The 43,362-nt window shown below is 34.6% G+C and carries 36 protein-coding genes (1 of these 36 only partly in view); 34 read left to right on the forward strand and 2 right to left on the reverse strand.

Features of this window, described 5'->3' with window-relative positions:
- Positions 1-101 carry the end of a glutathione-independent formaldehyde dehydrogenase gene (locus BUA03_RS07695; protein WP_066079699.1) on the forward strand. 1,051 nt of this gene lie to the left of the window's left edge, so only the last 101 of its 1,152 coding nucleotides appear in the window; its start codon lies beyond the left edge, outside the window; it ends in the stop codon at positions 99-101.
- Positions 102-315: 214 nt separating this feature from the next.
- Positions 316-1,014: a lipoyl(octanoyl) transferase LipB gene (gene lipB, locus BUA03_RS07700; RefSeq protein ID WP_066080741.1), complete on the forward strand. Its 699-nt coding sequence runs from the start codon at positions 316-318 to the stop codon at positions 1,012-1,014.
- Positions 1,015-1,536: 522 nt separating this feature from the next.
- Here lipB and BUA03_RS07705 read toward each other — a convergent pair.
- Complete coding sequence (locus BUA03_RS07705) at positions 1,537-2,193, reverse strand: ribonuclease HII (RefSeq protein ID WP_066079696.1); 657 nt, start codon at positions 2,191-2,193, stop codon at positions 1,537-1,539.
- A gap of 273 nt (positions 2,194-2,466) precedes the next feature.
- On the opposite strand from BUA03_RS07705, the gene BUA03_RS07710 reads away from it, so the two are divergent.
- From BUA03_RS07710 to BUA03_RS07860, 30 genes are all read left to right on the forward strand, one after another.
- Positions 2,467-5,601 (forward strand): SusC/RagA family TonB-linked outer membrane protein, encoded by a 3,135-nt coding sequence (locus BUA03_RS07710; RefSeq protein WP_066079693.1) that lies wholly within the window; start codon positions 2,467-2,469, stop codon positions 5,599-5,601.
- Positions 5,602-5,617: 16 nt separating this feature from the next.
- The gene (locus BUA03_RS07715; protein ID WP_066079690.1) at positions 5,618-7,057 is read left to right on the forward strand and encodes a RagB/SusD family nutrient uptake outer membrane protein; all 1,440 of its coding nucleotides are present in this window, start codon (positions 5,618-5,620) and stop codon (positions 7,055-7,057) included.
- Positions 7,058-7,703: 646 nt separating this feature from the next.
- Positions 7,704-8,573 (forward strand): ABC transporter permease, encoded by an 870-nt coding sequence (locus BUA03_RS07720; RefSeq protein WP_066079684.1) that lies wholly within the window; start codon positions 7,704-7,706, stop codon positions 8,571-8,573.
- A gap of 219 nt (positions 8,574-8,792) precedes the next feature.
- On the forward strand, positions 8,793-10,046 hold the full coding sequence (locus BUA03_RS07725; RefSeq protein ID WP_066079682.1) for an ABC transporter ATP-binding protein: 1,254 nt from the start codon (positions 8,793-8,795) through the stop codon (positions 10,044-10,046).
- 2 nt (positions 10,047-10,048) lie between these two features.
- Positions 10,049-10,642, forward strand: a complete 594-nt coding sequence (locus BUA03_RS07730; RefSeq protein ID WP_066079677.1) for an acyltransferase — start codon at positions 10,049-10,051, stop codon at positions 10,640-10,642.
- Positions 10,643-10,730: 88 nt separating this feature from the next.
- Complete coding sequence (locus BUA03_RS07735) at positions 10,731-11,879, forward strand: glycosyltransferase family 4 protein (protein ID WP_175542100.1); 1,149 nt, start codon at positions 10,731-10,733, stop codon at positions 11,877-11,879.
- Positions 11,880-12,004: 125 nt separating this feature from the next.
- Complete coding sequence (locus tag BUA03_RS07740) at positions 12,005-12,898, forward strand: NAD-dependent epimerase/dehydratase family protein (RefSeq protein WP_066079671.1); 894 nt, start codon at positions 12,005-12,007, stop codon at positions 12,896-12,898.
- Positions 12,877-14,022, forward strand: coding sequence for a glycosyltransferase family 4 protein (locus tag BUA03_RS07745; protein WP_066079668.1), 1,146 nt, complete (start codon positions 12,877-12,879; stop codon positions 14,020-14,022). Before BUA03_RS07740 ends, BUA03_RS07745 begins: the two co-directional genes overlap by 22 nt.
- A gap of 14 nt (positions 14,023-14,036) precedes the next feature.
- Complete coding sequence (locus BUA03_RS07750; protein ID WP_066079666.1) at positions 14,037-14,819, forward strand: glycosyltransferase family 2 protein; 783 nt, start codon at positions 14,037-14,039, stop codon at positions 14,817-14,819.
- On the forward strand, positions 14,820-15,659 hold the full coding sequence (locus BUA03_RS07755; protein WP_066079663.1) for a glycosyltransferase family 2 protein: 840 nt from the start codon (positions 14,820-14,822) through the stop codon (positions 15,657-15,659).
- A gap of 2 nt (positions 15,660-15,661) precedes the next feature.
- Positions 15,662-16,555, forward strand: coding sequence for a glycosyltransferase family 2 protein (locus BUA03_RS07760; RefSeq protein ID WP_066079661.1), 894 nt, complete (start codon positions 15,662-15,664; stop codon positions 16,553-16,555).
- A 121-nt stretch (positions 16,556-16,676) separates the two neighbouring features.
- Positions 16,677-17,084, forward strand: coding sequence for a class I SAM-dependent methyltransferase (locus BUA03_RS07765; protein ID WP_066079659.1), 408 nt, complete (start codon positions 16,677-16,679; stop codon positions 17,082-17,084).
- A complete protein-coding gene (locus tag BUA03_RS07770) occupies positions 17,071-17,376 on the forward strand; it encodes a hypothetical protein (protein WP_066079656.1) in 306 nt (101 codons plus the stop codon). Before BUA03_RS07765 ends, BUA03_RS07770 begins: the two co-directional genes overlap by 14 nt.
- A gap of 3 nt (positions 17,377-17,379) precedes the next feature.
- Positions 17,380-18,528, forward strand: coding sequence for a glycosyltransferase (locus BUA03_RS07775; RefSeq protein ID WP_066079653.1), 1,149 nt, complete (start codon positions 17,380-17,382; stop codon positions 18,526-18,528).
- A 64-nt stretch (positions 18,529-18,592) separates the two neighbouring features.
- Positions 18,593-19,531: a glycosyltransferase family 2 protein gene (locus BUA03_RS07780; protein ID WP_066079650.1), complete on the forward strand. Its 939-nt coding sequence runs from the start codon at positions 18,593-18,595 to the stop codon at positions 19,529-19,531.
- Entirely contained in the window at positions 19,532-20,542 is a 1,011-nt protein-coding gene (locus BUA03_RS07785) for a glycosyltransferase (RefSeq protein ID WP_066079647.1), read from the forward strand.
- Between the two features lie 168 nt (positions 20,543-20,710).
- Entirely contained in the window at positions 20,711-21,817 is a 1,107-nt protein-coding gene (gene wecB / locus BUA03_RS07790; RefSeq protein WP_066080739.1) for a non-hydrolyzing UDP-N-acetylglucosamine 2-epimerase, read from the forward strand.
- A gap of 299 nt (positions 21,818-22,116) precedes the next feature.
- On the forward strand, positions 22,117-23,430 hold the full coding sequence (locus BUA03_RS07795) for a glycosyltransferase family protein (RefSeq protein WP_066079642.1): 1,314 nt from the start codon (positions 22,117-22,119) through the stop codon (positions 23,428-23,430).
- A gap of 83 nt (positions 23,431-23,513) precedes the next feature.
- Complete coding sequence (locus BUA03_RS07800) at positions 23,514-24,530, forward strand: N-acetylneuraminate synthase family protein (protein WP_066079638.1); 1,017 nt, start codon at positions 23,514-23,516, stop codon at positions 24,528-24,530.
- Complete coding sequence (neuC, locus tag BUA03_RS07805) at positions 24,527-25,687, forward strand: UDP-N-acetylglucosamine 2-epimerase (RefSeq protein WP_066079632.1); 1,161 nt, start codon at positions 24,527-24,529, stop codon at positions 25,685-25,687. Before BUA03_RS07800 ends, neuC begins: the two co-directional genes overlap by 4 nt.
- 1 nt (position 25,688) lies before the next feature.
- Positions 25,689-26,387 (forward strand): acylneuraminate cytidylyltransferase family protein, encoded by a 699-nt coding sequence (locus tag BUA03_RS07810; protein ID WP_066079628.1) that lies wholly within the window; start codon positions 25,689-25,691, stop codon positions 26,385-26,387.
- Entirely contained in the window at positions 26,387-28,117 is a 1,731-nt protein-coding gene (gene asnB, locus BUA03_RS07815) for an asparagine synthase (glutamine-hydrolyzing) (RefSeq protein WP_066080736.1), read from the forward strand. Before BUA03_RS07810 ends, asnB begins: the two co-directional genes overlap by 1 nt.
- 73 nt (positions 28,118-28,190) lie before the next feature.
- A complete protein-coding gene (locus BUA03_RS07820; RefSeq protein ID WP_066079625.1) occupies positions 28,191-29,588 on the forward strand; it encodes a glycosyltransferase family protein in 1,398 nt (465 codons plus the stop codon).
- Positions 29,589-29,677: 89 nt separating this feature from the next.
- Complete coding sequence (locus BUA03_RS07825; RefSeq protein WP_211266383.1) at positions 29,678-30,154, forward strand: serine O-acetyltransferase; 477 nt, start codon at positions 29,678-29,680, stop codon at positions 30,152-30,154.
- A 1-nt stretch (position 30,155) separates the two neighbouring features.
- Positions 30,156-31,589 carry an MBOAT family O-acyltransferase gene (locus BUA03_RS07830; protein WP_066079621.1) on the forward strand — a complete coding sequence of 478 codons (1,434 nt, stop codon included), beginning with the start codon at positions 30,156-30,158 and terminating at the stop codon, positions 31,587-31,589.
- Positions 31,590-33,057: 1,468 nt separating this feature from the next.
- Positions 33,058-33,927, forward strand: a complete 870-nt coding sequence (locus BUA03_RS07835) for a hypothetical protein (protein ID WP_066081921.1) — start codon at positions 33,058-33,060, stop codon at positions 33,925-33,927.
- 273 nt (positions 33,928-34,200) lie between these two features.
- Entirely contained in the window at positions 34,201-35,427 is a 1,227-nt protein-coding gene (locus BUA03_RS07845; RefSeq protein WP_317041093.1) for a glycosyltransferase family 4 protein, read from the forward strand.
- Between the two features lie 3 nt (positions 35,428-35,430).
- Complete coding sequence (locus BUA03_RS07850; protein WP_066081919.1) at positions 35,431-36,972, forward strand: glycosyltransferase family 2 protein; 1,542 nt, start codon at positions 35,431-35,433, stop codon at positions 36,970-36,972.
- The gene (locus BUA03_RS07855; protein ID WP_066081917.1) at positions 36,969-37,961 is read left to right on the forward strand and encodes a glycosyltransferase family 2 protein; all 993 of its coding nucleotides are present in this window, start codon (positions 36,969-36,971) and stop codon (positions 37,959-37,961) included. Before BUA03_RS07850 ends, BUA03_RS07855 begins: the two co-directional genes overlap by 4 nt.
- 88 nt (positions 37,962-38,049) lie before the next feature.
- On the forward strand, positions 38,050-38,946 hold the full coding sequence (locus tag BUA03_RS07860) for a glycosyltransferase family 1 protein (RefSeq protein WP_139255626.1): 897 nt from the start codon (positions 38,050-38,052) through the stop codon (positions 38,944-38,946).
- Positions 38,947-39,465: 519 nt separating this feature from the next.
- Here the strand turns inward: BUA03_RS07860 and BUA03_RS07865 are convergent.
- On the reverse strand, positions 39,466-40,215 hold the full coding sequence (locus tag BUA03_RS07865; RefSeq protein WP_066081912.1) for a hypothetical protein: 750 nt from the start codon (positions 40,213-40,215) through the stop codon (positions 39,466-39,468).
- Positions 40,216-41,137: 922 nt separating this feature from the next.
- Between BUA03_RS07865 and BUA03_RS07875 the strand changes: the two genes are divergently transcribed.
- A complete protein-coding gene (locus BUA03_RS07875; protein WP_066081908.1) occupies positions 41,138-41,350 on the forward strand; it encodes a hypothetical protein in 213 nt (70 codons plus the stop codon).
- 167 nt (positions 41,351-41,517) lie between these two features.
- Positions 41,518-42,639: a glycosyltransferase family 4 protein gene (locus BUA03_RS07880; protein ID WP_066081907.1), complete on the forward strand. Its 1,122-nt coding sequence runs from the start codon at positions 41,518-41,520 to the stop codon at positions 42,637-42,639.
- Positions 42,640-43,362: the final 723 nt, after the last annotated feature.

The following is a 43,362-nucleotide window of genomic DNA, read 5'->3' on the forward strand; positions in this document are numbered from 1 at the left end:
TTTCACTGGACGAGGCTCCTAATGCATACAAACATTTTGATGCTCGTGATGAAGGATGGACAAAAGTAATACTGAAACCAGAGATGGTTAAAAGTAAATAAAAAACGTATAATTATAGGAGGTATTTAACACAAAGGGAAACGAAAGGTGCAGTACCCTGCTTTGTGAACCGAATTCAGTAATTAAATGGGGTGATGTAATGCTATGTAAATAGATTATATCATCCCTTTTTTTGCGTAGTCTAATTTCCAATATTCTACATTCATGTTTCAAACTTCGTATCTTTGCCGCGCTGAAACTTTGCAATTCATAAAAATGAACAAAATAATCCAACTTCAAGATTTAGGAAATAAAGATTACAAAGCGACTTGGGAATACCAGGAAGAACTGTTTAAGGGAATCGTCGATTTAAAAATTCGAAATCGCAGAGAAGAACTCGACTTAGCAACGCCCAATTATTTTTTGTTCGTAGAGCATCCACATGTCTACACCTTAGGAAAAAGCGGTGATTTATCTAATTTACTGTTGTCTGAAAAACAACTGGAGGCCAAAGGAGCGACATTCTACAAAATCAATCGTGGCGGTGATATTACCTATCACGGACCCGGGCAAATTGTAGGGTATCCTATTTTAGACTTGGAAAATTTTTTTACGGATATCCATAAATACCTGCGTTTTTTGGAGGAAGCCATTATTCTGACGTTGGCTGAATACGGAATACAATCGGGGAGGAGTGTTGGTGAAACAGGAGTTTGGCTGGGCGCTGGAACACCTTTTGCCAGAAAAATTTGTGCGCTCGGTGTTCGTGCTTCCCGTTGGGTGACCATGCATGGATTCGCCTTAAACGTAAATGCCGATTTGGGATATTTTGACAATATCATTCCTTGTGGCATTCGTGGAAAAGCCGTTACCGCATTAAACGTGGAACTTCGTGTTGAAAAAGTTAACGAAGAAGAAGTCAAAGCAAAAATACTGACGCATTTCACGGCGTTATTTGTTTGTGAATTTCAATAGCAAAAATCACTTGCGATAGCGCTTAAAAGTATTAATCCTGAGTTGCTTAACTAAAATAGAGGGCTATCTATAACTAGTATCTATATTATTTATATTATTTATTGCCACAGAGCGCATAGATTCAGACAGAGTAAAGAAAAGTGCATTAGATTTACGGGATAAATCCGTGAAAATCCTTTAAATCTAAAATCATTTCCCGTTTCCATATCTAGACCTAAATCTGCAATCAAAAATCGTTAATCAAAAATCAAAAATCAATTCCCTACCACTAATTTTTCATTTTAGTAGTCTTAAAGTAATTGGAAACACCAGCACTTTAAATCATTTTGTGATAGCTGCTTTTTTTGTTCGTACAGAATAGTATTTCTTCTGTTCGAACGTGGCTCTTAAATCCCAGATTGATAATTTATGAAATTTGCGAATTTGCGGTAAAAGTTGATTTTCAGATCCTGCAAACCGGTAGGTAGCTAATCCAATTCTTTGACCTTAAAGTCTTTAACGGTTTAGCTCCCCTTTTGCAAGTTATGGGATCAATCGAAACGTCAATCGGTGGTATTTTGTGACGCCGTATTTTCGAATCGCTTCCCGATGTTCTTTGGTGGGATAGCCTTTATTCTGTTTCCAATTGTACATGGGGAATTCATCATGAATCCGATTCATATATTCATCGCGGTGGGTTTTTGCTAAAACAGAAGCTGCGGCGATACTCGTAAATTTCGAGTCTCCCTTAACAATGCAGCTAAAGGGAATGTCGTTAAACGTATTACAATCATTTTCAGAAAATCGTTTGACCGTATTTTTGACCAGGACTTCGCCTGTGAAAAGTGATGGAGTTTGGGCTATCGAACTGTTTCCATCCACAATAATATAATTAGGTTGCGGATGCAGTTTCAAAATGGAGTGTTGCATCGCTTTTATAGACGCATTCAAGATATTGATTTGGTCTATTTCTAGCGGTTCGAGGTGCGTCACCGCATACGAAATACTTTCCTGCTCAATAATGGGACGCAATCTTTCTCTAACTTTTTCAGATAGTTTTTTACTGTCATTTAACAGGTCATTGACAAAATTAGCAGGCAAAATAACTGCTGCTGCGGTAACAGGTCCAGCGAGACAACCCCGACCGGCTTCATCGGTTCCGGTTTCTAAATTGGGTGCAGAAAAGAAGGGGCGTAGCATAGTTGTATTTTAATACAAAGAAAGTACTTTAAAATGTATGGGTTCAAAGTCCTCATCACAATTCCAGTTTGTGCAAAAAAAATCAAAATTAATCTTTATGCTAAAATCAAAATTTTAAAGCTTTAAATGAATATTACCTTCATTTTTAACAATTAATGCTATTATCATACGACAATAATTAATAATATTCATTAAAAAAATTAATGAATCACAGTAAAATATATTAACATTTTATTATCATTTTTGCAACATCACTAATTCAAATAATTTAATATGAGATTAAAATTCAAATGGGTTTTTTCGCTAGTATTAGCGTTATCTATGCAGTTTTCTTTTGCGCAAGAGCGAACTGTTTCGGGAGTTGTTTCAGATGCCTCTGGACCAGTCCCAGGAGCCAATGTAGTTGTTAAAGGGAGTAGAAACGGAGTTCAAACTGATTTTGATGGGAAGTACTCCATTAAAGCAAAAGTGGGCGATGTATTAGTTGCTTCTTTTGTGGGCATGCAAGACGTTGCCGTTAAAGTTGGGATTTCTAATACAGTTAACATTAAGTTACAAGATGGTAGCGTATTAGAAGAAGTAGTTGTCGTTGGATACGGTACTCAAAAAAGAAGAGATGTCAATGGTGCTATCGCTAAAATTGCGGGGGATAGAATCAAGGATATTCCAGTTCAAAGTTTTGATCAAGCACTTTCTGGAGCGGCATCAGGAGTTAATGTATCGCAGCCTAATGGTGTTTTGGGAAATCAGGCAGTAATTAGAATTAGAGGTGTTAACTCGATTACTTTGAGTTCGTATCCATTAATTGTAATTGATGGTGTTCCTTCATGGAATGGAGATAACTTAAATCAAAATCAAGCGGCGAATAATCCTTTAGCCAACATCAATCAAGCGGATATTGAAAGTATTGAGGTATTGAAAGATGCGTCTTCTGCGGCAATTTACGGTTCTCGTGCTGCTGCTGGTGTAATTTTAATAACGACTAAAAAAGGGAAAGCGGGTAAGTTTACGGTGAATTTTGATTCCTCAGTAAGTTTTACAAAACCATTTAACTTAATTGACGTATTAGATGCGCAGCAATTTACCGATATTAAGAATGAAGGATTAAGAAACGCAGGTATTCCAGCCAATGGAACTACTAGAGGTTTTTACACGATGAATGATGCTAACGGTAAACTAGTAGATACAAATTGGTATGATCTAATTTATAGAACAGGTGTTGCGACGAACCACAGTGTTAGTATTTCTGGTGGAAATGAGAATACAAAATATTTTCTTTCTGCAGGACAATTAGAGCAAGAAGGGATGTTTGTAAATAACGACTTTAGAAGACAAACCGGTCGTTTTACTTTAGATCAAAAAGTAACGAGCTGGTTGACTTTAGGGGGAACATTTAATTATACCAATTCAAGAAATAATGGAATCAGTACAGGTTCCGTTGCTGGGTCTACTTTCGATTCCTCTGGTGCAGCAAGGTTGGCTTTCGCTCAGGCGCCAAATGTGGGTCCATTTAATAATGATGGTACTTACAATTTAGCACCTACTCAAATCGGTCAAGGAAATAACTTGACGCCTCTTCAGTGGCCAAACGTTAAGTACATCTTAGATAACAATAAAATTTCGAATCAAAATGATCATTTTATTTCTAATTTTTACGTGGGACTTAAGTTAGCCAAAGGACTTAACTTTAAATCTTTATACGGAATCGATAACCTGCTAGTGGAGAATAAAGATTTCCTCGGGCCTTTGAATGGTAATGGACAGCAATTTATTGGTGTAGCCACTAACACGATGAACAGGTATTCTAGAAAGTCAATTCAGAATATTTTAGATTACAACGTTAGTTTGTCTGACAATCACAATCTAAGTGCTTTAGTTGGGTCTGAGCGACAATATTCAAAAATAGACGCATGGGGAGCATCAAGAAGAGGGGTTTCAGATCCATTTTTTAATGAATATCAGGGTGGATTTAACACTATTGTGGTTTCAGGAAACTTACTGACAGAAAATTATCTTGAGTCCTATTTTGGTCGTGTCAATTATGATTATAATAAAAAATATTTTGTTTCTTTAAATGCGAGACGCGATGGATATTCTGCTTTTGCTCCTGATAATAAATGGGGTAATTTCTGGGGAGGATCCTTAGGTTGGAATTTAACAGAAGAAAGCTTCTTTAAAAATATCGTAAGTTCTGATATTGTAAATCAATTGAAATTAAGAGCAAGTTATGGAGTTGTGGGTAACAATCAAGGATTAAATGATTTTGCTTCAAGTAGTTTTTATGACGCAGGTGTAAATGGTTCCAATACTACTCTATTTTACAATCGTGCTGGAAATGAGAAATTAAAATGGGAGACTAGTAATAAAACAGATTTAGGATTAAATTTTAGTTTATTTAATGATCGTATTTCTGGAGAATTGGGGTATTATAAAAATGATATTGATGGACTAATTTTGAGCGTGCCACAGGCAGCTTCTGCTGGAATTCCTGGGAATTCAATTTTGGCCAATGTGGGAAGTATGAGAAATACCGGTTATGAAGCGACCTTAAGTGGTAAAATATTGGATAAAGGGAATTTTAAATGGAACGCAAGTTTTAATATAACCAGTCAAAAAAATCTTGTCACCGCATTAGATGCAAATAATTCCGATATTATTGTAGCAACGCAATTAGAGAATACGAATATAATTAGAGTAGGACAATCGATTGGTAATTTTTATATTGTTCAAACAGGTGGCGTAAATCCGGCTAACGGGAGACGAATTTTCTTTCATGGAGATGGAACGGCAGTACAATACGATCATTCGGCTCCAGTTGCAACTCGATGGACTAAAGTGAGTGACGGCAGTGTAACACGCGCAGCGAATCAAGCTTTAGATGCTAAAGTGATGGGACCTGCTTTACCAACATTCTTTGGTGGTTTTAATAACACATTCGCCTACAAAGGATTTGATTTGAATATTTCGGTCTATTTTTCAGGAGGGAATTATGTATACAACGGAACACAAGCTGGACTTCGCGATCAAAGAGTTTGGAACAATAGTGTAGACGTTCTAAATCGTTGGCAAAATCCTGGCGATGTGACGGACATACCAAGAATAGTTTTTGGAGATAATGTATCTAATGGTTCATCGATGCCAATTTCTGCCAATTTAGAAAAAGGGGATTTCATGAAAGTAAGAAACATTGCACTTGGGTATAACCTGCCTAAAAGTTTCTTAGATAGGATGAAATTGACCAGTTTTAGATTTTATGTAAGTGCTCAAAACGCATTCACATTCACTAATTATTCAGGATTTGATCCCGAAATATCTAGTAATGGTAATGCAAATGGTTCACCAAGTGTAGACAGAAACTCTGCGCCTATGGCTAGAACATTTTCATTTGGTTTTAATTTAGGTTTATAATTTTAAAAATACACGTATGAAAAATTTATATTTATTACTGATTGCAGCAGTGCTAATTGTTTCCTGTAGCGATACGGAGGCATTAAATCCAGTCAATCAAACTAGAATTAGCGATGCGAATGCATTTGCTACACCTCAAAGAATAGAACAACTAGTCTTAGGAATTTACGGCGGCGTAAAGGTTGGTAATTTCTATGGCGGTCGTTTTTTTAATTACCAAGATGTTCGTGGGCCAGAATTTATAAATGAACGCAACAACGGCGTTACTAATTTATTTACCTGGAGTTTTGGGGTGCAATCCGCTACAAATGAGGTTCAGAATTTATGGGGAGCTGCTTATATCGCAATTAATAGGTCAAATATTGTTATTAGTGGTTTAGAAACAGCTACTATATCAGCAGCTTTAAAAACGAGATATACTGCTGAGGCTCGTTTTTTAAGAGCTTTGTCGTATTATTCATTAGTAACACTATATGCAAAACCGTATACGCAAGATAATGGTGCTTCCTTGGGTCTTCCTTTACGATTAATACCGGAAACAAGCAGCGGGAATAGCAATTTAGTTCGATCTTCGGTTGCGGATGTTTACAATCAAGTGATTGACGACTTAAATTTTGCTGAGCTAAATTTGCCATTAACTAATGGATTAGCAATAAACAATACTTCAAGAGCACATAGAAACACGGCAATTGCCCTCAAAACAAGAGTTTATCTAAGCATGGGCAAATATCCTGAAGTCGTTACAGAAGGGAATAAAATTGTGTCTACCACAGCACCTTTTACAGCAACGAGTGGAGTTCCTAACGCTTTAGCGCCCGCTATTGGAACTGTTTTTGCGAGAGCCACTACAGCTGAAAATGTATTTTCATTTGCATACAGCTCAAATGATACGCCGGGTACGCAAAACAGTTTAGTGTTTTATTATAATTCTACTTCAAACGGTGGTAGTGAATATTCATTAGCCCCTACAGGTATAGTTTCAAATACAGGTTGGAAAACTACAGATGCAAGAAGGAGTTTTAATGTGGTGACTGGAGGTAAAACTTGGGTTCACAAATGGACTAGTCCACAAGCGGATCCGGATTTTGTTCCCGTTATTCGCTACTCAGAAACACTTTTAAATTTGTCAGAGGCACTCGCTAGAAGTACAAATTCTCTTGATGCACGAGCCATCCAACTGTTAAACGCAGTTCGAGGGAGATCGGATGCTACAACAGTTTTCACAAGCTCCTCTTTTACAGATGTTCAAGCATTGTTAAATCAAATTGCAATAGAAAGAAGAATTGAGTTATTAGGTGAAGGGTTTAGTTCTCCTGATATTATGAGGTTAAAGCAAAACTTTCCTGCTAAAGGACTTGCTCCAGCTGTGACTACCGCAGATACGCAGTATTTATGGCCAATACCCTTAAATGAATTATTGTATAATAAATTAGCGGTTCAAAATCCAGGACATTAAGTAATACTCATAACCCTATCGAAAACCTTCTGTGATGCGTCACAGAAGGTTTTTTTTTGTAAAAATACTACACAAGCGCATGGTAGTTTATCTTAAATCAGGTGCATCACTATCGTTTCATAAAAGACTGCTGGGTGTTTTGCCAATGCAGCAACAGCTTTGACTGCCCATGGGTTAGGGACATCCTATTCTGGAGCTTTAGGTCTACATGCAATACTGTTTGATAACTTTAAGTTTTTAGGGACAATACACAATAACAAGTAGATTCAAATCCAACATTAAAAACACAATATATCCCAGGGTATTAAAGGAAGTCTAAACTTCATAGTAGTGCTGAAAATACGGTTTATGTTAGCACGCTTTGAAAAAGGCAGCGCAACGCTTTAGTCCTAAACCGCTGTAAGATGGTATTCTTGTAGCTATTTTTTTATGCGCTAAGCAGGTTGGCCAGACACAATTTTAATTTTATCCAAGCCCTAAAGGGGAATTCCAAAAAAGAAATACGCTAACCCTTTGTTTTTAATGGGATACTGAGTCCAAATTATATATATTTGCTTCGTAAAGACTGTCTTTAGCCCATAAAACGGAAAAGATCGCGAATGAGCGGATACGCAGGCAATGAACAGCAGGATTTTAGCATCAATCAATGAACCATTCAGAACATACAAATACCACTTGGTTGTTTGAAATAACACCCAAAAATAAATTTTTCACCCTCAATCTCAAGGAAGTCTGGCAGTATAGAGATTTGTTGCTTCTTTTTGTGAAAAGAGATGTGGTGACGCTGTACAAACAAACGGTTTTAGGACCGCTGTGGTACCTGATCCAACCTTTATTTACTTCGATTACTTTTACTATTATTTTTAATAATTTAGCGGGTATTAGCACAGGAACGGTTCCTCCCTTTTTGTTCAACTTAGCGGGAATCACGGTTTGGAATTATTTTACAGCGTGCTTAACAGGAACCTCCAATACCTTTGGTGCGAATGCCGGAATTTTTGGAAAGGTGTATTTCCCTAGACTGATTGTACCTATTTCCATAGTGATCTCCAATTTGATTAAATTTGGAATCCAATTTTTTATTTTTATCGTTTTTTACCTGTATTACTATGCACAAGGTGCAGCAGTGAGCCTAAATGCTGCAGTAGTGTTTTTTCCTTTGCTAATTGTCCTAATGGGTATTTTAGGATTGGGATTGGGGATGTTCATTTCGTCTTTGGTCACTAAATACAGGGATTTTAGTTATTTAATAGCGTTTGGAGTACAGTTGCTGATGTATGTCTCGGCAGTGATGTATCCTTTGGCCTTAATCAAAGAGAAAATACCGCAGTACGCCTGGATGGTACAATACAATCCTCTGGCGTATATTATAGAAACAACCCGTTATATGTTATTGAATGTAGGGCAGATTTCTATGTTAGGATTGGCCTACACTACAGGAGTTACAATAGCTCTGCTGTTGGTGGGTATATTGATTTTTAATAAGACGGAGAAGAGTTTTATAGATACGGTATAGCTTAATAAGTTGTAGTCTTTAGTGGGCTATATTCTGTAAAATTAATACGTATGGATCCGTGTGCAGGAAAATAAAATTACATCTGTTTTCAATAATTGTTGGGACTCAGAGTGCGAAGCAGTATAAGAAATTTTGTCTTTGTAGTAAACAAGAGAGAATTTCGAACATAGTAGTAGACTTTTTGTAGTACTGATCCGTAAAAGTAGATTATCAAAAAAAATGAAAGACATAATTCTCAAAGCCGAAAACATCTCCAAGCAATACCGACTCGGTCAGGTAGGCACCGGTACGCTGAGTCATGACTTGAACCGCTGGTGGCATCAAGTGCGAGGAAAGGACAATCCTTATTTAAAAATTGGCGATGTTAATGATCGAAGTACCAAAGGTTCCAGTGATTATGTATGGGCCTTGCAGGATATTAATTTTGAAGTAGAGCGTGGTGAAGTGCTGGGGATTATAGGTAAAAATGGAGCTGGAAAATCGACGTTGCTAAAAATATTATCTAAGGTTACCGCACCAACCACGGGAAGCATAAAATCTCGAGGACGTATTGCTTCGTTACTCGAGGTAGGAACAGGTTTTAATGGCGAAATGACTGGTAGAGAAAACATCTTTCTAAACGGCGCTATTTTAGGAATGACCAAAAAAGAAATCGCCTCAAAACTTGACGAAATTATAGATTTCTCGGGTTGTGAGCGTTACATTGATACTCCGGTAAAGCGTTACAGTTCAGGGATGACGGTACGTTTAGCCTTTGCCGTGGCAGCATTTCTAGAACCGGAAATTTTAGTTGTTGATGAGGTGTTAGCAGTAGGAGATGCCGAGTTCCAGAAAAAAGCCATTGGCAAAATGCATGATATTTCAAGAGGAGAAGGTCGAACTATTTTATTTGTAAGCCATCAATTGGGTACCATAGCAAATTTATGTACTAGAGGAATGTTGTTAGACAAAGGAGAAATAGTTAATTATGGCAATCTTTCTAGTGTGCTGGAAAATTACACTACTTTAACTAATAGAAAAGAACTTTCATATTTATCAGTAGACAATACAAAAGATATTTTTATTAATAATTGTTCTTTAAGTAAAAATATAAGTATTTCAACAAATGAATTTTTGTCTAGTGATACAATAAACATAGACATAGAAATTTGCAAGAATAAACTAATTAATAATGCTTCTTTTTCTTTTACAATTCAATCAAATACTGGAGATTATTTAACCACATTTGTTAAAACTATTGATGAGTTATTAGGAGGGAAAAATATAAATAATTTTCAAGTGTCTTTTGATTGTGCGATTTTAGCAGCAAATAATTATTTTTTAAGATTGGCAATTTTTGATGTAAGTACATTCCAAGTTTACGATTTACAAGAAATGATTTGCCCTTTCAAAATTAATGATGAAGGTACTGATATGTCAAGGTTTGAAAATGTGAATTATGGGTATTACAATTTAAAATATAGAATTATTTAAAAATGAAAAATTTAATCATAAAAATATTAAAACTTATTTATCATTACTTTATTGTAAATGAAATAACGAAAGAGAAAACAATAGATGGATTAAGTATTGGAACGAATACTGATAATAATGCAATAATTACTGTAAAATATCCTGAAAAGTCTAAAATAGAAATCGGACATGACTGTTTAATTTATGGTAATATTTCAACTGAAACTGAAACAGCAAATATTATTATTGGAAACAATGTCTACATCGGGCGTTCAACAATTTTTGCTACTATTGAAATAATTATTGAAGATGATGTACTGATTTCATCAGACTGTTTGATACAGGATACCGATAATCATAATTTTAGCAGAGTTATTAGAAAAAAAGATACAAGTGATGCAAAGACAAAAAAAAATCAACAATGGGATTTAGTAAATAAGAAACCAATAAAAATTTGTGCGGGTTCATGGATTGGGGCAAAAGTAATTATCTTAAAAGGAGTTACTATTGGAGAAGGAGCAATCGTTGGTGCTGGGAGTGTTGTTACTAAGAGCGTTGCGCCTTATACAATTGTGGCCGGTAATCCTGCTAAATTTATAAAAAATGCTTTACGATAATACATAATCGTAAATTGGATAAGACTTAAAAAAAAGATATTTTCGATCGTATTTGAAAAAAAAATTTTGTTATTATTAAAAAATGCAAATGCAATCTAAACCGGAACTACTCGTATTTAGTATATATTTAATGGGCGGAGGAGCAAGTTTTCATAGAAATATGATTGGTAATCGTCCAGATGATTTTTTTGATATAACATGTATTTATCTTAATCCGTTACATTGGAATGCGAAGAGGAGTAATGATGTCATTTTGGATGATAATAATATTATTTTTAACTTTTTAGAGGAACCCATAAATGACGTTTCATCTCGACTTGAAAAATTAATATCAGAAAGAGAAGGTGTTGTTATTACTAATTTTGATACAGAATTAGCTACACTAGGGACTTATGGAAGGCAAAAAAAGACAATTTTTTTTATTTGTCAAGATGATGCTTATATCTATTTGGTTAAAAAGTACAATCACATAATAGATGTTATCATTACTCATAACATAGCTGTATTCGAAGAGATTTGTAAATTATTGCCTAACAGACAGAAAGATATACATTTTATTCCTCATGGAGTAACAGTTCAGGACTTTGACAGGAATCATAATTTTGAGAATAAATTGCGATTAGTTTTTTTGGCCCGACATGTAAAACTTAAAGGGATTTATGATTTACCTAAAATTGATGATGAACTTAGAAAGCGTAATATAGATGTCGAGTGGTTTATTTTTGGAGATGGAGAGGAAAGAGAAAATTTTATAAATGAAGTTCAATCAAAAGATAATTTTAATTTCTTTATTCCACAAACAACGGAGGATCTTATAGAAGCTTTAAAAATTGCTGATGTTTATGTTCTACCATCTTCGCTTGATGGATTACCGGTTTCATTACTTGAATCAATGAGTGTGGGATGTGTGCCTGTAGTTTATAATTTTAGTGAAGGGATAAAAAAAGTAATAACTTCAGATATTGGTTTTGTATTACCGAGAGGAGATGTGATCGCTATGGCAGATAAAATTGAGTTTTTGTCTAAAAATAGAAATGAATTAAAAAAAAGAAGTATTTCTTGCTCGGTAAAAATTAGTCAAGAATTTGATATAAAAAAGCAGTCTGGGCTCTATTTTCGTTTGTATAAAAATTATAAAAAACTAAAAAAAAGGAGATTTGCTAATTTGAAGCGTATAGTAAAAAAATATTTTAATAATAAGTATGTTAAGATAGTGTATCATTTTGTCAAAGACTAGACTTAATGAATAACAGTGTTGATTTGAAAGGTTTTATGCTTTTAAGTACACTATTAGAATGTTTTATTTCTCGTTTGTGGGGAAGTCTGACAAATAATTCTTAATCTAATTAAATATTTTTCAAAATGAAAATGCTAATCATTGGTTCCAAGGGTTTTATAGGTAGTCATTGTGTCGATTATTTTAAATCTCAAGGGCATCAAATTTGGGAAGTGGATATAAATGAATCTCAAGAGGAAAATTGTTATGTCATAGATGGTCATAATTCTGATTTTTCTTTGCCGTTTCAAGAACATCAATTTGATGTTTGCATCAATGCATCGGGATCTGCTCATGTTGGATTTTCATTTGAAAATCCTTCTAAAGATTTTGAGCTAAATGTGATTAATGTGCAAAAAATTTTAGTTGCAATTCGGGACTATAATAACAACTGCAAATTCATTAATTTTTCGAGTGCTGCAGTTTACGGTAATCCACAAACATTGCCTATTGCAGAAGATAGTGTTTGTAAACCCTTATCTCCCTATGGTTTTCATAAATTACAAAGTGAATTATTGCTTACAGAATACCACAAATTTTTTGGTTTATACACTTGTAATTTACGAGTTTTTTCGGCTTATGGGCCACGATTAAAAAAACAATTGTTCTGGGACTTGTCTCAAAAATCACTTCAAAGTAATGTGATTTCACTTTTTGGGACAGGAAATGAGACCCGGGATTTCATTTATATTAACGACTTGGTGCAAATTATTAATTTGGTCATTCAGCATTCTACTTTTCAAGGTACCATTTATAATGTTGGCAGCAATGTAGAAACGACAATTTTTGAGGCTGCACAAGTTTTTTTTAATGCTTTTTCACCTAATAAGGAAGTAGTTTTTAATGGAGAAGTTAAAGTAGGTGACCCCAACAACTGGTTAGCCGATATGGAAATCCTTAAAAAATATGGTTTTGAACCTCAGTTTAATTTACATTTGGGACTTAAAAAATATGCTGAATGGCTGAAGGAAAACGAATAGGGATTATTTACAACTACAATGAAAACTGGATAGGTGGAGCTTATTACATTCAGAATTTGATTCGTTCGATGAATTTTCTTCCTGAAAATGAACAAAATCAGTTGTATATTCTTACGGGTAATAAAGGCTCTTTTCAAGAATTAAAAAAGAGTACAAGTTATGCTCATTTAAAGTTTTTAGAGTATCCATCACGATGTAATATACTTCAAAGGATAGTAAATAAAGTTTCTTTAAAAATTGTTAAAAAAAAAATTATTGAAAGGAAGATTCGATTAGACAGTGTTTTTCCTCTTTATCATATTGCGGAAAATTTAAAACATATCAAAAATTCAGTCTTTTGGATACCGGATTTACAGGAAAAATTCTTGCCGGAATTTTTTTCTTCGGAAGAAGTGAAACAACGTTCTGAATGTTGTGAAAAAATGGTAGTTTTAAATTATCCTATTGTCTTTAGCAGTCAAGCAGCTCTAAACGATTTTAATATTTTTTACCCCAATTCAAAAAACGATAAAAAAGTATTGCAATTTGCTGTTGTTCATCCTATATTGCAGCGGAACAACATACACGAGGTTAAGGTGAAATATGGTATTCAGGGAGATTATTTTTTTTCTCCCAATCAATTTTGGCAGCATAAAAATCAAATAGCCATAATTGAATCAGCAAAAATTTTAAAGGATAAAGGAATTATCTTTAAAATTGTTTTTACTGGCAAAGAACACGATTATAGAAGCCCAAATTACACCAATAAATTGAAGCAAAAAGTTGTTGATTATCAATTAGAAAAAGAAATTATTTTTCTCGGGTTTATAGATCGAATAGACCAGCTTGTATTGATGAAAAATGCACAAGCAGTAATTCAACCCTCCTTGTTTGAAGGTTGGAGTACCGTAGTAGAAGATGCAAAAGCATTGAATCAAACGTTAATTGTTTCTAATATAGCTGTTCATCGGGAACAATTAAAAGAAAAAGCATACTATTTCTCACCAAATAATTATAATGAATTAGCAAATAACATAGTGGAAGTAATTGAGAATCCAGTGAACAAATTGAGATATGATTTAGATTACTCTGAGAATATTAAAATGTTTGCCTTAAATTTAAAACAACTTTTATATAATAATTAAGGATTCTCAACATAATGAGCACAAAAATTTCCATTATAACCATCAATCGTAACAACCTCGAGGGTCTAAAAACAACTATTGAGAGTGTAGTGAAACAAACGTGGTCAGCGTTTGAATATATTGTTATTGATGGTGGTTCTACGGATGGGAGTAAGGCTTATATTGAGGCTCAAAGTGAAAATATAGATTACTGGATAAGTGAGCCAGATAAGGGTATTTATAATGCCATGAATAAAGGTATTCTTAAAGCTTCGGGTGATTATTTGCTATTTTTGAATAGCGGAGATCATTTTGACAGCTATACTGTACTCCAAGAAAACCATAACCAAGTAACAAATTATGATTTAATTTATTTCAATCTTAAAGTTATTGGTGATAACAATGTATTTCTAAAAAAATATCCTGACCAATTATCATTTTCCTATTTTACAAATGATACTTTACCTCATCCCGCTACTTTTATTAAAGCCTCTTTATTTACCAAGATAGGAATGTATGATGAAAGTTTTAAAATTGTTTCTGATTGGAAATTTTTTATGGAAGGCGTTTGTAAATTTAATTGTTCATATGTAAGGGTTGATGAAACTTTAACTACATTTTATATGGATGGTATCAGTTCAGACCCTCATAATAAAGTTTTAATTTTTGAGGAAAGTCAGAAAATCCTAAAATCTAACTTCCCAGCTTTTATTTGTGATAATGAGAAATTATTTGAACTGAAAACGATAGTCGACAATCTTAGAAAATCAAGAAAAGTAAAAGTATTAGTAAAATTGGGAATATTAAATAAGTTTTAAATGAATGCTATAGTCTCCATAATTGTCCCATGCTACAATCAAGCCCAGTACCTAGATGAAGCATTGCAGTCTGTACTTGATCAAACCTATCAAAATTGGGAATGTATTGTTGTAAACGATGGAAGTCCAGATAATACAGAAAATATAGTTGAAAAATGGCTAAAAAGAGATACGAGGTTTCAATATTTATTTAAAGAAAATGGAGGAGTTAGCAGCGCTAGAAATTTCGGAATAAGTCATGCGGTTGGGGAGTTTATTTTACCTTTAGATGCAGATGATAAGATTGGGAGTGATTATATCACTTTAGGCATAAAGGTGTTTAAGTATGATATAGCATTAAAAGTAGTGTACTGTAGAGCCGAATATTTTGGTGAAAAAAGTGGTCCTTGGAACTTGCAGCCTTATTCACTTAAAGAATTAGCAAGGTTAAATATGATTTTTTGCTCAGCATTATACAGGAAAAAAGATTGGGAACTGGTGAGAGGTTATGATACAAATATGATTTATGGTATTGAAGACTGGGAATTTTGGATTTCAATTTTAAAAGATGGAGGAAAGGTTTTCTGTTTAGATACGGTACAATTTTATTACAGAACAAAACAGGTATCGAGACAAAGACAATTAGATGGTGAAACGGTTAAAATCATGAATGAGTACATGAGTATTAAACATGTCGATTTCTTTATAAAACAGTTGGGATCTTATATGGAACTTAATGAAGTGATAGATACTAATAAAAAGTGTTCTGAAAATTTAAAAAGCGAGAAATTTGTAATTGATGCTTTTTGTACGACCTTTTTTGGTTTTTCGGTATTTGGATTGTATAAAATAAAGAAATAATAATGCTAGCTATAGTTATCCCGTTCTATAAACTCTTTTTTTTTGAAGAAACATTACAGTCGTTAGCTAATCAAACAGATAAGCGTTTTAAAGTGTATATTGGTAACGATGCCAGTCCAGAGAACCCTAATCATTTATTGGAAAAGTATCAAGGACAATTTGAATTTATATATCATCGCTTTGAAAGTAATTTAGGAGGAACATCTTTAGTAAAGCAATGGGAGCGTTGTATTGCCAAGATCGAAAATGAAAAATGGATAATGATATTGGGGGATGATGATTATTTAGAAACAAATGTTGTAGCTAAATGGTATCAACATTATGATGCGTTTTACGATAAATCTAATGTTATTAGGTTTGCTTCAAAATCTGTGAATATGAAATTAAACGGAATTATTAGCGATTCCTTTACACATCCTTTGTGGGAAAAAGCAGCTGCTTCTTATTTTAGAAGATTTAAGGGTTTAACAAGGAGTACTTTATCTGAATATGTATTTTCTAAAGAATCTTTTTTGAATTATGGTTTTCATGATTTTCCATTGGCTTGGCATAGTGATGATGCTGCTTGGTTGGATTTTTCGGACAGCAGGCCTATTTATACTATTAATGATAGTAATGTATTTGTAAGATTTTCTATAATAAGTATTTCTGGGAATAATGAGACTCAAAATTTAAAAGACCTTGCATCTGTTTATTTTATCAAAAAAAGTATTTTAAATAAATTCGATTTGTTTAAAAAAAATCAACAAATCGAATTAGCATTATATTATGAAGTAGTAATAAAAAAGAACAGAAAATTAAAATATAATGAATGGTTAGAATTATTTTTTATTTATGCCATCAATTTAGATTTCCTTCAATTTACTAAGTGTTTTAGGAGATTTATGTTGCGTTAATTTATGTTGAGTTATACTTTGAATTAATGTAGTACCAATTCTTTATTTTTTTTTATAGCTGTTTATGAGATATTCTATCATATATTGAAACCTAAATTATGAACTTTAAAATATAATTTTAATGGTAAATCAGTTTACAGACTTGAGATTATCTACACATATTCTTGAAAGTTATGTTATTAGAAACGAAATTTTTGAAGCAATTTCTGTTGTAAAACATTCATTCAGAGGTAAAGTATTAGATTCTGGTTGTGGCATTATGCCCTATAAAAAAGTAATTCTGGAAAATAAAGAAATAACGAGTTATGTAGCATTAGATATTGAATCTGGACTCAGTTATGACGACGTTGGGCCAGATTTTTGTTGGAATGGATTAACAATGCCTTTTGAAAATGACACTTTTGAAGTTGTATTATCTACAGAGGTCCTCGAACACGTTCTCAATCCAGATATTTACTTACTTGACGTAAAAAGAGTCTTGAAGCCAGGGGGAGGCTTTTTTAAGGCCATTTTTAATGTCATTACATGAGGATCCTTATGATTATTACAGATATACTCCTTATGCTTTAGAAGAAATTTTTAAAAGAATTGGATTTATCAATATTGTAATAAAACCTATGGGAAGATACAATGCTGCAATGGCTAAAATGATGGGCTTATGGGTAAGTAAGTATTTGTGGCGTAATAAGAAAAAAATTATGAGAGTTATTGTAAAGCCAATTATTAATTATTTATATAAAAAAGATAAAGCTCCTGGAGATTTTAAAAGATCAACTATGGTAGTAGGTTTGTGTGGAACAGTTAGAAAACCAATTCTTTAATAAATGAAAATTCTCTTTGTCTCCATGCATTCCATCCATGCAATTCGTTGGATCGAGAATCTTAATGGTAGCGCCCACGAATTATATTGGTTTGATGTGACGAGTAACGGAAAATTAAATACGATCAATAAAGTACATCAAGTAACGAATTGGAAGAAGAGAAAAATTCCATATTTAAAAGGAGAATATTTCTTAAGCAAAAATTATAAATCTTTATATAATTTATTAAATCCTTTTTTTGAAGTTACAGCAAGCGAATATTTGGAGAAAATAATTCAAGATATTCAGCCTGATCTTATACATAGTTTTGAAATGCATAGCTGTAGTTATCCAATTTTAAAAACTATGATTAAATATAGTCATATAAAATGGTTGTATTCTTGCTGGGGGAATGATTTGTACTATAATCGACAAATTCCAAAGGATTTAAAAACGATTAAAAGAATATTGTCAAGAATTGATTTTTTACATACTGATTGTCAAAGGGATTTTGGCATTGCAAAATCACTGGGCTTTAAGGGGGATTTTTTGGGTGTAATTCCTACAGGCGGGGGGTATGATTTAACATATTATAAAAATTATCTATTCCCTTTTGAAGAAAGGAAAATAATTTTGATAAAAGGCTATGAACATTTATTTGGTAGAGGGCTGAACGTTGTAAAAGCATTACAAATTGTGAATGATCTTTTATTTACTTATGAAGTGGTTGTTTTTGGTGCACACCAAGAAGTTATAGATTTTATTAATTTTAATAAATTACCATTTAAGACTTTTGGAAGACATGATTTGTCTCAAAAGGAATTGATTAAATTAATGGGTAAATCCATTTTATATGTTGGGAATAGTTTATCAGATGGAATGCCAAATACACTATTGGAAGCAATAATTATGCAAGCATTTCCAATACAATCTAATCCAGGAAATGCCACTGCAGAAATTATTGAGAACAAAAAAAATGGATTGCTTATTAATGATTCTAATGATGTAAATGAAATTAAAGATAAAATTATTTTTGCTTTAACTAATTTAAAATCATTGAAGCAGGCGATGATTCTAAATAATAAAATAGCTGAACAAAGACTGAACTATAATCATAATCAATTAAGAATTGAAGAGATTTATTCAAGAATAGATGAAATTTTAAATTTTTAGGAGATTAAATTTAAATATTAACAACTTTAAACTGTATTTATTTGTACATAAGTAACTTAAATTTATGAATCCATTAATTTCCATAATAATTCCATCATACAATCGTGAAAAGCTAATAAGCGAAACTCTGGATAGTGTTTTAGAACAAACGTATACCAACTGGGAGTGTATCATTATTGATGATAGATCAACTGATAGTACTATTATGATTCTTGACGATTATTCAAATCGAGATAATAGATTTATCACAATTACTAAGCCTTTAGAATTGAAGCAAGGAGCCAGTGTTTCAAAAAATTTAGGACTTCAAATAGCAAGAGGAGAATATATTCAATTTTTAGATTCAGATGATGTTTTAGCAGAGAATAAGTTGGAAAAACAAATTGAGACCTTAAAAAATGAGAATGAAAAAACAATCTCTGTTTGTATAACTAGTACTTTTAGGCAGATAAATGATGAGATTATTTTAGAGTATGATAGAAAGGATTATCGAAATTTTAATAATTCTGAATCGTATTTTGATATAGTAGGTGAAATGGGAGGGTATTATGCGCCTGAAAGTTTTTTAATAAGTAAAGCCTTAGTTAATTTTTCGGGTTATTGGAATGAAAGTTTAACTTTGAATGATGATGGGGAATTTTTTTTCAGGATAATTTATAACTCAAATAAGATTTTTTTTAATAAAGATACTTTTGTTCGTCATAGAGATAAGACCGGCAATAATTTAAGTATGCTTAATTCATTTCAAAAAGCAACGAGCCTCTTAAATAGTTGGAAAATTATAGAAATATTATACAATGTAAAATATAATAAATTAAATTCTAACTATTTAGATAAAAAAAAATGGGCCGTTTATAATGAGTTGAAAAGAACCTATCCAATATTAATCAAACAAAATAAATTCTTTTTTTATAATCAAAAAAAGAAAGATAATCTTTTATACAAGTTCAATAAATTAAAGAGAAGAGTAAAAGCAAGATTAAAAATTATTTATAAATACTAAATGCGATTAGGTTTCAACCCACATAAAGATCAACCACAAGAGGAGGCTGAATATTTACATCAGATTATTATTCCAGTCTATATACCTAATCAACAAGGGTATTTTAAAGACAGTTTTAAAATTTTTCAACTTTGTTTGGAATCATTATTTTCAACTGTACATGATAAAACGTTTATTACGATTGTCAATAATGGAAGTGGTAGTTTTGTTAAAGATTATTTGGATGAATTATTGGTGCAAAATAGAATACATGAAGTAATTCACACCCACAATATAGGTAAGCTAAATGCAATTATAAAAGGTTTAGCGGGGAATAATATTGAGTTGGTTACTATTACTGATGCAGATGTACTATTTCTTGTCAATTGGCAAAAAGAAACAGTGAAAGTATTCGCACATTTACCACAAGCTGGAGTAGTTGGTATCGTTCCCCAATTTAAAACTTATGAAATAAATTGTGGGACTGTTATTTTTGATAATTTTTGTAATAAAAATTTAAAATTTATACCAGTAAAAAATAAAGAAGCATTAATTCGTTTTTATGATAGTATCGGTTGGGATAGAAGTTACAATCAGGACTATTTAAAATATAATTTGGGATTGGAAATTAATTCTGATTTAAAAGTTCTGGTTGGTTCGGGACATTTTGTAGCTACCTATAAAAAAGATATGTTTCAAGATATTACGACATATATAGGGTATAAATTAGGAGGGAATAGTGAAGGATATTTAGATCGAGCACCACTTATAAAGGGATATTGGCGAGTAACTACTTATGATAATTATGCTTATCATATGGGTAACACTTTCGAAAATTGGATGAAATTAGAGCAACAACAGGAACATGCTAAGCAATATCCAATTTCTAATTTCAATAAAAATTTAACGCTACGTGGTTTTAGCTATTTTGTAAAAAACAGAGCTTTTATAAAATTCATTTCTATAAAGTGGTTGGTTAAGTTATTTATACAATGGAAAAAATTGCCACGAGAAATGATTGAAAAATATTAAGATTTTTTTTAATTGTTTATTTTACCAATAAAAATTAAGTTATTTGGACTTTTGCACTTATAAAAACACATTGGTGAATTGTCTATATTTCAAAAAAGTAAATGGAAGTTTTTTTATATTATACATCCTTTAAAATTACCAGTTTATAAAATCAAAAAGTATTGGCCAATGAAAATTCTAATTGTTTTCGGAACGCGCCCTGAAGCGATAAAAATGGCGTCTCTCTATCACGAACTCCAAAAACAAGGTTTTATCGTAAAAGTGTGTGTGACCGCACAGCATCGTGAAATGCTGGATCAGGTGTTGGATTTTTTTGGAATCATACCGGATTATGATCTCGATTTGATGCAGCCTAATCAAACACTAAATGATCTAAGTGCTAGGATTTTATTTAAAATGGATCATGTGCTTTGCGAAGTAAAACCCGATTTAGTTTTGGTGCATGGTGATACCACGACTTCATCCATGGTAGCTTTGGCAGCTTTTCACAAAGGAATAAAAATTGGGCATGTTGAGGCTGGATTGAGAACATATAACAAGCACGCTCCATTTCCTGAGGAAATTAATCGACAAATTATCAGTAGGATTGCAGATATTCATTTTACTCCTACTCGACATGCAACTCAAAACTTATTGAAGGAGGGAGTTTCTGGAAATGGCATTATTGAAACAGGTAATACAGTCATAGATGCCTTGTTCTGGACTCTAAATAAAATAAAAAAGAAGAATTATAAAAATAATGAAATTGATGAATTAAAGAACTCGATTCCATTGCAAAAAAAAATAATATTGGTGACGGGACATCGCAGAGAAAACTTTGGCGAAGGCTTCCAAGACCTTTGCGAAGCTCTTTTGGCAATATCTCAAAGGAAGGATGTAGCGATAGTGTTTCCCGTCCATCTGAATCCAAATGTAAAAGGGGTTGTATTTGAATTATTGTCTAGCAAAAAAAATATTTATTTAATTAATCCTGTTTCTTATCCAGCCTTTGTTTGGTTAATGCAGCAATCTTTTTTAATCGTTTCTGATTCAGGCGGCATCCAAGAAGAAGCACCTTCGCTGGGGAAACCGGTTTTGGTCACTCGAACAGTTTCAGAAAGAGCCGAAGGAATAGCGGCTGGATTTTCAACCTTGGTGGGAACTGATAAAAATAAAATTATTACTACAATTCAAGATATTTTGGATAATTTTACAGGTTTTTCCAAACTGCAAAATCCTTATGGATGTGGTGATGCATCACAACAAATTGTAAATTATTTATTAAATTTAGACTGAAATGAAAATACTTTAGTTGATTCTGTCAATGTTGTAGTCAGTAGTGATTTAAAGATTATATTGTACTACTTTATAATTGGGGAGGAATTTGTTTCTTGAATTTATGATTTATCATATGTAAAAAAAAAATGTGCAGTTAAAATCATTATCAGTTTTGTTTGTGAATTGTATAGAAAGAAAAAAGAGAGCATTTTTTCTAAGAGTTTTTTTTATAGTGAAACCAAAAGATTGTTGGCAAGTGATTCAAAAATGGTGAAAATTTGCCATGTCAAATTTAAATTATATAATTTATGTATGTAATGAAAAAAAACCATGCGATTGTTGTTTGTTCGCATGATGTTTACCCAGATAGTAGATCAAGTGAAGGTATTGTTAATAGAAATTGGTTTGGCATTCTAAGTGCGAAATGTACTAATTTAGGGCTTTTGTCATCACAAAAAAGTATAAAGATTATTAAGCGTGAACTTTTGAATAATGTAGATAATAATGTATTGAAAATGCTGTTTCATTGGTCAAAATTACCTAAAAATACTTTCTTTGGATTTTTATATCGCATAATTAATAAAATTAGTTTAAAGCTATTGAATTTGTCACATGAGAGTTCATTGTATCAAATACTATGGGTTAAAATACAAACAGAGAAACTTCTTAAAATCAGTAATAGTACTTTAGAAAACACGGTCTTTTGGTCTAGAATTTTGCCAGCCTTTTCTATTTTGCCAATTATAAACGTTTGGAACCACAAACGAATCCCTTTTATTGTAAACATCAATGATCCATTTCAAAACAATTTAAAAAATTATTATTCTTATGATGAGAAAATATTAATAGAAACTGTGGAAAAAGCTCAGTGTTGGACATTTCCTTCCAAAAGGTTAGCTACTCTTATGGCTAACAAATACAATTTGGATGCGAGTAGATGTTTTGTCATTCCACATGCTATGCGCGAGCAAGATAAAATATATGATAGTAATAAATTTGTTAAGGGGAAACTAAAATTTATCTACACTGGAACATTTTATAAAAGTGCCTTTACAGATTCTTTTGGAATTGAATTGATAAAGTTTTCATTGTTTGAAGAAATTAATAAAGTAGAGTTTATTTTTATACTTTCTCAATACGATGATTTTTCATTTCAATGGATTAAGAAAAATATACCAAAAGCTATAATTCACACGAAACTGGATAGAGATAAAGTTTTGAAAATAACTGCTGATGCTGATTGTATGTTGGTAATAGATTCAATTATGCATAAAGACCTTTTAAAAGGAAAGTTAATTGAGGCTATATCACAAGGATTGCCAATTTTAGCAGTAACTTACCCAAATTCCGTTATGGACAATGTTGTAAAAGAGTATGGAGGAATTTCATCGTATCAAAATATTGAAAATGATATTTCATATAAACTTAGAAATTTTGTCACTAATCTAGAAAGCGAAATATGGCGTTCTGATTTTTGTAAAAAAAGAAAAATTGTGATGGAAAAGATTTCTGAAGAAAAAATAGCTACAGCTACAATAGAAATTACACAATATGCATTGGAGAGGTTTTTATGGATGGAAATGAAAAGCAAAAACGAGCCAATTACTCCTGTAAATTATAATTGGCCATAGAATGGACAAAATTTGAATCAACAGGATAATATTGCGCTGCAATAAACAATAATTATTTTTGACTAAGGCATTACATTTAAATCATGGCAATAAAAAAATCATCCCCTTATATTATAGCCGAAATAGGTCAAGCGCACGAAGGAAGTTTGGGTGTTTTATACTCCTATATTGATGCTATTGCGCATACTGGAGTTGATGCCGTTAAGTTTCAGATGCATATTGCCGAAGCAGAAAGTAGCGAACATGAGCCTTTTAGAGTACAGTTCTCTCTGGAGGATGAAACCAGATATGGGTATTGGCAACGAATGGGTTTTTCTTTAGAACAATGGAAAGGAATTAAACAGCATTGTGATACGCTTGGGCTTGATTTTATCTGTTCCCCTTTTAGCAATATGGCTGTGGATTGGTTAGAGGAAATTGGGGTGAAACAGTATAAAATCGGATCGGGAGAGGTTACTAATTTTCTAATTTTGGAAAAGATTGCACAAACAGGAAAGCCAGTCATCTTGTCTTCGGGTATGAGTTCCTATGACGAATTAGATAAGACCGTTCATTTTTTAAAAGAAAGAAAGGTCGATTTTTCTATTTTGCAATGCACCACAGCTTATCCTACTATGCCGGAACAATATGGTTTGAATGTTATAACAGAATTAAAGGAAAGGTATAATGTAGCAATCGGGTTTTCAGATCATTCGGCTAAAATAGAAACTTGTATTGCGGCAACGGCATTAGGTGCCAGTATCTTAGAATTTCATGTCGTTTTTGACCGGCAGCTTTTTGGTCCAGATGCCAAAGCGTCTTTAACCATTCAGGAAACAAAAGAGTTAGTACTAGCCGTTCAAAATATAGCCACCGCTTTGTTAAATCCTATAGATAAAAATAACAATACTGATTTTGCGGAGCTGAAACAAATTTTTGAAAAATCATTAGCTATAAATAAAAAATTACCTGAAAATCATATCCTCACTTTTGATGATTTGGAAGCTAAGAAACCAAAAAATTATGGTGTTTTAGCCATTAAATATCAAGAGGTGATCGGGAAAAAACTTAAATTCGACAAAAATCAGTGGGATTTTTTAAATGAAGAAGATATAGCATGAGCAATAAAAGAAAAATAGCAGTAGTCGTAACGGCACGTCCTTCTTACAGTCGGGTAAAAACCGTTTTGTCTGCTATACAAAGGCATCCTGATTTGGAATTACAATTAGTGGTTGCCGCATCTGCTTTATTAGATCGTTACGGTTCTGCTGTGAATTATATTGAGAAAGATGGTTTTACAATTGCTGCCAGAGTATTTAATGTATTGGAAGGAGAAAATCTGACTGCAGCTGCTAAAACAACAGGAATTGGAATATTGGAGTTGTCGACTGTTTTTGATAATTTAAAACCAGATATCGTTGTGACCGTTGCGGATCGCTTCGAAACAATGGCCACTGCTATTGCGGCTTCTTATATGAATATCCCTTTGGCACACATACAAGGGGGAGAAGTCACCGGAAATATTGATGAAAAGGTACGTCACGCCATCACAAAATTGGCAGATTATCATTTTGTAGCCTCCCAAAATGCTAAAGAAAGAGTCATAAAATTGGGAGAGGACCCTGAAATGGTTTTTAACACCGGATGCCCTTCTATTGATTTGGCAGACGAAGTAGTACAGAGTAAAATGCTTCCTTTTGATCCGTATGAGAAATATGGTGGAGTAGGATCAAAACCAGATTTAGCAGAAGGCTACTTAGTTGTTATGCAACATCCCGTCACCACAGAACATCAAGATTCCCGCAAACATATTGAAGCTACCCTGGAAGCCATTAATAAATTAAATAAACCCACCCTTTGGTTTTGGCCTAATGTGGATGCTGGAGCTGATGGAACTTCAACTGGAATTCGTGCTTTTAGAGAGCAACAGCAACTGCCTAATGTTCATTTTTTTAAGAATATGGAAGGCAAAGACTTTTTACAATTGCTACAACATAGTGATTGTCTGATAGGGAATTCAAGTGTAGGAATTCGTGAATGTGCGTTCTTGGGGGTTCCTGTTGTAAATATAGGTTCTCGTCAAAATAGAAGGGATAGAGGAGGAAATAGTATAGATGTTAATTATTGTCAAGAGCAGATTGAGAGTGCTATTTTAGCATCAGTACAAAGAGGAAAATCAATCTCTTCCTCCATTTATGGTGATGGGAATGCGGGTACGCAAATAGCTGAATTATTGATGCAATTGCCTCTGCAGTTTCATAAAACAATCATGTATTAAGATGAGGATTTTAGGTATTATACCTGCTCGTGGCGGATCAAAAGGGGTTCCCGATAAAAACATTAGATTGTTAGATGGAAAACCATTATTACAGTATACTGCTGAAATTGCTTTACAATCAAATTATTTGACCGAAGTAATTTTGTCCAGCGAGGAGGAAGCAATTATCACTGTAGCGAAGGATTTGGAAATCCATGTTCCCTTTATTAGACCTTCGGCATTGGCACAAGATAGCACACCAACTATTGATGTTATTATTCACGCTTTACAATGGTTTGAAAACGCAGGGGTATTTTTCGATGCAGTTTGTCTGTTACAGACTACGAGTCCCTTCAGAACTATTGATTTTTTAAATAATGCTATTGAGAAATTTATAGAAAGTGATTGCGATTCCTTGGTTTCAGTACAAAAAGTACCTCATGAATACAATCCACATTGGACGTTTGAAGTTAATCCTCAAGGGAACTTAAGAATTACCACTGGAGAAAATCAGATCATCAGCAGAAGACAGGAACTCCCGAATGCGTATCATAGAGACGGAAGTATATATATTACCAAAACCCAAGTGCTTTTAAAAGAACATTCTTTGTACGGTAAGAGTGTAGCGTATATTGAATCCAATCCAGAATATTATGTCAATATAGATACAATGGGAGATTGGGAAAAGGCGGAGCAGATGATAAAAAACAATCAAAAATAATGTGTGGTATTGCAGGAATAGTAGGTGATTTTAATATTCAGGAGCTGGACGCTATGCTGGGGAGTCAACACCATCGGGGTCCAGATGCTACTGGGAAATATGCGGATGCCAGTTTCGCTGTTTTAGGTCATAATCGACTGGCTATTATTGATTTATCGGTCCAGTCGAATCAGCCCTTTTTGGATTCTTCTGGACGCTATGCTTTGGTTTTTAATGGAGAAATCTATAATTACATTGAACTCAAAGCGAGTTTAAAAAACCAATATACTTTCAAAACGGAATCGGATACTGAAGTTTTACTGGCGGCATTTATTATTTATGGAACCGATTGTTTGCAAAAACTCAACGGCATGTTTGCTTTTGCCATTTGGGATAAAGAGTTAAAAAAAATGTTTGCGGCACGAGATCGGTTTGGAGTAAAACCTTTTTATTACAGCATAAAGAATAGCAGTTTTTATTTTTCATCAGAAATTAAAGCACTTCATGCTGCTGAAATTCCAAAGATACCTTACGACAAAGTATGGGCTTCCTATTTTGCCTATGGCACGTATGGCCATCCCGATGAAACTTTTTGGGAGGCTATATGTCAATTACCTGGAGGTCATTTTTTGGAATATGAAAACCAAAAACTACAAATTAAAAAGTGGTATTCTTTTGAAGAAGAGGTCGCCAAACAGCCTAAGAATTTAACCTATGCCCTAGCTAAAGAACACTATTTAATTCTTTTGAAAGATAGTATTAGGTTGCGCTTCAGGGCAGATGTTCCTGTTGGTTTCAATATCAGTGGCGGTCTGGATAGTTCCGTTTTATTGGCAATGGTTAATAGCCAGGAAAATGCCAATAATAATAGCAATAATTGCAATGCCTACACTTTCTACACCAATAACCTGGATTACGACGAGTTACCATGGGTAGAAGCAATGATTGCAAAGACTGATAATCCTTTGATAAAAGTGTTGTTACAAGCCGATGAAGTCCCTGCTTTGGCGAGGAAAATGGAGAGTCAACAAGACGAACCCTATGGTGGTATCCCAACATTGGCATATGCTAAACTATTTGAACAAGCCAGAAAAGACAAAGTATTGGTATTACTTGACGGACAAGGAATGGATGAGCAGTGGGCGGGTTATGATTATTATACGCTAGAAAATGAAGCTACAGTTCAAGGAGTTGATCATTCCCCTTATAAAATTAATATGCTGTCGGACTCCTTTTTAGCCAAAGCGGAAAAACCAGTCTATCCAAAACCTTTCGAAGACGTTTTATTAAACAAGCAGTACAGAGACTTGTTTTATACTAAAATCCCACGAGCGTTGCGTTTTAATGATCGGATTTCGATGATGTATTCTACTGAACTGCGAGAACCTTTTTTAGATTATCGATTAGTAGAATTTGCTTTTTCATTACCCTTGAATTTCAAAATAAAGAATGAAGTGACTAAATATATGTTACGTGAAATCGCCTCTGATTATCTCGCCGATGATTTGGTTTTTACTCCCAAAAGACCCTTGCAAACCCCACAGCGGGAGTGGTTGGCTGATGATTTGAAAGTATGGGTACAAGAGTGTTTTGAAGGAATTAACAACTCCAATTATTCAAGCTGGTTCAGTCAAGAAGAATTACAAAAAGAGTTACAGCTTTATATGGAGGGGGATTTTCAATCCAGTTTTCATATTTGGCAGTGCGTTAACTGTTTTAAATCGATTTTTAATTTGAAGAGATTAATTTAATTTAAATTGATTTCATCAATCAGATTAATAAACGATATTTGAAAAAATAATTAGAATAGTTAAGAGATATTTAATGTCAAACAAGAAAATATTTATTTTATTGCCTGATGGGGTAGGACTGCGCAATTTTGCATTTACAGATTTTTATACCAAATGTAAACAAGCCACTGCAATGGATTTAATTTTTTGGAATAATACACCATTTGATTTATCAAAAATGGGTTATAAAGAAATTAAACTCCAACAAAAAAAAGCAAGTGTTTTTTTAGAGGTATTAAAGAATGCCCGTAATGAAATTGAACTCAATTGTAATATTAGAAAATCGAAAGATGCCGTTTATGATTCTTATCGATTTCCATTTTCTTACAGGACTTTAAAATCAGCTTTAAAAAGTACGGCAACTCGTTTTGTAATTCAATTATTTGATTCTGAAAAAGGGTTAAAAAATGTGCGGACTCTAATCAAAAAGACAGAACGAAAAACAAATTTCTACATGGAATGTTCTGAACTTTTAAAGGTCGAAAAACCAGCATTTGTTTTTTGTACCAATCAAAGAATCAGTTTAGCTATAGTACCTTTATTAGCTGCGCAAGATCTAAAAATCCCAACTGCAACCTTTATTTTTTCATGGGATAATCTTCCCAAAGGAACTATGGTAGTAGAAACGGATTACTATTTTGTTTGGAGTTCTCGCATGAAACAAGAACTTTTATATTACTATCCTTATATCAAAGAAAATCAAATCTTAATAACTGGTAGCCCTCAATTCGAAAATCATTTTAAAGTAGACAATATAATTCCTAAAGAGATATTTTTTAAACAACATGGATTAGATATTACAAAGAAATATATTTGTTATTCTGGAGATGACGTCACTACATCACCTTATGACTCAGATTATTTATTAGATTTAATTAATGCTATTAGAATTCTTAATAAAAAGGGAATTCAATTGGGGGTTATTTTTCGAAGGTGTCCGGTAGATTTTTCAGATAGATTTAATTTCATTTTAGAGAGCAATAAGGATATTGTAAGTACCATTGACCCTAAATGGCACAAAGTTGGTGAAGGATGGAATACAATTCTCCCTACTAAAGAAGATTCCATTTTACAGTTGAATATTATTGCGCATACACAACTAGTTGTCAATTTGGGCTCTTCCATGGTTTTTGATTACGCCGCTCAAAAAAAACCCTGTGCATATATTAATTATAATCCAAAAAGACATAATGGTAATTGGTCAGTTGAAATAATTTATAATTTTATTCATTTTCGTTCTATGCCTGATGACGCAGTCGTTTGGCTCAATAGCCCTGAGGACATTGCGTACAAAATTGAAAATATGTTAGAAGATCAAGTAAATGAAGTTGTAGATCGTGCACAAGAATGGTTTGAGAAGATTAATCAACATCCTGCAGACAAGGCCTCTCAGCGTATTTGGGAAGGTATTGCTGAAATTTGTAAAAAATAAAAATGGTGAGGCAAACTATAACATCCGATTATAAGCGATGTGGCATCAGTAAGGTAAGTTTTTGGATACTGTTCAAGACTTTTATACTTATGCCTAATCCAGGACTGAAATTCTTGACCATTTTTAGGCTGACCCAGTATTTTAGAAAAAGAAACAGACCCTTATTTTACTTTTTCTTTCTGTGGTTGCGTCACTTGAAGGTGAAGTATGGTTTCGACATTTCCTATAGAACTCAAATTGGAGAGGGCTTTTATATTGGACATTTTGGGAATGTGGTCATCCATGGGGATACTAAAATAGGGGATAATTGCAATATTTCACAAGGGATTACTTTTGGAGTTAGTAATTCAGGCTCTCATATTGGAGTTCCACAAATTGGTAATAATGTTTTTATAGGACCAGGTGCCTGTGTTTTCGGTGGCATAACAATCGGCAATCATGTGACTATAGGTGCAAACGCAGTTGTGACAGAAGATGTGCCGGATTATCAAACCGTATTGAGTCCTAAAATGACAATAATTAACAAAAATTTGTCTTCTTTTTATATTCATAATAGCATCAACTAGTATGTTTTTCAATTCCTTTGCTTTTGCCCTGTTTCTGCCTATCGTATTTATCCTTTATTGGTTTGTTTTTAATAAAAATAAAAGCACCCAAAATTTACTGCTAATTGTTGCCAGTTATTACTTCTATTCCTGCTGGGATTGGCGCTTTTTGTTTCTGCTGGTTTTCTCCACTTTTTTAGATTATTACACCGGAATTCAAATTGAAAAGGCAAAGAAAGCAAGTCTTCGTAAATTTTGGTTTTGGTTGAGTATAAGCATCAATCTCGGTTTCCTAGGCCTATTTAAATATTATAATTTTTTCGCGGATTCATTTTCCAACCTACTAAATGGGTTTGGATTGCAAACGAGTCCTTTGCTGTTAAACTTGATTCTTCCGGTAGGGATTTCCTTCTATACGTTTCATGGACTGTCCTACGTAATCGATATCTATTTAAAAAGAATCAAAGCCGAATATAACTTTATAGATTATTCGTTGTTTGTGAGTTATTTTCCATTACTGGTCGCGGGTCCTATAGAACGGGCCACGCATTTATTGCCACAGGTAAAAGTAAAGCGCAGTTTTGACTTTCAAAAAGCCAAGGAAGGCGTTTTTCAGTTTGTTTGGGGACTAGTTAAAAAAGTGGTCATTGCAGATACCTGTGCTACGTATGCCAATGGCATTTTTGATAATTATGAAGCAATGAATTCGCTATCCTTGTTGCTGGGTGCAGTGTATTTTGCTTTTCAGATTTACGGCGATTTCTCTGGATACTCGGATATGGCGCTGGGGATGTCTAAACTGTTTGGGATCGATTTGTTGCGCAATTTTAATTATCCGTATTTCTCCAGAGACATAGCAGAATTCTGGCGGCGGTGGCATATTTCGCTGTCTTCTTGGTTCAAGGATTATTTATACATTCCATTAGGAGGAAGTAGTGGAGGCATGGCGATGAAAATTCGCAATACTTTCGTGATTTTTCTGGTGAGTGGTTTCTGGCATGGTGCCAATTGGACTTTTATTGCTTGGGGATTTATAAATGCCCTCTATTTTTTACCGTTGTTGCTTTTGAAAAGGAATCGGTCTAATATGGAAACGGTATCATTATACTGGGATTTTGCCTCAGTACGAGTGTTTTTCAGTATGCTGAGCACTTTTGCATTAACGTGCTTGGCTTGGATATTTTTTAGGGCAAAAACGATTGAAGATGCTTTTGAATATATAAAACGGATGTTTATAGATGGTCGATTTCTCTCCCAATATCTGGAAAATGAAAGGTACAATTATGAATTACTCCTACTGATTGCAGTTTTTATAGTTGTGGAATGGCATAGTAGAACGCATGTAGAACCCATTTCAGGGAAGTATTCTTGGCTGAAATTAGGGCTGTGTTTAATAGCCATTATCGCATTAGGTACCTACTCTGATTACAAAGAATTTATTTATTTTCAGTTTTAGGAAAAGATTTTCGTTTCACCTCTTGCGTCAAAGGGATCCGAATTTCCGTTTTACCCCGACCCTGGAGGGAGACGTAAATGTAGGCGCTCTTGAATGGGAGTGTGCAGTCTTTCTTTTTCCTACGCTTTAGGGATGGGGAAGGAAAAAGGAAGTAGGGGAGATTTGTGTTTTACTCCGACCCTAAAGGGAGCCGAAAATTGAGAACGTTTGGAGTTTAATTTTCGTTTTAACCCTGCCCTAAAGGGAGACGTAAATATAGGCGCTCTTGAATGGGAGTGTGCAGTCTTTCTTTTTCCCACCCTTTAGGGATGGGGAAGGAAAAAGGAAGTAGGGAATCCGAATTTCCGTTTTGCCCCGACCCTAAAGGGAGATGTAAATATAGGTGTTCTTAAATAGGAGTGTGTAGTCTTTCTTTTTCCCACCCTTTAGGGATGGGGAAGGAAAAAGGAAGTAGCGGAGATTTTCGTTTTACCTCTTACATCAAAGGAATCCGAATTTTCGTTTTGCCCCGGCCCTAAAGGGAGCCGAAAATTTAGAACGTTTGGAGTTGAATTTTCGTTTAACCCCGACCCTAAAGGGAGCCTAAAATTTAGGTGCCCTTGAATAGTAGTGTGTAGTCTTTCTTTTTCCCACCCTTTAGGGCTGGGGAAGGAAAAAGGAAGTAGGGAATCCGAATTTTCGTTTTGCCCCGACCCTAAAGGGAGCCGAATTTTCGTTTTGCCCCGGCCCTAAAGGGAGCCGAAAATTTAGAACGTTTGGAGTTGAATTTTCGTTTAACCCCGACCCTAAAGGGAGCCTAAAATTTAGGTGCCCTTGAATAGTAGTGTGTAGTCTTTCTTTTTCCCACCCTTTAGGGCTGGGGAAGGAAAAAGGAAGTAGGGAATCCGAATTTTCGTTTTGCCCCGACCCTAAAGGGAGCCGAAAATTGAGAACGTTTGGAGGTTAATTTTCGTTTTAACCCTGTCCTAAAGGTAGACGGAAATATAGGTGCTCTTGAATGGTAGTGTGCAGTCTTTCTTTTTCCCACCCTTTAAGGATGGGGAAGGAAAAAGGAAGTAGCGGAGATTTTCGTTTTAACCCTGTCCTAAAGGGAGACGTAAATAAAGGCGCTCTTGAATGGGAGTGTGTAGTCTTTCTTTTTCCCACCCTTTAGGGATGGGGAAGGAAAAAGGAAGTAGCGGAGATTTCCGTTTTACCCCAACCCTAAAGGGAGACGTGAATGTAGGTGCTCTTGAATAGTAGTGTGCAGTCTTTCTTTTTCCCACCCTTTAGGGATGGGGAAGGAAAAAGAAAGTAGGGGATCCGAATTTCTGTTTTACCCCGACCCTAAAGGGCGGCGAAAATTGAGAACGAACCTGAGATAATTAATGGGATGTTTCTTTTTCCTACCTTCAAAGATAGGGATGAGGAATGAAAAAAAACGATTATTTACAAAGAAACTATAAATAGAATACAGAATAAAACAACAATGAAGCAGTTTGTAATTTTTACGGTCAAAACCCTCGTGCTACTATTTTTACTATTAGTGGTATTGGATTTCATGTATACCACTGTCTATTTGCAAGCCTCCAATCGCGGGAAAGTTGATTATGTTTACAACTCGAAACCAAGAAATTACGATGTGGTAATTTTAGGATCTTCCAGAGCGAATAATCATTTTGTGACGCAATTATTTCAAGAAAAAGGATTGAAAACGTTTAATTATGGCATGAGCGGCGGACATTTATTTGAGGCTTCTTTGTTATTGAAATTGATGGTAGAGCGAAACTATTCGATCCAAAATATAATCATTGAAACCGATTTAAATCTGTCTAATGAAGACCGATCCGATGCCGTTGCAGCCAAGTTTTTACCGTATTTACATCAGTCTACAATTATAAAAAATCATTTTTCAGAAGAAGATGATTTTTTGCAATTGTATTGTATTCCCTTCTATCGCTACGTGAAATTTGATGCTTCAATAGGTTTTCGAGAAATGTATAATAGCTTTATGAGTAAACCAACGAATACACTGAAAAAAGGAGGTTTTTATGCATTGGGGAATAAAAAAGGAAACATGAAAAATGACATTAGAGCTTTAAAGCCCATCCATAATAAATACTATGAAGAGATTAAACAAATTTGTGCTACCAATAATATCAATTTGATTGCGGTGATGACGCCAATGTGCAGCAATACAAAGGGATTGGATTATTTTGAAAAAGCAAATAAGATCTACCCTGAAATTCATAATTATGAAAATGCAGTGGAAGGCGACGAGTGCTTCTCTTCCTGTGGACACCTGAATGACACGGGAGCGAGATTGTTCACAAGACGCATTTTAAAAGATTTTTTTTGAGTTTTTATCGCTACCGTTTTTTCACCCTTTCAAAGTTTTGAACTCTGAAAGGGTTATACAAATACAATACCATGAAGAAAGATACAAATGTTTCCGTTTCGGCTCCCCTCTCCTTTAGTAGAGGGGCCGGGGGTGAGGAAAACACAGCATTCCATTTCAGCAATAAAACAGCATGAAGAAAGATACAAATGTTTCCGTTTCGGCTCCCCTCTACTTTAGGAGAGGGGTCGGGGTTGAGGAAAACACATCGCCCCATTTCAACAATAAAATAGCATGATAAAAGATAAAAATGTTTCCCCTTTAGCTCCCCTCTCCTTTGGAGAGGGGTCGGGGATGAGGAAATTAGCCTTTCTAACCCCTGAATACCCTCATGCGATCACCGGTAATTCGGGCGGCATTGGTACGAGTATCAAAAACCTCGCAATGGGATTAATCCAAGAGGGATGTCCGGTTCGTGTTTTGGTTTATGGTCAAAAAGAGGAACGCCTGTTTAACGATAATGGTATTGTTGTGCAGCAGATAAAAAATATAAAATTCAAAGGATTGTCTTGGTATTTGACCCGAAAAAAATTGGAGCGCATTATTAATTCACTGTACCAAAATAAAGAAATTGATTTGGTAGAAGCACCGGATTGGACCGGAATTACCTCTTTTATTACGCCAAAAAAATGTCCCGTTGTCATTCGGCTAAACGGCTCTGATACTTATTTCTGTCATTTAGACCAGCGCCCCGTAAAATGGATAAATAAATTTCACGAAAAAAGAGCCCTTCAAAAGGCGGACGCCTTGCTGTCCGTGAGTCAGTTTACTGCTGATTTGACGAATGAGGTTTTTGATTTAAAAAAAGAATTTACAATTATCCCTAATGGAATCGATACCGAAAAATTTAAGAATAACTTTGCGGGTAGCAGTTCTTGTATTCCCCCTTTAGGGGCTAGGGGGCTTCTGTATTTTGGGAGTCTAATCCGGAAGAAAGGGTTGCTAGAGCTGCCTTTTATTTTTAATGAAGTAGTTCGTCAAAGTCCGACCGCGACCTTAATTTTGGTCGGTAAAGATGTTCCAGATATTATTTCGGGAAATCCTTCGACGTGGAAAATGATGCAGGAATTGTTTACGAAGGAGGCCTTGGCTAAGGTTACTTATTTAGGGAGTGTTCCGTATCAAGAGATAAAAGAACACATAGCGCAAGCAACGGTTTGTGTTTTTCCAACATTTGCAGAAGCCTTACCGGTTTCTTGGATTGAGGCCATGGCGATGGAAAAAGCAATTGTCGCGGCTAACATTGGTTGGGCAGCAGAAGTGATTGATGAGGGTAAGAATGGCTTTTTAGTACATCCTGCGAATCATCTCGAATATGCCAACAGGATCGTCGCATTGCTTGAAAACGCTACCTTACAAAAGGAATTTGGTTCCTCTGCCCGCAAAAAAGTAATTGAAAAATTTAGTATAAAAGTGGTAGCACAAAAAAGTTTGTTCTTTTATAAATCCTTAACGAACTAAGTTTTGATTGTCGTATATCATTTAAATTCTAAAATTACTGCAGTAGTAACTGCGGATAATCAAATAGTAGCATTTGATTTTAAAGGCACTATTGCCGATGGATTACATGTTTTAGCCCAACAATTCCCCGATGAAGTAGTAATCTGGTGCGAGGTATCGGTAAAAGAGAAACTCAATTTAGAAGCAATTCCAGTTTTGCTCCATCACAATAAAATAATGCTGTCGTATGCTGACTCAGATTTTGCTTTTTTGGGTAGAAGGATAGGATATGTTGAGGAGTCTTTATTTATCAACACAAACAAAAAAGTATGCTATCCTACTTGGCAAATGAGCAGTTTGGTTGGCGTTGTACATGCTTCTGTACTAATTGCAGTACAAGATAAAATAATGAAGGAGATTGATTTTGATTATTATTTGAATTCTATGGCTAAAGTAGCAATGCCATTGGGATTGTTGTGTTATTCGGAACCCCAACTTTTAAAACAGCAGCAAAGAATAGAGGGGCAACAAGCATCAATCCATACCCTTTTTCGGTTTGTAAAACAACATTACAAAACACGGTGGATTTTTTTATTGTTTCTTAATTTGATGATTCACGAGAGGAGTTTTCCTCTACTTCCACTGATAAGTTCTTTTTTTTATAGGTCTAGAAAAAACAACACAATCAATTTGGAAGGCATAACAGTGGTTTCCTCCAAAAAAGTCATCGGTACCGCAACAATAGATGTAATTATCCCAACCATTGGCAGAGCAAACTATTTGTATGATGTATTGATTGATTTTTCCAAACAAACCGTATTGCCTCATAAAATTATTATTGTCGAACAAAATCCAGAGCCATTAAGTAAAAGTGAATTGCATTATATTGTTGAAGAAAATTGGCCTTTTATAATCCAACATTTTTTTATTCACCAATCAGGAGCCTGTAACGCAAGAAATTTGGCATTGGATCAAACGGAAAGCGAATGGGTTTTTCTAGCCGATGATGATAACCGTTTTGAACCTAATTTATTGGAGGAAATTTTTAAAAAAATAAAAAAATACGGTAGTCCCGTAGTTACAACTTCATATCCTCAAAAAAATGAAGCTAAAGTATTTTTAAATATAGTACAGTGGTCTACTTTTGGAGCAGGTAATAGTTTAGTTAAAAGAGAGCTGTTAAAGAAAGTTAGATTCGATATGGCTTTGGAATTTGGTTATGGTGAAGACAGTGATTTTGGAATGCAATTGCGAAATAATGGGAATGATGTTTTGTATTTGCCGTATCCAGAAATCATGCATTTAAAAGCACCCATTGGTGGCTTTAGGACAAAACCTGTTCTACCATGGCATCAAGATAAGGTGCAACCCAAACCATCACCAACGGTCATGTTGTATATTCTTTTAAATAATACCAAAGAGCAACGGCTGGGGTATAAAACAACTTTATTTTTTAAGTATTATAGGTATCAAAAGATCAAAAACCCATACCGTTATTTTATTCAGTTTCAGAAGCAGTGGAACCAAAGCGTTTTTTGGGCCAATCATTTAAAAATAAGACCATGAAATTTTCTTTAATTGTGTGCACCTATATGCGTCCCGACCCTCTGCTAAAATTATTGCAATCGGTGCAGCTGCAAACGCTTTATCCTGATGAGATTTTAATTATTGACGGATCCACAAACGATCAAACGACAAGGGCACTTGAAAAAGCGAATTGTAGCAACCTAAAGTATTTCCTTGTTCCAAAGGAAGCTCGTGGACTAACGAAACAAAGGAATTATGGCATTGAAAGAGTTGAAAAGGACACTGCCGTAATTTGTTTTCTAGACGATGACATCGTTTTAGAACCAGATTACTTTCAGGAATTATTAAAAACCTATGAAGTATATCCTGAAGCTCTAGGTGCGGGAGGTTATATCATTGAAGAAACAAAATGTGACTTTGTTGGTTACGATTACAAGCCTAAGACAGCGGAGTTTTACTTTGATGGATGGAAGCGCAAGGACGGCACTCGGTTTGTAATGAGGAAAAAGTTAGGATTAGATAGTGACTGTCCGCCAGGATATTCCTCTTTGTACTCACACGGACGCAGCGTTGGTTTTTTGCCGCCGAGCGGCAAAATGTATGAGGTAGAAATGTTGATGGGCGGGGTCTCCTCTTTTAGAAAAGAAGTATTTAAAACCCAACAATTCTCTACTTATTTTGAGGGTTATGGTTTGTATGAAGATGCCGATTTTACTTTGAGAGTAGCTAAAACTGGAAAATTGTTCCTCAATACCGCGGCTCAATTGTATCATTATCACGATGCGTCGGGCCGACCCAATCAATACCAATATGGTAAAATGGTCGTGCGAAACGGGTGGTATGTTTGGAGAACGAAAAATCCAAAACCATCGCTAGATGCGCAACTGAAATGGCATTCCATTACACTACTTTTGACAGTGATTCGATTTAGCAACACCTTTACAACCAGTAAACGCAAGGAAGCCTTAACGGAGGCTTTCGGTAGAACTGTAGGTTGGTGGAGTCTGTTGGTTAGTAAGCCAAAGTAAATTTGTTAAACAAAATATATCGTTTAAAGTAATGGTTGTAAAATTATTAAATATCCCTAACTTTTATTCCACTTATTATTTGTTGGGATTGTATAAAGAGTATCGCCTGCAATTTGAGGCGGATACTCGTTTTATTAAATTTAACAATCTACCTATACTTATTTTTCAAATTAATGGCAAAATTGCTGTAATTGATAACGATGATCCAGTAGGAGTTGTCCAAGAGTTGTATGAAGTTTGTGACCTGTATTTTGTAACTAATAAATTGAAAAACACGGCATCCTACAACCAAAAAAAAGTAAGATCCTTGTTTCCTCATTTCCCGGTCAATGTAATAGCTATATACATCCGAGTATTTGGATTTGAATTACTTAGGTATTTAAATTTAAAAGAGTTGGTACGTCAAATTTATATACAATGGAGAAGGCCCTATTATAAAGGTGTAGTATTTACTAAGATAACAGATAAATTTGTTTTTTTTTCTTCTAATATTTGGAAAAAAGAACCTCATGCTAACGCCATAAGGGCTGAGTTTATTCGTTTCTGCATTAAGGACCCTCGAATAAGTTTTGAAGGCGGTTTCGTATCTAGGTCTGATAAAAACAATCTAGGATTTGAGGATGTAGTGAATAAGGTGGTATATTCTCCGAAAACATTTTCCCGATTGAGTTCTAAATCTTTAATAGCACTCAATAATCCAGCAGTTTGTGATGCGGTAAGTTGGCGTCTTGCAGATTATCTCAATCAAGGGTTATTTGTTGTTTCCTTTCCATTTAAAATAGAATTGCCAAAAGATTTTGTGGATCAACAAAATATATACTTTATAAACTCAACAGAGGAATATGGGAAAGTTTTAAACACTATTTTAATTGACACAGAATTTCATGAAAAAATTTCGAGGAATGGTAAAGATTATTTTGATACATATTGCACTCCGAGAGCACAAGCTAAATACATAATTGAACAATTGCTTAAAAATAATTAACTTAAATGCAAATGACAATTAAATACAATACTAAAGAAATATAGGTTAGTTGGTAGTAATGTATTTTGCTTTTCATAAAAAAGTCTTTGATTCAATTCGATTTTCTACTTATCTTAAGGACATGGTTGCTAAGAAGATGCTAGTTTTATTTCGAGAGCAGCTAAAAGCGGAAACTTATACCTCAATACCGCGGCTCAATTGTATCATTATCACTATGCCTCTGGCCGGTCTAACCAATATTACTATGGTAAAATGGTAGTGCGAAACGGTTGGTACGTCTAGAGAACGAAAAATCCGAAACCATCGCTAGATGCGCAACTGAAATGGCATTCCATTACACTACTTTTGACCGTGATTCACTACACGAATGCGTTTAAGGGCACAAATAAAACAGAAGCCTTGACGGAGGCCTTGGGCCGTACCGCTGGTTGGTGGAGTTTGTGGTTGCACAAGCCAAAAGAATCAAAACAGAAAACCTCGTAATGCAACGAGGTTTCTAGTCTGCAAGCGGTTGCTCTTTTAAAGGATTTCAACCAAATTCAAGGCATTGTAGTTGCCACTTCGCAATGGATATTGAATTCCATTGACGTCTTGATAAAATTCAATCAGCAATAAATACAATTGTATTCCTGATCCCGCTGGAACCTGCTCTGGGGTCAAGTTGACTGTAATTAAGTTTTGATCCAGGAGAACATTAGAAATGGGACTGTAGCTTTTGTCAAACAGGCCTGTTGCTAAATTCAAATTGATAAAAGCACTGCGGAAACTGACGTGAGTGGCGTTGTTAGGCGTGCTTAATTGTTCCAGAGGAATAAAATCAGTAATGGCAATAGTTCCCGTGTCTGTGGCTACCGTAAAGCTGGCTTGTAAAACCGAAGCTAAGGGCGCTTTGATATTAAAATCAAATCCTTTCAAGAGTTGTTTCCCTTCCTCGCTGGCAATGCCTGCTGCAACATTTCGCTTGCCTCTGGCCGACACAGCATCAAAATTTTTGATGGTATTCATCAGTTGTAGCATGCGGCTGGATAGTTTGGGGTCTTTCGCTCTGTTCAATATCACGCCTGTGGCATCTCGGATCAGTTTTCCTGATTTGGCGTTCAACGCAAATTCGCTTAAATTTTCTCTGGTTCTTGCAAAAGCTGGATCAGTCATGATTCTTTTTTTACTGACGCCTCCTTTGGTTCTCACCATATACCCGTCTTGACTTTTGTAAAACGTTAGCCCATCTAACGTACCTTCAATTTTGATAATTCCTGCTAATTTGCCCATGATTATTTGTTTTTGGGGATTAATAATAGTCAAATGTAGAGTGCTTTTGCTTGGTGTACAAGGACTTGGTATCGTTCGGACCGTTTTTGGACTATTGTGTTGTTTTTGTAGAAAGAGTAAGAAAGTATCAAATAATACGGTAATAAGCACAACCGCACATACGTATCAAAAAGAAGCTAAATAGGGCATAAATACCGTTTTAACCGTTTTGTACCACATCGTAGTTCTCCATTAAAAATACGAAAGCGAAGAAATCGCAGAGGCGTTAGAAGAACTTCTTAGCTGCGGTGAGGATACCCTATACATACCCCGTAGATACCCGCAACATTCCGCAGTCAAAATAGCAAGACCGAGAGGAGCAATTATATTCATAATAAAGAAGCTATTCGCAATTTGGTTATGATGCCAACGAAGAGCTAAAATTAGTTTCCTTATAATGGAATAGATAGCCGACACCTGCAATTACAGTGTTATTTGAAAACAATGAAAGTCAGATACAACTACATTAACCTAGTCAACAGGTTAATGTGTACATTACACTATCGTAAATAATTAGTTTTAGTTCTTGTAATGAACAAAGCAGCGAATGTACAACCAGGGATAAATGGCAAATTTTCAGCGTACTAGTATTGAAAAATGACATTTTGCATAATAAAACTTACAAATTGAAAGTTTTAATTAAATACTTATTAACAAATGTAATTAATTTTTTACTTTTTTATCATGTTGATTTAGGGTCGTTTATAGACGTTTGTAGTGGTTTGAACTGCTTTTTGACATTTCACTTAGTAGGATAGGGCTGTTTAGCCGGTAATGGGAAAGTTCAATCTTGTGGTTGTTAATAAGTTACTTCTTATGGTACGCTAGTGTTTGCTAAATTTGTATTTATAAACAATGCAACAGCGTCTAACCAGCACAATTTATGTATAGAATTGTTATTTATCCAAGCGACATCGTGATCCTTACTGGGAAAAGTGAGAGTTATGCTCGTAAGGAAATTCAAAATCTTAAAAAAGAGTTGGAAAAAAAACCATGTCAAAAAGTGACCATAAAAGAATATTGTGAGTACTATGGTTTTGACCTCAAAGAAGTGACGGAGGTTTTGTCCAAATTTGAAATAAAGCACGCTTCTTGAAATTGCTAGCGCAAAAAGCGTCATAATTAGCAACTTCTGCTTCAGACGCTTTTGACAATGGGATCATTTAGCACTACATTTGTCTAAGGAGCAAGAACAGATCTTTTTAGAATGATACAAAAGGGACTATAAGAAGGCTGAATTGATCCTTTAAATAAAATTTAAAAATGACATTTGCAATCATTACCCATGTTCCCCATACTGCAGCGGGAGCGCACTATTTTGCTTATGCGCCTTATGTTCGCGAAATGAATATCTGGGCAAAGCACGTTACAGAATTGATTGTTGTTGCACCCCTAGTAAAGTCGGAGAGAACGGCAGTTGATACTGCGTACCATAGTCCAAAAATTAAATTTTTACCCGTTGATTCTTTTGACGTATTGAGTGCAAGTGGACTGTTAAAAACCCTCCTAAAAATTCCAACTATTAGTTGGCAAATCTACAAAGCCATGCGTTCTGCAGATCACATTCATTTGCGGTGCCCAGGAAATATAGGTTTGTTGGGATGTGTAATCCAAATCGCTTTTCCGTCCAAATCGAAGACTGCTAAGTATGCCGGGAATTGGGATCCGAAATCGAAACAGCCGTGGACCTACAAACTGCAGCAATGGATTTTGTCTAATACTTTTTTAACACGGAACATGCAGGTTTTGGTTTATGGAGAATGGGAGGGAAGCACTAAAAATATAAAACCTTTTTTTACCGCTACCTACACGGAAGCGGATAAAGTACCTATTATCACCAGAAACTTAAAAGACCCCATTCATTTTGTTTTCGTGGGAGCTTTAGTGGCTGGAAAGAATCCGTTGTATGCCATTCAACTAATAGAACGATTGGTTGAAAAAGGACATCAAGTTCGATTGACGCTCTTTGGGGAAGGAAAAGAACGGCAGCAATTAGAGCATTATTGTTCAGTAAACAAGTTGGAAAATTGTGTAGTACTGAAAGGAAATCAAACCAAAGACACCATTCAAAAAGCGTATCAAGACAGTCATTTTGTTATTTTGCCTTCCCAGAGCGAGGGCTGGCCGAAAGTGATTGCCGAGGGCATGTTTTGGGGTTGCGTTACCATTGCAACAAAAGTATCGTGTGTTCCTTTCATGCTGGATTTTGGAAACCGGGGACTCGTATTGAACATGAATCTGGAAAAGGATAGTGCAGTAATCGAAAGTGTCTTAAATGATCAAGCCCTATTTGATAGCAAGCAAATGAAAGGGGCAGCATGGTCTAGAGGCTACACCATGGATGTTTTTGAATCAGAAATTAAAAAACTGCTATTGGATTCCTAAAGTTTTCCAACCCGTTTAAATAGTCATCACCAAATACGTCTCTTCGAGTGTTTTTGGCTAGTACTGGATTTTCCATGTTAAACACAAACTCGTCAAGCCAAAGATGTATCGAGAAGTTCGTTTAGTTATAAAGGTTCTCGATACAATTTTTAAAGCAGGCCATTTACTTTAAAAAGAAAGCTTAGTTTAGCTTTAAAAGCCATTCGAACAGACGTGCGTAATCATCACCAAACACGTCTCTTCGAGTGTTTTTGGCTTGTAATGGGTTTTCCACAATAACCTTAAACCCGTCAAGCAAAAAATGTATTGAGAAGTTTGTTTAGTCACAACAGTTCTCGATACAATTTTTAAAGCAGGCCATTTACTTTAAAAAGAAAGCTTAGTTTAGCTTTAAAAACCACTCGAACAGACGTGCCAGAGTGCGATTTGATTTAATAAAGCTATCTCATCATCACCTACTTACTACTTTCCTCTGCGTCTCTTCGAGTGTTTTTGGCTTGCAATGGATTTTGCATTTCAAACGAAAACTCACCAAGCCAAAAATGTATCGAGAAGTTCGTTTAGTTATAAAGGTTCTCGATACAATTTTTAAAGCAGGGCATTTAATTTAAAAAGCAAGTCTAGTTCCGCTTTAAAAACCACTCGAACAGACGAGCGTAAATAGCTAGGTAGAATGAGCAAGATAATTGGAAGATAAATTAAAAAGTAAATCAATGAAACAAT

The sequence above is a fragment of the Flavobacterium fryxellicola genome (assembly GCF_900143245.1).
Classification (GTDB): Bacteria; Bacteroidota; Bacteroidia; order Flavobacteriales; family Flavobacteriaceae; genus Flavobacterium; species Flavobacterium fryxellicola.

Coding starts and splice junctions, on each gene's coding strand:
- lipB (WP_066080741.1), top strand. CDS start 316: ATGAACAAAATAATCCAACTTCAAGATTTAGGAAATAAAGATTACAAA.
- BUA03_RS07705 (WP_066079696.1), bottom strand. CDS start 2,193: ATGCTACGCCCCTTCTTTTCTGCACCCAATTTAGAAACCGGAACCGAT.
- BUA03_RS07710 (WP_066079693.1), top strand. CDS start 2,467: ATGAGATTAAAATTCAAATGGGTTTTTTCGCTAGTATTAGCGTTATCT.
- BUA03_RS07715 (WP_066079690.1), top strand. CDS start 5,618: ATGAAAAATTTATATTTATTACTGATTGCAGCAGTGCTAATTGTTTCC.
- BUA03_RS07720 (WP_066079684.1), top strand. CDS start 7,704: ATGAACCATTCAGAACATACAAATACCACTTGGTTGTTTGAAATAACA.
- BUA03_RS07725 (WP_066079682.1), top strand. CDS start 8,793: ATGAAAGACATAATTCTCAAAGCCGAAAACATCTCCAAGCAATACCGA.
- BUA03_RS07730 (WP_066079677.1), top strand. CDS start 10,049: ATGAAAAATTTAATCATAAAAATATTAAAACTTATTTATCATTACTTT.
- BUA03_RS07735 (WP_175542100.1), top strand. CDS start 10,731: ATGCAATCTAAACCGGAACTACTCGTATTTAGTATATATTTAATGGGC.
- BUA03_RS07740 (WP_066079671.1), top strand. CDS start 12,005: ATGAAAATGCTAATCATTGGTTCCAAGGGTTTTATAGGTAGTCATTGT.
- BUA03_RS07745 (WP_066079668.1), top strand. CDS start 12,877: ATGGCTGAAGGAAAACGAATAGGGATTATTTACAACTACAATGAAAAC.
- BUA03_RS07750 (WP_066079666.1), top strand. CDS start 14,037: ATGAGCACAAAAATTTCCATTATAACCATCAATCGTAACAACCTCGAG.
- BUA03_RS07755 (WP_066079663.1), top strand. CDS start 14,820: ATGAATGCTATAGTCTCCATAATTGTCCCATGCTACAATCAAGCCCAG.
- BUA03_RS07760 (WP_066079661.1), top strand. CDS start 15,662: ATGCTAGCTATAGTTATCCCGTTCTATAAACTCTTTTTTTTTGAAGAA.
- BUA03_RS07765 (WP_066079659.1), top strand. CDS start 16,677: ATGGTAAATCAGTTTACAGACTTGAGATTATCTACACATATTCTTGAA.
- BUA03_RS07770 (WP_066079656.1), top strand. CDS start 17,071: ATGTCATTACATGAGGATCCTTATGATTATTACAGATATACTCCTTAT.
- BUA03_RS07775 (WP_066079653.1), top strand. CDS start 17,380: ATGAAAATTCTCTTTGTCTCCATGCATTCCATCCATGCAATTCGTTGG.
- BUA03_RS07780 (WP_066079650.1), top strand. CDS start 18,593: ATGAATCCATTAATTTCCATAATAATTCCATCATACAATCGTGAAAAG.
- BUA03_RS07785 (WP_066079647.1), top strand. CDS start 19,532: ATGCGATTAGGTTTCAACCCACATAAAGATCAACCACAAGAGGAGGCT.
- wecB (WP_066080739.1), top strand. CDS start 20,711: ATGAAAATTCTAATTGTTTTCGGAACGCGCCCTGAAGCGATAAAAATG.
- BUA03_RS07795 (WP_066079642.1), top strand. CDS start 22,117: ATGAAAAAAAACCATGCGATTGTTGTTTGTTCGCATGATGTTTACCCA.
- BUA03_RS07800 (WP_066079638.1), top strand. CDS start 23,514: ATGGCAATAAAAAAATCATCCCCTTATATTATAGCCGAAATAGGTCAA.
- neuC (WP_066079632.1), top strand. CDS start 24,527: ATGAGCAATAAAAGAAAAATAGCAGTAGTCGTAACGGCACGTCCTTCT.
- BUA03_RS07810 (WP_066079628.1), top strand. CDS start 25,689: ATGAGGATTTTAGGTATTATACCTGCTCGTGGCGGATCAAAAGGGGTT.
- asnB (WP_066080736.1), top strand. CDS start 26,387: ATGTGTGGTATTGCAGGAATAGTAGGTGATTTTAATATTCAGGAGCTG.
- BUA03_RS07820 (WP_066079625.1), top strand. CDS start 28,191: ATGTCAAACAAGAAAATATTTATTTTATTGCCTGATGGGGTAGGACTG.
- BUA03_RS07825 (WP_211266383.1), top strand. CDS start 29,678: ATGCCTAATCCAGGACTGAAATTCTTGACCATTTTTAGGCTGACCCAG.
- BUA03_RS07830 (WP_066079621.1), top strand. CDS start 30,156: ATGTTTTTCAATTCCTTTGCTTTTGCCCTGTTTCTGCCTATCGTATTT.
- BUA03_RS07835 (WP_066081921.1), top strand. CDS start 33,058: ATGAAGCAGTTTGTAATTTTTACGGTCAAAACCCTCGTGCTACTATTT.
- BUA03_RS07845 (WP_317041093.1), top strand. CDS start 34,201: ATGATAAAAGATAAAAATGTTTCCCCTTTAGCTCCCCTCTCCTTTGGA.
- BUA03_RS07855 (WP_066081917.1), top strand. CDS start 36,969: ATGAAATTTTCTTTAATTGTGTGCACCTATATGCGTCCCGACCCTCTG.
- BUA03_RS07865 (WP_066081912.1), bottom strand. CDS start 40,215: ATGGGCAAATTAGCAGGAATTATCAAAATTGAAGGTACGTTAGATGGG.
- BUA03_RS07875 (WP_066081908.1), top strand. CDS start 41,138: ATGTATAGAATTGTTATTTATCCAAGCGACATCGTGATCCTTACTGGG.
- BUA03_RS07880 (WP_066081907.1), top strand. CDS start 41,518: ATGACATTTGCAATCATTACCCATGTTCCCCATACTGCAGCGGGAGCG.